Source organism: Bacillus crepusculi, assembly GCF_014764715.1.
Classification (GTDB): Bacteria; Bacillota; Bacilli; order Bacillales; family Bacillaceae; genus Bacillus.
On record NZ_JACXXE010000009.1, the window covers coordinates 1 to 57,671 of the forward strand.

Below are 57,671 nucleotides of genomic sequence, written 5' to 3' on the forward strand. Positions count from 1 at the left end.
TCATCAGGTTCTCTTTTTTTTATGGTACAAAAAAACCGCCGGCAGAAGCCGAGCGGTTTTCCTTCACTCTATAAAGTGCTAAAAGAGCAGATGCCCTTAAATTACGCTTTGTTAACGTTAGCAGCTTGTGGTCCACGGTTACCTTCAACGATTTCGAAAGAAACTGCTTGACCTTCTTCTAAAGTTTTGAAGCCTTCGCCTTGGATAGCAGAGAAGTGAACGAATACATCGTCTTGACCTTCTACTTCGATGAATCCGAAACCTTTTTCAGAGTTGAACCATTTTACTTTACCTTCTAACATGAAATTTCCTCCTAAAGCGATCTTAACGCTTAAATTCACTATTCTTGCTCTACACAAACTTCAAGGACGAAAACTCTTTCAAAACTTTCTTCTTAAAGGTGATACGAACAAAAATAATTACCTTTACTTTACCAGTGTTTGCGGTAAAAAACAACTGTTATACGAAAACTTTTTTGAAAATAATTAGTGCTAACAAATTGAGGAAAAAGCCTATGTTAAATGGTCTTTTTTTCTCTCTGAAAAGCTCACTTGATTTCGGCCTGACTGCTTCGCTTTATAGAGCTCCTGATCAGCTATAATCGGTAATTGTTTGATGTCAGCACTTGTTCTAGGGTAGTAAGCACACCCAAGTGATACCGTAATATGAATGGACGTTCCATTCTGTAGATAAATCGGCTGATCCGCTATTTTTCTCCGCAAGCGTTCTGCAATTTGCCATGTTTTTTCAACTGTACAATTTGGTAGAAGAACAGCAAATTCCTCACCGCCGATCCGGCCAATATAATCAGAGCTTCTTGTGTTTTTGATTAGCCTTGTTCCGATCTCTTTTAAAACAATATCTCCCTCATGATGCCCATATTGATCATTGATGGATTTGAAGTAATCAATGTCCAGGTAAATCAGGGACATTTGATGGATAGGCTGCTTTAATTTCATAGAAAAAGCATCACTTAATACCTCATCGAACTTACGTTTATTTAAAACCCCTGTTAAAAAGTCATAATGAGCTTGGAATTTATACAAATTTAACAGCTGATAGGCTTTTGTTTGATGCTCAATGACGTAAAAGTTAAATAATCCAGCAATGTATGAGAACATCCAATAAGTGGAATGTAGTTCAAATGATGTTTCATGTACGATGGTAATAAACAAAATGGTTGCTATCACGTTGCTGATCGTAATAGATAACAGCATCTTTAAGACATGATTGATATGACGTTCAGCAATCAAAAAAGAGGCTGTGGCGATAAACATCATGGAAAAAATATTGATGAAAGAAGCGATGTTGGCTTCGAATAATAACCGGCCAATAATGACAACACATGCCGCAATGATGGTTTGCGCGATGCCTCCATATAAGGCCGTTAAAATAAGGGGGATATGTCTTAAATCGATGATGGCTGGTCCTGCTTTGATAGAAAAGAACATTAAGAGGACACCGAGTAACCCAGAAAGCATGCCCTTACATATCTGCCTGAGTAAGGTATCTTCTTTCTTTAAAAAGTTCTCTTTAAACACAAGCATAAATAAATAATGGAAAGTGACAAGAATTGTTAAATTAATAAAGAGGTCTCTTAGCAAAATAAAATCACCTTTTTAAAATTACTAAAATTTGTTGCAAAAGAAAAGGGGAAACAAGATAATTAATAAAAATTTTACTTGTGAGAGGGGCGAAAAAGAGTGAGGAGAACACAATTTCCAGATCAAACGGATTGGCTTTCTTTTTTTGAAACTGAGCCTGATGAAAGGTTTGAACGAGGTATGCCTATTGAATATCAGGATCTGACATTTCGATTTGAGAACCAAGACGAGCGTTTCGTCGTCACGATGTACCTTGGAGGTCAAGAATTTACGTTAACGGCTGTTCGAAAAAAGGATGGATCGGTTTTAGGCATCTATGATTTTAAAACCGTGCAGCATGTAGAGATAAAAAAGGACAATCAATACGAGAAAGAGCTTTTAATCATAGTAGAAGCTTATGGTGATTTTATTACAACAGTCGAAATCACCTTTTTCCCTTTCTTCCGTGTGATGGTTAAAGAACATTTTTCAGGAGAATAAACAGGAGCCTCTATTCATGAAGGCTCCTGTTTTCTTATTTGTGCTCGATGTCATTGATCACTTGCTGGATTGATTCATCATTCATCACATTCATGACACTTTCATCAATGTGAAGAGATTGTGCATAAGACTCACTTGGCTGATGGGTTTTTGAGGATGGTTGCTGCTGATTCGTGTGATTTGGCTGGACAGCGGTAAATGCTTGCTTGATCATTTGCCCGACTTCAGCTGTCCCTTTTGATTCCTTATGCGAGTGTGATGCATGGTGAGACGGTTCATGATGCTGTTGATCATTGCCTTTCATCATTGAAGACATATTCATTTGTGTCATGCTTTTCAGCCTTCTGCGTAAAACCGGGGAAAATAATGCAATGATGGCTGTTGATGCTGCAATCATTGCGCCAGTGCTCATGCCTTTTCTTTTTTTAAACAAACGAATCCCTCCATTTGATGGTGATGATACTTCTTCATCATGTTTAGGATGACCAAACGAGGCTGAATTATGAATTCATTTTGCTGAAAAAAAGGATGTGTGCATAAAAAGTGGGCTGAATGAAAAACCTATGAGCAAAAGGAGGGAATAATTGATGAATAAGAAATGGATGCTATCTTTACTACTTGTTCCAACATTGATCACTGCTGGGTGTGGAATGAACAACCAAGGCGATGAGCGTAGAGGAACAATGAAACGACAGTATGAAAATGTCACATATAAGAATGACAACATGAGGCAGGATCAGCCAGATGTTCAAACACCTCAGAAGGTCAAAGTGGCAGAAAAGGCGTCAGAGCTTGTAGCCAACATGCCCGAGGTGAAAACAGCAAGCGTGCTTGTCACAGGCAAGAATGCATTTGTTGCTGTCGTGCTTGAAGGCAATAAAAGCGGTGATGTAACAGATGATTTGAAAAAGAAAATTTCAGACAAAGTCAAATCAACGGATCAACAAATCGACAACGTGTATGTATCTGCTAATCCAGACTTTGTCGATCGTATGACAGGGTATGGAAAACGTATTAAAAGCGGAGAGCCAATTTCAGGATTTTTCGATGAGTTTACTGAAACGGTTAGACGTGTCTTCCCTGAATCAAAATAGCTACGACAAAAGCCGTATGTCATATGCGGCTTTTTTGTTTGGAATCGCACCTTGCGCACCTGACTGCATAAAGTAAAAAATATATCACCTCTTGTTGATCTTTGTTTTTTCATAGAAAGAGAAAGAGGCTGTAGGATGAATTCAGGTGGGGAGTAAATGAAAGAAAAACCGTCATTGATTCATAAAAAGCTTGTAGGCGGAATGATTGCAGCAGGTTTGATTTTTTATGCTTTCACCGCGTACGTGATTGATGTTGCGTTTCAGCTGACAGGACAATATTTAGAGCAGCAGTCATCGCCTAAAACGGTCTTAACGGAGGGGCTCAATAAGCAAGTCTATGAACATATCAGAATTTACTATGCAGAGCAAGAGCATGCCTTTGTGGACCTGACAATAGATGCTTTGAATCAGGCGAAGAAGAGGACAGCATCAGTGTTTCAGTTTGAGCCTGACAAACCTTTAGACATTATTTATTTTGACGATAAAGAGACGATCGAACAATTTGCCGGCATCAAGCATATTACGGGGTTTTACTCCGATCATGATCAAATGATCGGGTTATACCCAGATAGACGAGAAGAATTGTTGAAGAAAGAGACACTGCCCTTATACTTTTTCAACACGTTATTGATTCATGAGTATGGTCATTTTGTTTTCTATGAAAAGGTGCATGCATACAAGGTGTCTCCGGTGATCTTTCCTCTTTGGTTCCATGAAGGAACAGCAGAATGGACGGCCTACGATGTGTTAAATGCCACGTCCGAACGGTTCGACGTCGTCCCTTTTCAATCTCTTCATTCTGATCAAGACTGGCAAGACTCCCGGATGACGTATGAGACTGATGTTTATTTACAAAGCTATTACATGATCTATGAGCTGGTGCAGCTTTACGGACGAGACATCATTCATGAGATCATGGAAGAAACGGCGAAAGCGGGCCAGTTTGATAGAGGCTTTGAACAGGCGACAGGGGAGCGGCTCACAGATTTTGAAGAACAGTTTACATTGATGTATCAAAGAAAAAATGGCTGACCAGAGAAAGGGTCAGCCATTTTTTTAATGAAGAGGCTTTTGCTGATTGGCCTTGCTTGGCGGCATTTGAACCTGCCCCTGAAGCGGTGCGAAGGCTGATGTCATGGCTGTCATATCTTGTTTAGTAAGCTGCGGGACTTGATAGTAGCCATGTTTATTTTGGTACAAGAAAATTTCATACGCCATTTCGATAAAGTTCGGAATTTGCGCAGCAAGCACACGTCTAACAACTGGATTTGTTACCTCTAATGCGGTCATTGAAAGTAACCCTGCATGTGATTTAACGAGGCCAAGCATATGCCCTGTAATCCCTGCATCTTTCACATCCTGTAATGACTGATTCGGCTTCTTCGGCTGAGAAGGTTTGATCCCGTACGTCACCTGTGTATGTTCTTGCATCATATAAGTGGCGGTTTCTTCACTAGGCTTTTGTCCAGTAGAAAAACAATCTACAGTGACATTGTACTGGGATAGAACGAATTGATATTGTCGATCTAATATGTCGGATAATACAGGATCTTGGATATATTGCCGTAAGATCATATATTGATCCAAAATATTAATCGTGCCTGCTAAAATTTCATGTAAATCAAATAACTCATGCCCTCCATGGTTGAGCTCAGGCTGAGGGGCACTCCCTTGAGGCAAAGGCTGCTGATCGTTTTGCATAGAGATTCCTCCTTCTGTTTATACATTCTGTTTTAATGTGAGCTGTTTTCCTTCTTTCATGCAAAAAACATTATTTACAATTAGAGGGTTTTCTTCCTTTTTGTCGAAAAAAAGTATCAGACGAATGAACATGGGGGTACCAAATGCAGGACAAAATCATTAATCGTTTGATAGAAGACGAGCATGTGCAGGCACCAGTGATTGGCATCGGTGTTTCGCCGTTTGAACAGCATCATCTTGAGGCTTTTTTTCAATCGTTTCCACATGAATTAAATGCCTCTTTTATTGTTGTGCAAAATCATGTGACGGGCGATTGTATAACTGATTTGGAATCACTTGTTTTACCGATCGGCTACCGGGCAAAAACGATGAAGCATGGTGAGAAAGTCATGAAAAAGATGATTTATTTTTGTCCGCAGCATGCGGTTGTCACCTTAACAGAAGACAAGCGGCTGCACCTATCAGAGCAGCGTCCAGCGAATAGGGCATGCTCTGTCGACTCGCTTTTTCACTCACTTGCGAGCGTGCAAAAGGAAGAGGCGATCGCGATCTTTTTTCAAAAAGGTCATTGTGTGGGGAATGGGCTGCTTCAATTGGTACAGCAAGGCGGTACAGCCTTATCATGCAGCGAGATAGAAAGTGGTTTTGACAGCATGTATCATCAAACATTCAAAGATCCTTCGGTTCTTGCGGCATATATCGCCAATATCATCAACATCCCGCATGTCGATGATGCTGATCCTGCTTTGCTTAGAATCATTGAACGACTTGAAATGTATAAAGGAATTGCCTTTTCAACCTATGAAAAGAAAAGAATGCTCTTAGTCATTCAAAAACGAATGCGGAGTGCAATACAACCGATTTCATTATTAGCAGAGTACGACCGTTTATTAGAAAGGGAGCCAGATGAGCTCGCTCGGTTACACGTGCAGCTTCTAAGTGGCACGACTTCTTTTTTTAGGAATATGGAGGCCTTTCGAGTATGTGAACAAAAGATCATTCCGTCGATCATTGAACATACGATGAAAAACGGGAAATCCCGGTGCCGCATTTGGATTGCGGGATGTTCTACAGGGGAAGAAGCTTATTCCTTTACGATGTTATTTTTAGAAGAAATGAAGCGAAGACAAGTGTCAATTGAACTTCAAGTATTTGCAACAGACATCAATCGGAAAGCCATTCAAATGGCTAGTAAAGGCCATTATTCAATAGAGTCTATGGCAAGAATGCCTGAAAAATGGCGGGCGCGATATTTCGAAAAAAAAGGTGACGCTTTTATTGTGAAGCAGTCGCTTAGAAAACATATTGTCTTTGCACCTCACAATTTATTGATTGATTCACCTTTTATCCACCTCGATTTTATCAGTTGCCGAAATGTTCTGATGTACTTCCAGCCAGAAGTGCAAAAACGAGTATTGTCCCGATTTCAATATGCTTTAAAAGAGCAAGGGATGTTGATATTAGGGCCGAATGAAACTGTACCCGATATCCCTCGTTTGTTTCATTTGTTTAATGAAAAGTGGAACATTTATACCCATTCAAATGACCCTAAACACAATGTACCTTGGGCACGTGATGCTCATGATGTGGAGTTGAAAAAGCGAGCTGCACAATATATGCAAGAAGTAAGCAAGGATTATGACGCATGCATGGTGGTTGACGATTGTGACAAAATCCTGGCGGTATCTCAGGGTGCCTATTCTTTCCTAGAGCATACAGAAGTGCCAGATCAATCATGTGAATATGTAACACCTGATTATATGAAAGAGATGCTAAGCCAAACCTTTCAAAAGGTATGGACAGACGAGACAGAGATTGTGTTTCAGCATGTCCTCATTTCGAAAAAAGACAGAAAGCAATATGCAGATTTCACCGTGAAAAGTTTTGATCGCCGTTTTAAGGGAGTATACGTCATTCTCATTCGGATGAATGAGAGAGGAAAAAATCAAAAGAACGGCAGGGACATAGGAATGTCAGATCAGAATTCAGTCTATCAACAGCGTATTGTCGATTTAGAAAATGAACTCAATGAAGTCAAACAAAAAGAGCAAGAGGCAAGGGATGAATTAAAAGCGAAAAACATGCAAATAGAGGCGTTTGAGAAAAAACACGAGCATTTTATTAATATCATAAACAACTTGAAGGTAACAAGAGAGGAGCTGTACCGTCCCTCTGTGAAGCCAGAGCTTGCAACGTTGTTTGTGGATCGTGACATGAATATTCGCTATTACACTCCTACAGCTGCCTCTTTATTTACTTCAGCTCAAAAAAGGCACAAGCAATCCTTTCAGTCAATGGCTAAACAGCTTACGAAGGAAACGCTATATCATGACATTCAATCCGTCATATCGGACAGGCGTGTCATCGACCGTGAAATTGAAACGAACGAAGGCGAACAATTCACCGTCCACATCACACCGCTCTTTGATCAGGATCATGAGGGAGCAGTGATGACATGGATTAAAATGACGGAAATGACGAAAATGAAACAGGCACTGCATCTTGCGGTGACAGCGCTTGATAACAGCCATATTCATATTGTTGTCGCGACAGAGGAAGGGATCATCCAATGCGTGAATCAGCGCTTTTGTCAGTTTGTACAGCAGCATGAATATGACCTGATCGGTAAAGATATTTTTGGTGTCTACCATTCGCTATGTCAATGTGATGATCTAGTGAAGCAATGGGATGTTTGTTTGAGAGATGGCAGCTGGACAGGTGAACTGTACTTTCAGGATTTATCAGGACGCGAACGATGGGAGAGAGTCTCCCTACACCGAATTGATGATCCTGACAAAATGCAGGCAACCGTGATGCGTATTTCAGAGGATATTACCAATCAAAAGCAATCAGAGAAGATGCTGATGAAGTCTGAGATGCTGTCGGCAGTTGGGCAGCTTGCAGCCGGCATTGCTCATGAGATACGTAATCCGCTTACGTCGCTTAAAGGATTTTTACAGCTGATGATTCAAAGTAAAAAGTATCAGAAGGATTATGCAGATGTGATGATGTCAGAGTTTAATCGGCTTGAGGCGATTATTAACGAATTCTTAGTGCTTTCTAGAAGTAAATCTGTGAAATTTGAGCCGGTACATGTCAATCTGCTGCTCGAAGAAGTCATTATGGTCGTTGAATCACAGGCCGTATTAAAAGGCGTGTCCATTCAAAAAAACTTTTCTCCATCACTGCCAAACATTCAAGGCATTCCGAATGAACTGAAGCAAGTCTTCCTGAACATTCTTAAAAACGGAATTGAAGCCATGGATGGTGTGACAGGTGTCATCAAGGTAACCTCATTACCGAAAAACAATCAAATGATGCTGATATTTGAAGACCAAGGAAAGGGCATACCAGAGGACGAAATGGGGAAACTGGGTGAACCTTTTTATACAACGAAAGAAAAAGGGACAGGCCTTGGATTGATGATGACCATTAAGATCATTGAAAGCCATGGCGGGACCATTCGTTTTGAAAGTAAAAGCTTTGAGGGAACAAGGGTGATTATTACGTTTCCAATGAGTTGAACAAGTTTTACATGAAAACCATTCAACATCAATATTTACTTTGTACAATGTGAGAGATGAAGCGCAAAGGGGAGAGATCTAATGAAACGTATTTTATCCATTCGAATGATCTGTTGTTTGGTTTTGGTGATTTTTAGTCTGCAATCCTTAATGCCTGGCATGATGGCAAAAGAGCAGGTCAGGGCGTCTGAGAAGAAGGAAACTGTATGGAAACAAATGAAGCCAATGAAGATCAAGAAAGCCCGTCAGCTGATAGGAGAGATGGTGACGGTGAGCGGAATTGTGACAGCAGATCAATCCGCTATAGGTAATGGAAAACTGTCCACATACATTCAAGACAAATCAGCTGGAATCAATATTTATTCAGGACAGCCCAATAACTTCGCAGAACTAAAAGCTGGTATGAAGGTGACAGTAACTGGTAAGATCACATCTTATAAAGGACTGATCGAAATTGTGCCAGATCAAGATCGTCTAAAGATAGATGCTGTGAATCAAACCTTGCCAAAGCCAAAGCAAGTCTCCATAAAACAACTAGAAACGGATCAGGCACGTAAACATGAAGGAAGACTAGTGAAGGTAAAAGGCTACGTGGAATCAAAGCCGGACCAGTCTGCTGGTGGTGGATACAATGTGGTCATCATAGATAAAAAATATCACAGTACCATCCTTAGAGTGATGGTCGATACAAATGCTATTGATCAAGTGAAGACAGGGAAATGGTATGAGTTTACAGGGGTGTTAAGCAGGTACGATACGCTCCAAGTGCTTCCAAGGCACAAGGATGATGTCAAACTGCTGAAACGACAGCCAAAGCCGCCGAAAATCAAGAAAGAATATCAAGCAACGGTTGACCGGGTAGTGGATGGAGATACGATTCATTTAAAGAAGCCTGTTCTAGGTACAACCAAAGTGCGCTTTGTCAATATGGACACGCCGGAAACGTACCATAAGCCAAAAAATGAATTAGATCAAAACCAACTGCGCTTTGGACAGCAAGCGACGGACTACTTAAAATCGCTTCTTTCAAGCGGTGATAAAGTCACATTAAAAATTGGTCCTGAAGCGAAGGATGGCTATGGACGCCTTTTAGCTCAAGTGAAAACCAAACAAGGGGTCAATACGAATTTAGAGCTTGTGAAAAAAGGATATGCCTCTACTTACTTCATCTGGCCAGTTGGAGATGAAAAAGACTATCATACATTCCAACAGGCAGTGAAAGAGGCGAAGGAAAAAGGGCTGGGCATTTGGAACGAGGCAGATCCTCTCCTGGAACAGCCGTTTGAATTTAGAGCACGTGAACAGAAAAAGGGACTCACGCGTTATGTCGGTGATTCATCTGCGAAAACGTACGTATCCCCTGAAAATTGGAAAGACATAGACGTAGAGAAACGTGTCTTTTTTGCTTCAAAAGAAGAAGCAGAGCAGGCTGGATATGCGCCGGCAGAGGACTCCAGCGAAGTCCCATTAACGATTTTAAGCATGAATGATTTACATGGTAAAATTGATCAAGAATACGAGCTGGATCTAAAAGGTGATGGCAGTAAAGGAATGTACGGAAGAATGGATTATGTGGCGGCTTATATGAAACAAAAACAAGCAGCACACAAAAATACGATCACAGTTCATGCAGGGGATATGATTGGCGGAAGCTCTCCGGTATCTTCTCTTTTGCAAGATGAACCAACCGTTGAACTCATGGAGAACATTGGCTTTGATGTTGGCACGGTCGGCAATCATGAATTTGATGAAGGGGTAGACGAGCTATTACGTATCTTAAATGGCGGAGATCATCCTAAAGGCACAAAGGGATATGACGGACAGAACTTTCCGCTCGTTTGTGCAAACTGTGAGTACAAGGATACTGGCAAACCGCTTCTGCCTGCCTATGAAATCAAAAATGTCGAAGGAATCCCTGTGGCATTTATCGGTGTTGTGACGAAGTCAGCCGCAGGAATGGTCATGCCAGAAGGGATTAAAGACATTCAGTTTACAGATGAAGTGAAAGCTGTCAATGAAGCAACGAAGGAGCTCAAGCAAAAAGGGGTCAAAGCCATTGCCGTCCTAGCTCATATGACAGCCTCTCAAAATGGCGATACCATTACTGGGGAGAGTGCGAAGCTTGCCAAAGAAGGTGATGACGAAATTGATGTCATTTTTGCAGGACATAATCACGAAGTGGTCAATGGAGAAGTCAATGGGAAACTAATCGTTCAAGCCTTTGAATATGGGAAAGCCATTGGCGAAGTGAATGTCACACTTGACCGGAAAACGAAGGACATGGTGAAAAAGAGTGCCAATATCCAGTATGTAGACCAATCTGGTATTGAAAAGGACAAGGAAGCAGCCGATATTTTAGCTCATTACGGCAAAGAGGTTGAGCCGATCATTAGTGAGGTTGTTGGAGAAGCCGGCATAAAAATGGAAGGCGGCTATTCAAATGATGGAGATACTCCGCTTGGTAACCTCATTGCTGATGGCATGAAATACTCAATGAAAAGTGACTTTGCCATGATGAATGGCGGTGGCATCAGGCAAAGCCTCGAAAAAGGACCGATTACCTGGGGTGATCTCTTTAATATTCAGCCATTTGGCAATGTACTGGTCAAACTGGAGATTAAGGGGAAGGACTTGGTTGATATCATAGAAGCACAAATTTCTCCTCAATTTGGACCAGATTATAGTATTTCGGGCTTTTCATATTCCTATGATCCGTTAACATATAAAGTAGTCGACTTGAAGCTGCCTGATGGTTCAGCCGTTGATTTCGATCACACATATACACTGACGGTGAATAACTTTATGGCAACTGCAACTGGAAGTAAATATGCACCGATAGGCAGGTTGGGGAAAAATCCTGAAACGGGTCCTGAAGATTTAGAAGCAACTGTCGCTTTTGTGAAGAGCTTTAAGGGAGCCTCCATTGTGTATCAAAAAGAGGGACGAATTCAAAAAGCAAAACAAGAAGAAAAAGCAGCAAGCTGAAGGCGTATCATCTAAGAATAAAGGAGTTTAAGCATGAAAAAGTGGCTTGCACTGACTGTGATGACAGCAGGGATTGTTCTGCTCGGCTGGGGAATTTGGCAAATCGCCTCTACTCACCTTCAAACAGCTCAATCATTAGAGGAAGCGAAGAAGGCCGTAGCGGCCGATCAAGGGAGCTCAAAAAAGCAGTTTGCTCCTGAAATGGGGAAAGCCGCTGGCATCCTGACGATTCCGAAATTAAAAGCAGACCTGCCCATTGTCGAGGGGACAGATGCGGATGATCTTGCCAAAGGAGTCGGGCATTATAAAGGCAGTTATTACCCTGATCAGAATGGACAAATCGTTCTGTCAGGCCACCGGGATACGGTGTTTCGCCGGACAGGGGAGCTAGATATTGGAGATCAGCTGAAAATCACTGTGCCATATGGTGAGTTTGTTTATGAAATCACACATACGAAAATTGTCGATCAACATGATACATCCATTATTACTTTGCAGAATGAAAAGGAAGAGCTTGTCCTAACCACATGCTATCCTTTTCATTTCGTCGGCAATGCGCCAGAGCGGTATATTATTTATGCAAAAAGAGCGTCTGAATAAAGAAAAAGAGCCTGCATTTGATCAGCAGGCTCTTTTCTTAATGGATGATTTGACTCATCAGCTGGGCCATATCAGGTGGTAGAGGTGCTTCTATGATCAGATGCTCACCTGTAAAAGGATGTTTCATATCTACTTGTTTGGCATGAAGGGCGCATCTGTTGATGTGATCACGAACACCGCCATATAATGTATCCCCAGCTAAAGGATGTCCGAGACTGCTGAGGTGGACACGAATTTGATGCGTTCTCCCAGTCTCTAACTGCAATTTAACGGCTGTCATTTGCAGGCGTTTATTCATGTCGGTGACCCGAAAATGAGTCACAGCACTTTGCCCCGTAGGAGAGATTCTCCGTCTGACTGCATGGTGCTTGTCGCGGCCGATTGCCGCATTGATGGTCCCTTTCTTTTTCTTGAACAGTCCTTCTGCGATGGCGATGTATGTTCTGGTAATTGTTTTTTTAGAAAGCATTTGATCAAGGACAGCATGAGCTAACCTGTGCTTTGCAAAAATGACGGTGCCGCTAGTGTCTTGATCAAGCCTGTGGATATGTCTTACCCGCTTTTCCTCTCCATTTGCTTGAAAATGGAAGGCAACAAGGTTGGCCAGTGTGCCCGTTTGTCCTTTTTCATTTGGATGCGTCGGCCGCCCAGCGGGCTTTTGCACAATCAATAAGTGCTCGTCCTCAAAGAGCACCTCTAATTCGCCATATTCTGGCGTCACATCACTTTCTTCTGTTTCAAATAAGTCGATGATGATCTGATCGCCTGAACTGACTTTTGCCGCGTGGTGGGCAGGCTTTTGATTTAAGCGTATTTTATGCTGCTCCATCCAATCATGGATGATCGGTTTAGAGGCAGACACTTCGGTTTTTAAAAAGTGACTCAATGAAGTGCCGTGCTGCTGCTCACCTACTTTTAGTGAGAGCGTATGTCCTTTTATGATCATGATATCCGTTCCTCTCTTTGGGTATATATAGGAAACACTTACCTTGGCGAACGCCTTTTTTTCTGTGCTATTCTGAATGAAGAAATAACGACAGAGAGGTAGATGTCACGTGAGATTAATGAAAGCTGCTACAGACCTACAGGAGCAGGCAATTGAAGAAATTTCAAAGGATGTGAAAGAACTTTTATCCCATGCTGTCAATGGAGAGCAGCAGGAAGCGCGTCAAAAACAGCGTCCGCTTACATTCATTGATGGGGTTTATAACGGGACGATGGATGATGCTTTTCGTATTTTATCGGGCCTTCAGCTATTACATACCATTATTTTAAAACCTAAACGTCATGTAACAAAACAAGATCGTGAGTTATTTGAGCGGAACCGTGAGCAGGTCAATGCGTGCGGCTTTTCTTTTCCGTTTGACTTAGACGATTTTGTGAACCGGCACCTTCAAAATGCGTAAAAGATGGTGTGAACTTCCTTGTTAACTTACAAGGTGGTCGCACATACTATTTTTAAGGGAACGGAGAAACCTTTAAGATCTGTAATACCAAACCCGCTCTTTTTCAACATTAGCCTAATTCTCCACGAATCGGAGCGCTTGGACCTCTTGCAGAATGAATCGAACACGAATGGAGCCTGACAAAACGGTGCAGGCTCCTTTTATACATAATCATTTTAGCAGACATTCATCTTTGAAAGTCAATTTTATTCACGATATGATAGCATGGAGAGTAGATGTTTAAGACTTTCGTAAAAAAAGGAGTGGCCTCGTTGGTAAAGGCAATTATATTTGATTTTGACGGATTAATTTTAGATACAGAAACGCATGAATATGAGGTTTTACAGGAAATATTTGCGGAGCATGAATCAGAGCTGCCTCTTTCAGTATGGGGCAATGTCATTGGGACGCAGGCAGGCTTTAAGCCATTTGAATATTTGGAAAAGCAGATAGGAAAGACGCTCGATCATGAGGCGCTCACAGCTGACCGGCGTTCCCGTTTTCAAAAGAGAATGAAGGATGAATCAGCAAGACCTGGTGTAGAAGCTTATTTAGAAGCAGCAAAGGAGCTCGGGATCAAGATAGGGCTTGCTTCCAGCTCAGACTATAAATGGGTGTCTGACCACCTGAAGCAGATTGGTCTTTTCGATTACTTTGAATGTATCCGCACGTCCGATGATGTCGAAGAAGTCAAACCAAATCCAGAGCTCTATTTGCAAACCGCACGCTGCTTAGGTGTAGAGCCGAAAGATTGCGTGGCATTTGAGGATTCTGTGAATGGGCTAGTTGCTGCCAAACGGGCAGGCATGAAATGCGTTATCGTCCCAAACAAAGTGACGAGCACGCTGCAATTTGAAGAATATGATGTCAGATTAGAATCCATGGCTGAAATCGAATTGCTCCAGCTATTCCATCAGCTTGAAAAAGAGGATCAGTAAGGGGGCAAAGACATCATGGCAGAAAAACTAGATTTAACGCGTTTTGAAAAAAGAATGGTGATCCGTAATATTAGGGAAGAAGATATTGATCGTATCATTGCGTTGCAAGAGGTATGCTTTCCGGGGATGGACCCTTGGAAACGAGAGCACCTTGAAAGCCATCTCGAGCATTTCCCAGAAGGACAGTTTTGTGCGGAATTTGAAGGAGAAATCATTGGCTCTTGTTCAAGTTTATTAATTAACTTTGATGAATACGATGACAGGCACACTTGGCAGGACATTACAGATGATGGCTACATTACAAACCATAACCCAGATGGTATGAATATGTATGGAATTGAAGTGATGGTAAGTCCTGAGTACCGCCGCATGAAAATAGGTCATCGTTTGTATGAAGCTAGAAAAGACCTAGCGAGAAGATTAAATTTAAAAAGCATCATCATTGGCGGACGCATCCCGAATTATCATAAATATCAAGATGAAATGACGCCACGCCAATATGTTGAGCAGGTCATGCTGCACCAAATTTATGATCCAGTTTTATCCTTTCAGCTGTTAAATGAATTTAGTCTCATGCGGATCAACCCGAATTACTTGCCGGATGATAAAGCGTCTAGCACGTATGCAACATTAATGGAATGGAACAATGTTGATTATCGCCCGCAATCGAAAAGATATTATAAATCGGCCTTCCCCGTTCGAATTTGTGTGATTCAATATGCGATGAAGCAAATTCATTCCTTTGAGGAATTTATGAATCAGGTGGAGTATTACGTTGATGTTGCATCAGATGCGTCAGCTGACTTTGCTGTTTTCCCAGAAATTTTCACGACACAGCTCATGTCTTATTTAGAAGAGCGATCGCCAAGTCTTGCAGTACAACGAATCACAGAATATACCGAGGACTACATTAATTTGTTTACAGATCTCTCTGTGAAGTACAACATTAATATTATCGGCGGGTCCCACTTTGTTGAAGAGGAAGGGAAAATCTACAATATCGCCTATTTATTTAGACGTGATGGAACGATTGAAAAACAATATAAGCTTCACATCACACCGAATGAAAGAAAATGGTGGGGAATTTCAAGCGGTGATCAAGTCCGTGTGTTTGATACAGACTGCGGCAAAATTGCGATCCAAATCTGCTACGATATTGAATTTCCTGAGCTTGCCCGGATCGCGGCTGACAAAGGAGCGAAAATTATTTTTACTCCGTTCTGTACAGAAGACCGCCAAGGCTATTTAAGAGTGCGGTACTGTGCACAGGCTAGAGCGGTTGAAAATCAGATTTATACCGTCATCTCCGGAACAGTGGGGAATCTACCGCAAACCGAAAATATGGATGTCCAATATGCACAGTCGGCTATTTTTGCCCCATCTGACTTTGAATTTGCAAGAGATGGGATTGTAGGAGAGTGTAATCCAAATATTGAAATGGTTGTCGTCGGTGATGTCGATTTAGAAATATTAAGAAGGCAGCGTCAAGATGGCACGGTACGCCAGCTAAAGGACCGAAGAAGAGACGTGTATCATATTGAATATAAGAAATAACCAAAACAAGCGCCCCGTTATGATAGGAGGCGCTTGTCTTTATGTTTACATTTTCTTTAATGCTGATGTAGCAAAGTGAGCAAAGCTTTTGGCAGCTAAAAATGGAACACCTGATTTGACGAGAGATTGATAAATCGTTTGATCTACCTGCTTCCATGTAAGAGTCGGCTCTTCTAAAAGACTTTTTAAATCAGGACCTACATGTTGATTGAAAAACTGTTCAAATTGTACACGTTTTTCTTGTCCTGCAATCAATTCTAATTTTTGTAACCATTTTTCTTGTTTTTGAAAAGATTGTTCAATGTTTTGTTTAATTGTTTCTGTGGTTGAAGGAAGCTGAAAATCACTCTCTGTTGTGACCTGTTTGGTTTGAATAGATGCAGCATCAGCTGTCTGTGTGAATGGTGAAGCGAATAAAAGGACAGTAGTGGAGAGCATCAAAGATTTTGCGATTGTTTTCAAAATGAAAACCTCCTAGTTCATTTAGTTTGGTGTTCGAGGTTTATTATACATTTTTGTTAAAATAAGGTAATGAGTCTTGACGCTTATTTTTTCATGTGACAAAGGGATGCCGTAGCAAAAGACGAATATACTGAAATGGAGATCATGGGTTCAAAAAGGAGAGGAATATGGGGCGACAATCGAAACATTTGTATATTAATTTGCCGGTAAAGCATGTGAAGGAATCAAGGGCTTTTTTTGAGCAGCTGGGCTTTGATTTCCAGCAGGAGTTGACAAATGATAGGGCCGCTTGTTTGGTCATCGACGACACGATCACCGTCATGCTGTTATCTCTTCAGCATTTTCAATCCATTTCAGAGAAGCAACTCGTGGATGCAAAAGAGGCATCTGAGGTGATTATCTCCATGCGAGTCGATTCAAGAGAAGAGGTAGATGAGCTAGTGGAGCAGGCAATAGCAGCAGGTGGTTCGCCGTTTAAGGAAAAGCAGGATCATGAGTTCATGTATGGATGGAGCTTTCAGGATCTTGATGGTCATTTGTGGGAAGTGTTCTATATGGATGAGGAGAGAAGCGGCCTTTCATAAGGGTGCTTCTTTTTTATTGTTTATCAGTGGTATGATAATGAGGAAGCGAAGGTAATTCATCTAGAGAAAAGTAGGTGCAGCATGGAGTTTTTACTTGTCTTAATGCCAGTGTTCGGCATTTTCCTCATAGGGTACATCGGGCAGAAGGCCATTGGTTTTGACATACATACGCTCTCATCCATGTCTTTATATTTAATGTCACCATTTCTTGCATTTGACACCTTTTATCAAAACAAAGTGTCAATGGACTATGTGTACCTATCCATTTTTGTCATCGGGCTTTGCCTTTCCCTTATTTTATGTGTCTTTATTTTATCTCGTATTTACGGTTATTCGAATGAAACGTATTGTGCAATGGTTCTGTCGTCAGCATTTATGAATAATGGAAATTACGGCACGCCCGTTGTCCTGCTTGTCTTTGGAGCAGCTGGTTTAGATATTGCGATTGTTTTAATGGTTCTTCAGCAGCTTGTCATGAGTACAATCGGCATGTATTACGCGGCAAAGGGCGGAGAGGATGCGGGAGATCTAAAGGTTGTATTGAAAAAAGTGCTGCGTATGCCAGTTGCATACGGGGCGCTCATCGGTCTATTATTTCAGCTCATTGACCTTTCATTACCTAAAGAGCTCATGACGGGTATTCAGCTTGTTGGGGATGCAGCGATACCGACGATTATGCTTATTTTAGGCATGCAGCTCGCAGTGATTTCTTTTAAACAAGTGGATTATCGCCATATTTCCTATGCTGTGCTGTTGAAGCTATTTATCTCACCACTGATCGCATTTGGCTTTACGCTCATTTTACCGGTAGATGATCTGGTGAAACAAATTATGATCTTAGTTGCAGCCATGCCGACTGCAGCGAATACCACGCTGATGGCTGTACAATTTCGAACGAAGCCTGAGTTTGTCTCAAGCGCAACATTTCTCAGTACAATCTTAAGTATCGTCACTTTGCCTGTTTTATTATGGATTTTATCCATGCACCCTCTGGGATAGGGGATGGCAAACAAAGGGGGACATATGAATGAATGTAGATGTTCATTTTCAAGTGTGTGATGTATTGAAAACGAAGTATTTTACGCATGCGAAAGTATTAGCTGGGGAAAAGGGACTGTTTCGGCAGGTCAAATGGGTACATGTGTTAGAAGTGCCTGCTGTAGAGGATTTATTAAATGGAGGCGAGCTCATATTAACAACAGCCGCAGGTTTCCATGATCAATTGGATGTATTTAAAGAATTTTTAAGGCAGCTGATTGACTCAGGCGCAGCCGGCTTGTGTATTGAATTTGTTCCGCTGCGCTTCGATGTGCCGGAAGAACTGGTTGCCTATGCAGAAGAACGAGATTTTCCACTCATTCTGTTTACAAAAGAAGTGAAATTCGTCAATATCACGCAGCATCTTCATACGATGATGATCGAACGACAATATCAAATGATGGCCGACCTAGAAGCACTATCATCAAAGCTTAATGAGCTTTTACTTACTCCGCATCCGCAAATGGATATTTTAGATCAAGTGCATCAGCATGTAAGAGGGATTCTTCTACTCATCCCTGTTCAAGGTGAGCCGATTATTTTATGTGATTCTTCGAAACAAACTGAAGAGCTTGTCATGAATTATTTGCAGTATGCGACATTGCCTAAAGGATACGAAGTGACTCAAAAACAAGTCCTCGCACTTAAACAAACATTTGCAGATCTTGTGCTCATTCATCAATCGAATACACTCTCAGAGTTTGAACTGCTCGTGCTGGACAAAGGAGCGAATGCCCTTGCCCAGCAAACGTTAAGAGAGCTGTATACTGAAGAGCTGAAGAAGACAAAAGAAAATGAATGGCTACAAAAATGGTTTCAAGAAGAGCATACAGAAAGAGACATTTTAGAGCACCTTGAAGAAACGGAAGGGGTGAAAAAACCAACTGGCTGTGTGGTCATGCTCTTTCAAAAGCATCATCAAATCGAAGAAATCGCAGGAAATCTTTATTTTCTCGTCTCTTGCCGCTCCATCTTTCAGCGTGCGGGTTTCCATCTGATTGCATATGAGCATCAAGGACAAACCTTGTTTATTTTATTGAACACAAGAAAGAGAGAGGACTGGAAAGAGCGAGCAGAGAAGGCTGCAAGCGAAATCAAACAATTGTATGATCGGGAGCAGCCCCGAGGAACCAAGATCAATTTTGGCATCGGTCAATATTGTGAGCAGTTTCAGCATATGAGACAAAGCTTTCAAACAGCAAAAGAAGTGCTGCATTTAAAAAAAGTGATGCCCCAGCGTGTGGAAAGCCCATTTTATCAAGATTTACATATGCTCCGCCTCCTGCCTATTATGAAGGAAAGTGGCTTACTAGAATGCATGGTAAGAGAATATTTAGAGCCAGTGATTGTCTATGATAAGCAAAATAGCGGCAGGCTCTATCAAACGCTGAACATCTTTTTACAGACAAATGGATCTAAAAAAGAAACCGCAAGCCAGCTCTATATTGTCAGACAGACGCTTTATCATAGACTGGATAAACTGTATGCCTTGCTTGGAGAGGATATGATGCAAGCACCAAAACGCCAGGCGCTTGAATTTGCGATTCTTGCTTATGAATTTCTGCAAGGGGATCGCCGTTAATAAGGTTTGGTACATTTACTCATGCATCAAGTAGAATGTCTTATGGTTCTTTTCAATCAGTTGACGAACTGTCTAATGTAATCTGCCCGGCCTCTTTTCTATAATGAAAGTAACGATTGGTTCTTTCTTACGGGCGGCCTTGTTTCAGTTTCATATGCCTCACTTTTCATCCATATAATGAATGGAGAGGCGATGTGCTGCTGAACTGATCTAAGCTTCTTTAATCATGAAAACGGATACATGGGGGCGGAAAAGATGAAAATACATGAGCAGGCTCAACATCTTCAGGCGAAAGATGATCAGCTGATCTGGCATCATATGAAAGGGACAAACAAGGAAAATGAAAGCATGGTCATTCACGAGGCAGAAGGCGCATGGGTGACAGATATTCATGGAAATCGATATTTAGACGGGATGTCAGGCCTTTGGTGTGTAAATGCCGGATATGGCCGAAAAGAGCTTGCTGAAGCGGCGTATCAGCAACTAACTACGATGCCTTATTATCCGCTGACACAAAGCCATGTACCGGCTATCAAGCTGGCTGAAAAGCTAAATGAATGGCTTGGCGGTGACTATGTCATCTTTTTTTCCAACAGCGGCTCTGAAGCCAATGAAGCCGCATTTAAGATCGCAAAGCAATATCATGCGCAAAAGGGAGAGAGCACACGAACAAAATTCATCTCCCGGTATCGATCGTATCACGGTAATACAGCAGCAGCTCTTGCCGCAACGGGCCAAGCGCAGCGTAAATACAAATATGAACCGTTAGGACAGGGCTTTATCCACGTCGCTCCGCCTGATCTGTATCGGCATCCTGAAGACCAAGAAAGCTTGGCAAGTGCTGAGGCAATTGATCAAGCAATGACATGGGAATTAAGTGAGACCATTGCTGGCGTCATCATGGAGCCGATTATTACAGGAGGCGGTATCCTAATGCCGCCAAAAGGGTATTTGAAGAAGGTAAAAGACATCTGTGAAGCACATGGAGCGCTCCTTATCGTGGATGAAGTCATCTGCGGCTTTGGCCGGACAGGAAAGCGGTTTGGCTTTATGCATGAGGAAGTGAAGCCAGATATCATCACTATGGCGAAAGGGATCACAAGCGGCTATTTACCGCTTTCTGCAACATGCGTCAAACGGGAAATCTATGAAGCCTATGCAGGAGAGGATACGTATGACCGGCTGCGTCATGTGAATACATTTGGTGGTCATCCTGCATCCTGTGCGGTTGCACTTGCCAACCTAGAGATCATGGAAAACGAGCAATTAGTGGAACGGTCTGACGCGCTTGGCAGAGAGATGCTTGAACGTTTGCAGGCGTTAAAGGAACATCCATTTGTCGGTGATGTCAGAGGAAAAGGCTTGCTGTTTGGAATTGAGCTTGTGCAAAATCAACAGTCAAAAAAGCCAGCTGATCCAAGTGTTGTCGGTCAATTGATTGCAGAATGTAAAAAACGCGGGCTGATCATTGGGAAAAATGGCGATACGGTCGCTGGCTATAATAACGTTGCCCAGCTTGCACCGCCGCTAAATATCACTGACGAAGACGCCTCATTTATCATCAATACACTAAAAGAAAACATCGCGCAGCTATAGCAGAGAATCTTCTCTGCTTTTTTCTATGGAACAAGTTGCTAGGTGAAATCGGTATTCGGCACACTAGGTGTGTTGAAAAATAGAAGATATTCTATTACTGTTAGGAGAAGGCTGAACCAATACACTTTAGAAGGAGACGGCATATGAGTTTTCATGATCAACCCATTCTACCTGCTGTTCGCAATATGAAGCAATTTGAGGAATTTTTAAAAAGTCCATTTACATATGGAGTCTTACTTGATGTTCACTTAGGCCGGCTTAAGGGCATCATGAATGAAGCGAATGCTCATCACAAAAAAATGTTTGTCCATGTCGATCTCATTCACGGAATCAAACATGATGAGTATGGAACGGAGTTTATTTGTCAGGAAATGAAGCCAGCAGGAATTATTTCTACTAGGTCTTCGGTCATAGTGAAAGCCAAGCAGAAAAAGGTATATGCCATTCAGAGAATGTTTTTACTTGATACAAGTGCGATGGAAAAAAGCATGGAGTTTGTTGGTAAACATCGTCCAGATTTTATTGAGGTATTGCCTGGTGTCGTGCCAGATTTAATTACAGAAGTGCGCGATAGAGCGGGAATACCAATATTTGCAGGAGGATTTATCCGAACAAAAAAAGATGTGGAAAGAGCGCTTGAAGCAGGAGCCACAGCTGTAACGACATCAAATACTACCCTTTGGAAAGCGTTCCAAAAGTGAAGAAGAGAAAATGTGATAATTGATTGACAACGTTTTCATCCTCTGATACTATAGCACTAAGTTAATATCATGTGATGGAGAAACGGAGATCCACAACAACGCTTTACTAGGTGACAAATGACCCTGACGTAAAGTATGTTTGTTGTGGATCTTTTTCTTTATCTTTTCTACACATTCATAGGGGATGGCAACTGAACCAGAGGAGGAATTTTTCATGACACCATTTTGGGGTGAAGTCGTAGGTACAATGCTACTCATTATTTTTGGAGGCGGTGTGTGTGCGGCAGTCAATTTAAAGAAATCACTCGCTTACCAGTCCGGCTGGATTGTAATCGCTTTCGGATGGGGATTTGCAGTAGCCATTGCAGCTTATGCAACTGGTGGAATCAGCGGGGCCCATTTAAATCCGGCGCTGACAATTGGTCTTGCTTTAGAGGGAAGTTTTCCTTGGGCTGATGTTCCAATGTATATTACCGGTCAAATGCTTGGCGCATTAATAGGAGCAATTATTGTCTTTTTACATTACTTACCGCACTGGAAAGCAACAGACGATCCAGGTGCAAAACTAGGTGTATTCTCAACTGGTCCTGCGATTCCGCATACCTTTGCAAACGTACTCAGCGAAGTGATCGGTACATTTGTATTGGTTCTAGGGATCTTAGCGATTGGTGCAAATAAATTTGCAGACGGAGTGAATCCGCTGATTGTTGGTTTCTTAATTGTTGCAATTGGTCTTTCTTTAGGGGGAACAACTGGTTATGCAATCAACCCTGCACGTGATTTAGGTCCGAGAATTGCACATGCGATTCTGCCGATTCCAGGTAAAGGTCCATCGAATTGGAAATATGCTTGGGTTCCTGTTGTTGGTCCAATTTTAGGCGGTGCATTTGGCGGTGTATTCTACAATGCAGCCTTTAAAGCGAATGTCACTCCAGCCTTTTGGATTGTAAGCGTTATTTTAGTTGTGGTATTGTTAGGACTCTATGTCTCTACGAAAAACCAAACAAATGCTGTAAATGAAAGTATGTAAGGGGAGGAAAACACCATGGCAAAAGAAAAATATATTCTCGCATTAGATCAAGGGACAACAAGCTCAAGAGCGATCTTATTTGATCAAGAAGGTAAAATTGCACATACATCACAGAAAGAATTTAATCAATATTTTCCGAACCCTGGCTGGGTAGAACATAATGCAAACGAAATTTGGAGCTCTGTACTATCTGTTATTTCAACCGCTTTAATTGAATCTGGAATTGAAGCAGATCAAATTGCAGGTATCGGAATTACGAACCAGCGTGAAACAGCTGTTGTTTGGGATAAACATACAGGCGCACCAGTTTATAATGCAATTGTTTGGCAGTCTAGACAAACATCTGGCATTTGTGAAGAGTTAAAAGCGCAAGGACACAATGAAACGTTTAGAAATAAAACAGGTCTTCTCATCGATGCTTATTTCTCAGGCACAAAAGTGAAATGGATTTTAGACAATGTAGAAGGTGCCCGTGAGAAAGCAGAAAATGGCGATTTGCTGTTTGGCACAATAGATACTTGGCTTATTTGGAAAATGACAGGCGGTCAATCACACGTCACAGATTATTCCAATGCGTCAAGAACGTTAATGTTCAATATTTACGATCTGAAATGGGACGAAGAATTGCTTGATATTCTAGACGTACCTGCTTCTATGCTTCCAGAGGTCAAACCATCTTCACACATTTATGGTGAAACGACGGACTATCACTTCTTCGGTAAAAATATCCCAATCGCAGGAGCGGCGGGAGACCAGCAGTCTGCTTTATTCGGTCAGGCGTGCTTTGAAGAAGGTATGGCGAAGAACACTTATGGTACAGGATGTTTCATGTTGATGAATACAGGGGAAAAAGCCATTAAGTCCGATCATGGTTTATTAACGACGATTGCATGGGGCATTGACGGTAAAGTTGAATATGCTTTAGAAGGAAGTATTTTCGTTGCGGGGTCAGCGATTCAGTGGCTGCGTGATGGACTTAGAATGTTTAAAGACTCAAAAGACAGCGAGGCTTATGCGAAGCGAGTCGAGTCAACAGATGGCGTATATGTCGTTCCGGCATTCGTTGGTCTAGGCACACCTTACTGGGACAGTGATGTCAGAGGTGCTGTATTTGGACTAACACGCGGTACGTCTAAAGAGCACTTTGTTCGTGCAACGTTGGAATCACTTGCTTATCAAACGAAAGATGTGTTAGATGCGATGGAAAAGGATTCAAACATCTCATTAAAAACATTACGTGTCGATGGCGGAGCAGTGAAGAATGACTTCTTAATGGGCTTCCAAAGTGATTTGCTGGATGTTCCAGTAGAACGTCCAGAAATTAATGAAACGACGGCACTCGGTGCGGCCTATCTTGCGGGAATAGCAGTTGGCTTCTGGAACGACCGTTCAGACATTGCAAAACAATGGAACCTTGACAAGCGCTTTGAACCTAAAATGGAAGAAGCCAGCCGTGACTCGTTATACAGCGGGTGGAAAAAGGCTGTAAAAGCTGCTCAAGCTTTCAAATAAACCAAAAGTATGGTATACTTCAAGTAAGTTAATAGAACGGTTGGAGAACTGGAGAGACCGCAGGCACCGAAGTGTAGAAATACGCTTTGGGTGTTTGCGGTCTCTTTTTCTTTACCGTACAACATGGGAGGAACAAGAGATGACTTTTTCTAGCTTAGAAAGAGAACAAATGCTGCAGGAAATGACAAAAAAACCATATGATGTGTTTATCATTGGTGGGGGTATTACAGGCGCCGGTACAGCACTTGATGCGGCTTCACGCGGAATGCGTGTCGGTCTTGCGGAAATGCAAGATTTCGCCGCAGGTACGTCTAGCCGCTCAACGAAACTTGTGCACGGTGGACTTCGTTATTTAAAACAATTTGAAGTGAAGATGGTCGCAGAGGTCGGTAAAGAACGTGCCATTGTATATGAAAACGGTCCGCATGTGACAACACCAGAATGGATGCTTCTGCCGATGCATAAAGGCGGGACATTCGGTAAATTTTCTACATCAATTGGACTCAGAGTGTATGACTTTTTAGCAGGAGTCAAGCATAGCGAACGCAGAAGCATGCTAAGTGCGAAAGAAACACTTGAAAAAGAACCACTTGTGAAAAAGGACGGCTTAAAAGGCGGCGGCTACTATGTTGAATACCGTACAGATGATGCACGCCTCACAATTGAAGTCATGAAAGAGGCTGTGAAATTCGGTGCAGAAGCTGTCAACTATGCGAAAGTAAAAGAATTTATTTATGATAAAGGCAAAGTGGTCGGTGTTGTCATTGAAGATGTTATGACGCAGAAAACATATGATGTGTATGCGAAGAAAATTGTCAATGCGACAGGTCCATGGGTCGATCAACTAAGAGACAAGGATCACTCAAAAGAAGGGAAGCACTTACAGCATACAAAAGGTATTCACTTAGTATTTGACCAATCAGTCTTCCCGTTAAAACAAGCGATCTACTTTGACACACCTGATAAACGGATGGTCTTTGCGATTCCAAGAGAAGGCAAAACGTACGTTGGTACAACAGATACAGTGTACAAAAAACAGCTGGAACATCCGCGTATGACAAAAGCAGATCGTGATTATGTCATCCAAGCGATTCAGTACATGTTCCCTGATCTCAACATTACAGAAAAAGATGTTGAATCCAACTGGGCCGGTCTTCGCCCGCTCATTCATGAAGAAGGAAAAGACCCTTCAGAAATTTCTCGTAAGGATGAGGTATGGACATCATCCTCAGGCTTAATCACCATTGCTGGTGGTAAATTAACAGGCTACCGTAAAATGGCTGAACACATTGTAGACCTTGTACGTGATGGATTAAAAGAAGAAACAGGCAAAGATTACGGACCATGTAAAACGAAACATATGCCGATATCAGGCGGACATGTTGGCGGTTCTAAAAATATGGCAGCCTTTGTTCAAGCGAAGACGGCAGAAGGAGCAGCCGTTGGTTTAACAGAACCGATTGCTCAAAAACTCGCCGAAAAATATGGCTCAAACGTCAGCAGTGTCTTCCAGCGTGTAGAGCAGCTTCAAGGTGAAGCAGACAAACGAAACATTCCAGCGTATGTACTGGCAGAGCTTGTCTATGCGATCGAAGAAGAACTAGCTGTCACCCCTGTCGATTTCTTCTTAAGAAGAACAGGCAGCCTATTATTTAATATCAACTGGGCAAAAAAATATGCACAGCCTGTTGTTGACTATATGGCAGACCTTTTTGGCTGGGATGAAGCGACAAAGCAAAAACATCAAACAGAATTAGACCAACTGTTCCATGAAGCAGTCGTACCGCTTGATGCTGAATAAGAAAAAAGCCGATCGTGTATCGGCTTTTTTTATTGTTTTTTTTCTATTTGTTCATCGTTTTTTCACATGTCAATGATATAACATGACATGAAGGATAATTCCATATAAAATAACAATGAATGTTATTTTATTGATGATAAGAGCTGGGAGGACGATCATGAGTTGGAATACGAATTATGAGCGATGGATCAATGAGAAGCACCTGGATACTGAACTAAGGGAATGGCTGGAGGCGCATCAGGATGATCATCAAGCGCTTGAAGACTGCTTCTACAAAAACCTTGAGTTCGGAACTGGAGGAATGCGCGGAGAGATTGGTGCAGGCACGAACCGAATGAACGTCTACACTGTTCGAAAAGCATCAGCTGGTCTTGCTGCGTATATTGCAAAACATGGAGAGGATGCAAAAAGAAGAGGCGTCGCCATTGCATATGATTCACGCCATAAATCTCCTGAATTTGCGATGGAAGCAGCCAAAACGCTTGCTTCACATGGCATTCAAACGTTCGTATTTGATGAACTGCGTCCGACACCAGAGCTCTCTTTTGCTGTTCGTGAGCTGAATGCATTTGCTGGTATCGTCGTGACAGCAAGTCATAATCCACCAGAATATAATGGCTATAAAGTATATGGAGAAGATGGCGGGCAGTTGCCGCCATTTGAAGCAGATCAAGTTATTCAAGAAGTAGATGCAATTGAAAATGAATTGGCCATTTCAGTAGAGCCAGAAGAAACATTAAAACAAAAAGGGCTCATTCACATCATTGGAGAAGAAATCGATCATGCCTATATTGAAAAATTAAAAACCATCAGTGTGCATCCTGAGCTTGCAGATGAAGTCGATGTCAAAGTGGTGTTTACTCCGCTTCATGGTACAGCCAATAAACCTGTCCGAAACGGGCTACAGGCACTTGGCTATCAGCATGTGACTGTTGTGCCTGAACAGGAAAAACCAGATCCACAATTCTCAACGGTAACATCACCAAATCCAGAGGAGCATGCAGCGTTTGAGTATGCGATCAAGCTTGGCGAAAAGCAGAATGCCGATATCCTCATTGCAACAGACCCAGATGCAGATAGGTTAGGCATTGCGGTTAGAAATCACGAGGGAGAATTTACTGTCTTAACAGGCAACCAAACAGGAGCCTTGTTGCTTCATTATTTATTGTCTGAAAAACAAAAGCTAGGCCAGCTGCCGCCTCGTCCAGTTGTGATGAAAACCATTGTCACAAGTGAGCTTGGGCGCGCTGTTGCATCAGCATTTGGTGCGGATACCATTGACACGCTTACCGGCTTTAAATTTATTGGAGAAAAAATCAAGCAATTTGAAGAAAGCGGAGAATACACGTTTCAATTTGGCTATGAAGAGAGCTATGGCTATTTGATCGGTGACTTTGCTCGAGATAAAGATGCGGTGCAAGCGGCGCTTTTAGCCGTTGAAGTCGCTGCCTTTTATAAGAAACAAGGCAAGTCATTGTACGATGCTCTTGTTGATATTTTCAAGGAGTTTGGGTTTTACCGCGAAGGGTTAAAATCATTGACCTTAAAAGGTAAAGAAGGAGCGGAGCAGATTTCAGCGATCCTTCATACTTTTAGAACAAATCCGCCAGCTGCCATTGCAGGTCAGCGCATCACTATTATCGAGGATTACCAATCAAGTCAAAGACATCTTGTAACAGAAAACAAAAAAGAAACCATTCATCTGCCGGCATCAAACGTGTTGAAATATTTCCTTGAGGATGGCTCGTGGTTTTGCTTAAGGCCTTCTGGTACCGAGCCTAAAGTGAAATTTTATATCGCGGTTAAAGGCTCATCTTTGACAGATAGCGAAGAAAAGCTGAAGCATCTATCAGATGAAGTGATGAAAGTCGTTTATGATATTGTGGAAGAAACCGCTAAATAAGAAAGGTGACAAGGCCATCGTGTGAATGCATGATGGCTTTTTTCTCAGCCAAAAGGATGAGAAGAAATCATTCTTTTGGAGAAAGAGCTAAAAGGGTGCTCATGGTATAATGAGCGTAATGATAAGAGAAGGCAGCAAATGCCGGGGGTATACAGCATGGGAGAATACCAAGAGAAGGTTAAAACATTAAAAACGCTAAAGGAAATTGCTGAAAAGCTAAATGAAGGCATGGAAATGAAAGACACGCTTCATGAAGTGCTCCAAATGCTAATGGATGTCACAGGCTTTCAGACTGCATGGATTTATTTTATAGAAGAAGACGGCTCGTATGAATTGATGGCAGAGGTTTCCTTACCTGAAGCACTCGCAAAGCATCAAAAGAAGCTCATGTGTCAAAACGATTGTTATTGCATCAACCGATACACGAAGGGCTCGCTGCAATCAGCTACCAATATTATGAACTGTAAACGGATTGAAACGGCGATTGAACAAAAGCTTGGGGATACAGAAGGAATTACGCATCATGCGACCGTTCCCCTTAAAGCATGTAAGCGTACGTTCGGATTATTAAATGTGGCGGCAAAAGGAAAAGTTACATTTACGCAAGAAGAGCTGAATTTGCTTGAAAGCATTGCGCTTCAAATTGGTACCGCCATTCAGCGGATGAAGCTTGTCCAAAACGAACAGCAGCATGCACTACTTGAAGAAAGAAACCGTCTTGCACAGGACTTACATGATTCTGTCAACCAAATGCTGTTTTCTGTTAGTCTGACTGCTAAGGCCGCACGTCAAATGACAAGCGATCAGAATTTAGGGGAAATGATCGATTTTATTCAGCATTTGTCACAAGATGCACTGATTGAAATGCGCTCGCTCATTTGGCAGCTAAGACCAAGAGGACTTGAAAAAGGATTTACGACAGCGATTGAAGAGTACGCACAAGTTTTAGGACTAAGCTGTACATTGTCTTTATCAGGCTGCATGGAGATGGATCATTCGTGTCATGAGACTTTGTTCCGTGTATGTCAAGAAGCGCTGAATAATTGTCAAAAACATGCGGGAGTAGAGGAAGTCGAGGTCAAACTCGAGCAATCGAGAGACACGTTTGAGATGACAATCATCGACCGCGGAAAAGGTTTTCAGTATGACGAGCAAATGAGCCTTCCTTCACTAGGGCTGAAAGGGATGGCTGACCGTACCCGAAAAGCAGGTGGTACATTTTGTATCGATTCTAAGCTAGGTCAAGGAACCACCATTCATGTGAAAGTGCCATTTACTCAAGAAAGGAAGGGGTCGTCATGAGAGTCGTCATTGCAGATGATCATCATATTGTGAGAAAAGGGCTCGTGTTTTTCTTGCAAACACAGCCTGATGTGGACATCGTTGGTGAGGCATCCAATGGGGAAGAGGCACTGGATGTTGTCAGACAAACGAAGCCTGACATTGTCTTAATGGACTTATCCATGCCCGTGATGAACGGTATTGAGGCCACGAAACAAATGACGCTAGAAATGCCGGAAACCCGGATTGTCATCCTGACAAGCTATGCAGATAAAGACTATGTTATTCCAGCCATTCAAGCAGGCGCGAAAGCCTATCAGCTCAAGGATGTAGCGCCAGAAAAGCTGCTCACCACAATGATTGAAGTGCAAAATGGCACCTATCAGTTAGATGGTCATATCACGAGCTTTCTTGTGAAGCATCTAACAGAGCCAAAAGAGCAGAAATGGGCACTGATGAACGAGCTGACCAATAGAGAACGAGATGTCCTATTTGAAATTGCAAAGGGCAAAAGCAACAAGGAAATCGCCTCATCGCTGTTTATTTCTGAAAAGACTGTCAAAACACACGTATCACATGTATTATCAAAATTAGAGCTAGCAGATCGAACCCAAGCGGCTCTTTATGCAGTGGATTATCAAAAAAATCAGCCGAAAGAGCTGCTATGATGGAAGGGAATTTAGTCGTTATGCTAAAATTTTTAAACGCACATTCAGTTCAATGAATTGAATAAAAAAGGAAGCATGTTCAGTCTCATTTCTAAGAATGAAACCATAAAAGACTTGATGAGTGTATGCTCATCAAGTCTTTTTTGATGTTCAAAGTGGAGACATATGAATTAGTAAGTGGTTATCGCCATGATGGCAAATTAAAAGAAAGCTTTCATGCATTAGCCATTCATACATTTGATTTGGATTTTAGTGACTGGTACAAAAGAGGGTACTGGGATGAAAAGTATATTTCTTTGTACATATCGGAAAAGTGATCTTTAACGCCTCTGTCTATCTCATGTCGGTCATTATTGATGGTCAAACGTATCGAGCGGTTCAAATCGGTACCGTTATGACAGATCAAGCTCATCGCTACAAAGGATTAGCGACAAAGTTAATACAGCATATTATGGATACGTACGAAAATGACTGTGATATGATCTTTCTTTTTGCCAATGAAACCGTGCTGGATTGAATCGTTAGAGACCATTGTTCTGATGAATGAAGAAAATGATACCATGCATGTGTTTGATATCATTTCTCTCCAAGCACCAAATGTAGAGGAAGTTGTTGCAAATATAAGTGAAGGAAACGACGGAAAAAGTGATCTTTTATTTCATACCTGATTCGTCAACTGACGGCTTGCATGCGGTCACGACACCAAATGATGAGGATGCGCTGTTTCTTTTTACAAAAAAAGATTGGGTCAAAGGCCACTTTATGCTTCCCATCACTGCGCACTGCTAAGTGTATGTAAAAAGGCTGAAACTCAGCCTTTTTCTTTATGTGTACATCGGTTGTGAATAAACTTCAGCAGCAGCAGCCTCAGAAGCGTGGTCAATGTACTGCAGGAGCCCATATAAACATTTTTCAACATCTGCATCGTTCTGGTTAAATTGATACGCATGTAAGAAATGCTCAATACGTTTTGAGAGCAAGTCATCTTGCGTACGTACCATAAGAATAAGTAAATTATCCCATTGCGAGCGATGCGTATAATAAAGTGCTTTATCATAATCCGCCACATTCATCAAACCTTCTCCTTTCCCTTGAGAAGTCCTCATTAGTTTGCTCGGATCATATCGACTTTTTCAGGGGAAAAGTTGGTGTCTGCATGAATCGGGTACCGGGAATTATAGGCTGAATAAATGCTTCATGTATGAAAAAGGATCGACCAGCAAAACCTAAACAAAATATACATGAAAGTGAGATCAATGAAATCATGCAGCCGAAATTGTGGATGCTTCTTGCAGCAGGAATGGTTTTGCTTAGCAGTCTTATGATCCATCCTCCATCAAAAGCAGCGGTGCAGCCGCTTGAAAATTGGGAAAGACTTGCTTATACAGCATTGCAAGAGGAATATGAAGGTGCCGCTTTAAACGATTATCATTACATTGGACGAACAAAAGTAAATGATGAACAGACAAAGGATGTGTTTCGTGTAACTGTGAAAGATGGTTCAGCACTTTTTGCCGCACACGCAGAAATTTATTTTCATCCGGTGACCGGGCATTTGATTAGTATTCATGTGTTTCGGTTATAAAAAAGCACTTTTTTTGTAAAAGGTGTTCAAGGTATTTCAGACAAAACCTCAATGGCTGCAGTTACTAGCATGCTCAAAAAAAGACAAAGGGCTAAAATCAAGATCATTTTAGCCCTTTGTCCAACAATTTATTTCGAGAAGCTCATTGCGAATGGATTACTTCATGCTTCCTTGAAGATAGGAGCGAATATCTACACCGAGTGAATCCGCTAAACGCTGGCCATAATCTTCATCTGCACGATAGAAATTGCAGATCGCCAGTAATTTTGTTTTTTCATTTACATCTTTTAGATCAGCTGTTAGGTTTTTAATCAATGCTTGTTTCTCTTCTTCAGAGTAGCTTCGATATTTTTCCCCAGCTTGTTTGAAATCGTTCGGTTTTTCAATTTTTTGTCTCACCATACGGTCACCGTGAAGAACTGGCTCACTTTCTTTGTAGTGAGGGTTTTCTTTTGGCTGATCATCGTAACGGTTTGGTTCATAGTTAATATGACCGCTTGGACGAGTCGTTGTCATAAAGCCATCCTGCTGGTTATTGTGCACAGGGGCATAAGGACAGTTGACCGGAATGCGCATGTAGTTTGCACCAAGACGGTGACGCTGCGTATCTGGATAAGAGAACAGACGACCTTGAAGCAGTTTATCTTCAGACGCTTCGATTCCTGGAACAAGTGCACTTGGCGTGAAAGCAGATTGTTCTGTTTCAGCAAAGAAATTTTCTGGATTACGGTTAAGTGTCATGCGACCTACCTTTTGAAGCGGATAATCTTCCTCGCTCCATGTCTTTGTTGGATCACATGGATCATAATCAAGTTCATCATAATCGCTAAGCGGCATGAGCTGAACGTATAAATCCCATGCTGGATAGTTGCCTTTTTCAATGCGGTCATATAAATCTCTTGTCGCATGCTGGAAATCGTTTGCTTGAATCTCCGCTGCTTCTTCCATTGTTAAATTGCGAATACCTTCTGAAGGTCTCCAGTGATATTTCACATATTTCGCTTCTCCATATTTGTTCACCCATCTAAATGTATGCACACCAGAACCGCGCATTTCAGCGTAGCTTGCAGGGATTCCTTCGTCAGAGAAGAGCCATGTGAGCATATGGGTGGATTCAGGTGTTAAGGTCATAAAATCCCAATAACGGTCAGGATCTTGGATATTGGTTACAGGATCTGGCTTGAGAGAGTGAACCATATCAGGGAATTTCAATGCATCACGAATAAAGAAGATCGGCAAGTTGTTTCCAACGAGATCATAGTTGCCTTCTTCTGTATAAAATTTGACAGCGAAGCCGCGCGGGTCACGTAATGTTTCAGGTGAACCTTTAGGATGAATAACCGTTGAGAAGCGAACAAAAACGTCTGTTTGTTTCCCTTCTTCACTTAAGAAGGCTGCTTTTGTATGTTTTTCCATGCTGTTTTCTACTTCAAACACACCGTAAGCGCCGGCGCCTCTAGCATGAACGACACGCTCTGGAATACGTTCACGGTCAAAGTGTGCAAGTTTTTCGATCAAATGGTAATCATCAAGAAATGAAGGCCCGCGGTGACCTGCTGTTCTTGAGTTTTGGTTATCGCCAACAGGCACGCCTTGGTTCGTTGTCAAATTTTTATGATTTGAATTTGTCATTCTTTTCTCCTCCTGTAAACAAAAAAATGGTTTCTAGCAATCTATATACCCTAATTATATTGAATCAAACATGATAGTCAATATTTATTTATAATAATTTTAAATAAATTATTATTACAAGGAGGTAAAGAAAAAGACGAAAGAATAAAATTCTTTCATCTTAAAGGAGGAGCTCTCTGAGAGCATCTTTGTTTTGTGTTAAATCTTTTAATGTGTATTGGTCAAGAACGCGTAAATAAGCAGTGAGAGCTTCATGAAGCACGTGCTTTAATGAACAAATCGGGGAAATGATACAGCTGTTTTTCTTTGGATCAAAGCATTCAACCATGACTAAATCATCCTCTGTATAACGGACAACTTCTCCAATATTAATGCTTTCTGGGCTTTTTCCAAGCCTGATTCCGCCATTTCTTCCGCGAATCGTGTCCACATACCCGCGTTTTCCAAGGTGGTAAATCACCTTCGTTAGATGATTTTTAGAAATGCCATAAATATCAGCAATTTGCTGAATGTTTGATAGTTCATTGTTGTCTCTTGACGCTAAATAAATGAGGACTCTTAATGAGAAATCTGTATAATTTGTAAGTTTCATATTGGCAACCTCTAAACCTGATAGAGTTTTGTATCATCGTAACACATTTTAGACAAAAACTGTTCGAGAAAGTGCTAAATGTGACAACATTTAAAACGTGTATTATAAATATTGCTTTTACGAGCTGTCTTCGATTACGATAAAGATATATTTGAAATACATCTTTTTTGAAAGAAGGAATGACGATGTTCTCTATAGATCAAATGAATGCCATTAAACAATCAGCCCCTCTACTAAAAGCCGAGGGAACCAAACTTGTGACTGTTTTTTATCAAAATATGATCAGACAGCACCCAGAGCTACTCAATCAGTTTAATAAAACGAACCTCATGAACGGAAGTCAGCCAGAGGCGCTTGCTGCGACACTATATCAAGCTGCATTGCACATTGATCGTTTAGAAGAATTGCTTCCGGCTGTGAAACAAATTGCTCATAAGCATGTCAGCGTCATGGTGAAAAAAGAGCAGTATCCAATCGTCGGGTATCACCTCATTGAAGCGATGAAAGAAGTATTTGGATTAACGGAGCAGGATGACACATTATTAGCGTGGAAGGCAGCATATGACATCATTGCAAATATATTTATCACGATTGAAGCAGAAATGATGGATGAAAATGTGAAGCAAAAAGGCGGATGGGCAGATGTCAAACCGTTTGTGATCAAGAAAAAGAAACAGGAATCTCCAGCGCTTATCTCGTTTTATTTAGTACCGGAAGATGGATCAGAGCTTCCAGTATATGAAGCAGGGCAATATATTACGGTTCAGGTAGATATGCCAAGCGAGGCCTATATGAGCAGCAGACAATACAGCTTATCAGATCAATTTCATCCTTCTTATTACCGCATCACAGTGAAGCGCGATGGTCATGTGTCCACATTCTTACATGACGAAATGGAAGAAGGGGACGTGCTTCAAGTGAGTATGCCGCAGGGAATGTTTTGCTTACAAGAAGACCTTAAAGAGCCCGTTTATTTCATTAGTGCCGGTTCAGGTGTCACACCAATGATCGGTTTAGTGAAAACAGCAGCTCAAAACAGCCAGCCATTTACGGTGATTCATGCAGACCGATTAGAGGATGTAACTGCTTTTGAAAATGAGTTTGAAAGCGTTCTAGCTTCAGCTTCTCATGGGCGCGTCATTCTATGTAATGAACAATTTGCACAGCCTGGTAAGGATGAGCTGGTTGAGAAGGCGGCTTCTCGTATTGACCGTCCATTCCTTCAATCAGTGATTGGAGAAGGAAAAGGCCAATTTTATCTATGCGGGTCGCCAGTATTTACTCAGGAGATGCTCCATATCTTAAAAGAGCTGGGGATTCCAGAACAGAATATACATTTTGAAGCATTCGGCGGGCAATCGACAAAAGAAATGGAAGTTGTCTAAACGAATAGCGATACATCATGTTTTTTTAGATGCGCTCATATAGTAGGGATAAATCCGATGAGGAGGGATGGTTTCCTTGAGCGTATCTGAAAAACGTCTTTTACAAAGAGCCATTGATGAAATTACAGAAATTGCAGAAGGATTTGGTCTAGATTTTTATCCGATGAGGTATGAAATCTGTCCCGCTGAAATTATTTATACGTTCGGTGCATACGGAATGCCAACACGATTTAGCCACTGGAGCTTTGGGAAGCAATTTCATAAAATGAAGCTTCATTATGATTTAGGATTAAGCAAAATTTATGAATTGGTGATCAATTCAAATCCTTGCTACGCCTTTCTTCTAGATAACAATACGCTTGTTCAAAATAAATTAATTGTGGCTCATGTACTGGCACACTGTGATTTCTTCAAAAATAATTGCCGTTTCCAAAACACAAAACGAGATATGGTCGAAAGCATGGCCGCTGCAGCAGAGCGGATCAAAGAGTATGAGCATATCCACGGAACAAAAGAAGTCGAATCCTTTTTAGATGCGGTATTGGCCCTGCAGGAGCATATTGATCCATCTCTTGTTCGTTCAAAGTTAAGCTGGAATATAGACGATGAAGCAGAATATGAAGAGGATAAGCCAACACGTCAAACACCGTATGATGATTTGTGGGGAATGGATGAACCGAAGACGCGTGAGAAAAAGAAAACCGTCAAGCAATTTCCTCCAAAGCCGGAAAAAGATATTTTACTCTTTATTGAGGCGCACTCCCGGGAGCTAGAGCCGTGGCAGCGGGATGTGCTGACCATGCTAAGAGAGGAAATGCTCTATTTTTGGCCGCAGCTTGAAACGAAAATTATGAATGAAGGCTGGGCATCGTATTGGCACCAGCGGATTATGCGTGAGCTTGATTTAGATTCAAGTGAATCAATTGAGTTTGCGAAATTAAATGCAGGTGTGGTGCAGCCATCTCAGACGGGAATCAACCCTTACTATTTAGGGCTGAAAATATTTGAAGATATTGAAGAGCGCTATGACAACCCATGCGAAGATTTAAAAAAAGCAGGTGTGACAGAAGGGTCCGGACGCAGCAAAATGTTTGAAGTGCGAGAAATTGAATCGGATATTTCCTTTATTCGAAACTACTTAACAAAAGACCTTGTGATGAGAGAAGACTTGTACTTGTTTCAAAAGCAAGGGAGAGATTATAAAGTCATTGATAAAGAATGGAAGGCTGTACGTGATCAGCTTGTGAGCATGAGGGTCAATGGCGGTTTTCCTTATTTGACTGTGAACGATGGCGACTATTTGAAAAACAATGAACTCTATATTAAGCATTGGTATGAAGGCATTGAGCTTGATTTGAAATACTTAGAAAAAGTGCTTCCATATTTGTATCAGCTGTGGGGAAGAAGTGTGCATATTGAGTCAATTCTTGAAGGTAAAGAAGTCATGTTTTCATACGATGGAAAAGGGGTTCATAGGAAATATCTATCGTAATGATCACCAGATTGTTGACAAAGGGCTAAAATGATCTTTATTTTAGCCCTTTGTCTTCTTTCATGTGACTGGGGCAGGATTAAATAGGCATAGGTCGTTATGAATACCCCAATGATCAGCCCATGTTTCTTTTCGGCCGCTGGCGACATCTAGTATATAGTGAAACATATCTGTGCCAACTTCTTCGATTGTCGCTTCTCCAGTTGCAATACGGCCTGCATCAAAATCAATCAGATCGGGCCACTGCGTCTGTAAACTGGTTCTCGTAGACACTTTTACTACTGGTGCTGCTGCTAGGCTGTATGGTGTCCCTCTGCCTGTTGTGAATATTTGTAAATTTATACCAGAGGCGAGCTGCAGTGTCCCGCAGACAAAATCGCTTGCCGGCGTAGCAGCAAATATCAATCCCTTTTCTGATGCCTTCTCACCAGGTCCAATCACACCAGAGATTGGACTTGTGCCTGATTTGACGATGGAGCCAAGTGCTTTTTCTACAACATTGGATAAACCGCCTTTTTTATTTCCAGGGGAGGGGTTTGCACTTCTATCTGCCTGTCCTCTGTTTAAATAGTCGTCGTACCATTTCATTTCCCGTATAAGCGCCTGTCTCGTTTCTTCGTTAACTGTCCGTGGTGTTAATAGATGAATGGCATCCCGCACTTCTGTCACTTCTGAAAAAAGAACGGTTGCGCCTGCTTTGACAAGGAGATCCGCTGTATATCCAACGGCAGGGTTTGCCGTTACACCTGAGAATGCATCGCTTCCTCCGCATTGTAAGCCAACCACTAAATCTGATACAGGACATGGGACACGGGTCCGTCCGTTGAGTATCATTAGTTTATGCTCTGCAGCCTTCAGAATAGAGGTAATCATCGAAGCAAAGCCTGACTCCTCCTGTAATGTTAAAATATCGTGTTGCTGATCTTCTGAGACAATGCGTGAAGGTATGAGCTTTTCGCAGCCTAATCCAATGACCAGCACCTCTCCGCCAAAGTTTGGATGTGTGGCTAGGTTTTGGATGGTTCTGATGGGAATGGCCGCTTCTGGTGCATGAATGGCCACACCGCAACCGTACTGGTGGTGAAGGGGAATAACGTCATCGACATTTGGATATTTCGGCAGCAGCTCTTCCTTGATTTTTTTGACCGCATAATCAAGAACTCCAACGACACATTGTACGCTTGTTGTAATTCCGAGAATATTTTTTGTGCCGACAGAACCATCTGAATTACGGTAGCCTTCAAATTCATAGCCCTCAAGCTTTTTAAGTGGAGATCCGCTATATATTTCGTGTGATAATTCATTTAAAGGAGGGGGTGATGGCATTTGAACAAACTGCTCTTTCACCCAACCTCCTTGTAAGATGGTTTCATTAGCGTATCCAATGATTTCACCGTATCGAATAATTGGAGCATGCTGTTCAATAGTCTTAAGTGCTACTTTATGCCCTTGAGGAATTCGTTCAGTTAACGACAATCCGCTTGGAAAGGCTGTGCCAGCTGGTAATCCGCCATCATTAACGATGATTGCTACGTTATCCTTTGGGCTTACTTGAATATAGAGGGGTGCTTCTGCTTCCTGTACCTTTTGATTCAATAAGAGATCGCTCCTTTTGAAAGCGCTATCTTTTTAGAGAAGCACAGCCGCTTCCATATCATGACGTTTGATTTAATCCTTTTAAAATTTTATCACGTACAAACTTCAAATGTTCATGCATATGAAAGTGTGCTTGATATGGATCTCTTTGTCGTAGCGCTTCATAAATTTTTCGATGATAATTAACGGTCACTTTTTTTTCTCGATAAGGAATTTGACTGTCAATCTTGGCGTGCGATACTAAAAGCGCCTGAATCATACCTTCAACAACTGGGTTGTTTGCACTTAAGGCAATGATCCGGTGGAATTCCTTATCTGCTTCACCATAGTTGTTATCTGTACTTTCCTCAATCATTTCGATGGTGTTTTCTAATTTTTTTAATTCCTCGTTACTGATTTTCTCAGCAGCAATGGTGACAAGACCTAGTTCAAGTACCATTCGAGCCTCTATAATGGCTGGTAAATTATCCTGAGCCAGTGCGAGCATAACAGAAAACGGCTGGTTGCTGATTTTATCATTAAAATATGTGCCACCTCTTGTTTTTCTTGTGATGACACCTAATGTTTCAAGAGAACTTAAAGCCTCGCGCAAAACAGGGCGGCTTACTGATAAAATATCCATTAATTCCATTTCTGTCGGCAGTTTGTCACCAGCTTTTAATTGCCCGCTAGACAATAAATGAACGATACGTTCAATGACCTGTTTTGCTAATGTTTTTCGGTTAACTGTTTCAAATTTTAGTTCATCCATGCTTTCATTCACGAGTCATACTCTCCCTTCAGTTGTTTAATTGTAAGACAAAATGAAGGGGAATACAATCATTTACAGTCAAACTACCGAATCATACACGGTTTTTTCGGATCAAATGTCCAGTCATCAATGAGATATTGCATCTGAATGGCATCATCTCTTGCACCAAGCTTCATGCGTTCATATAACCGATTGGCCTCCTCTAGCTTTTCTAAATCAATTTCAATACCGAGCCCAGGTTCTTGAGGTACTTTTATACGTCCTTCTTTAATAGAAAGCGGGCTTTTGGTTAATTGTTGTCCGTCTTGCCATATCCAGTGGGTATCAATGGCTGTGATAGACCCTGGTGCGGCAGCGGCAACGTGTGTAAACATGGCGAGGGATATATCAAAATGGTTGTTAGAGTGCGATCCCCAAGTCAAGCCGGTATCATGACACGTTTGAGCCACTCTTACAGAACCTTCCATTGTCCAAAAATGTGGGTCCGCAAGTGGAATATCAACTGCGTGTAATTGGATTGCATGTGACAATTGACGGAAATCAGTTGCGATCATATTCGTAGCCACTTGAATTCCGGTAGCGCGTTTGAATTCGGCCATAATTTCTCTAGATGAGAATCCGTCTTCTGCTCCACATGGATCTTCTGCATATGCAAGCAGATGTTGTTTTCCTTTGCAAAGCTGAATGGCCTCATCAAGAGACCACGCTCCATTAGGGTCAAGTGTGATACGCGCATTTGGAAAACGTTTTGAAAGAGATGCTACAGCTTCTATCTCATCTTCTCCAGAAAAAACGCCGCCTTTTAGCTTAAAATCCCGAAAACCATAGCGTTCATAAGCCGCTTCAGCCAAACGGACAATGTCCATCGGTGTTAATGCTTTTTGACGCCTTAACCGAAACCAGCTACAAGAGGAATCATCCTCCTTTAAATAGGGGAGAGGGGTTTTTGTCTGATCCCCTATGTAAAATAAATAGCCAAGAATGTCCACTTCTTGTCTCTGTTGGCCAGTCCCTAATAAAGAGGCAACGGGTTCTTCTAAAAATTGCCCTAATAAATCCAAGAGAGCCGCTTCTATAGCTGTAACAGCATGAATCGTTGTCCGTAAGTCAAAAGTTTGATGACCTCTCCCGCCTCTATCAAGGTCTTTAAATGTATGCTGTACCGATTGCAAGATGGCATGGTATTGCCCAATTGGTTTTTGCAGGACAAGTTCGGCTGATTGTTCAAGTGTTTGACGAATGTTTTCGCCGCCGGGAACTTCGCCGACACCTTGACGACCACTGCTGTCTGTTAGTATGACAACATTTCTTGTGAAAAAAGGTCCATGCGCCCCGCTTAAATTCAAGAGCATACTGTCATGTCCTGCAACAGGAATGACCTTCATGTCAGTAATAAAAGGGAGATTGGTTGTTCGTTCTTGTTTCACTTCTTTTATGTGTTGATTCATATACATCCTCCTATAAATAAACCGCTTTCAAATTAAGCTGGATGGAACTGGGGCCGTTGGAGTGGAAGGGGGTTCTTTTAGCTTCACACGTTTAATGGGGCCCACAAGGAATAAATAACTTAAGATCGCAATGACGGCATTACTGCCGACAAAGACGAGCGCACCACTGAAAGAGCCTGTTGCATTTACAATATATCCAATGATAATCGGTGTTGTAATGGATGCAATGTTGCCAAAGGTGTTAAATAAACCGCCGCTTAAACCGGCACATTCTTTTGGAGAGGTATCTGATACAACGGCCCAGCCAAGTGCCCCAAATCCTTTTCCAAAGAAAGCAAGCGACATAATCGCTACAACAATCCATGAAGATTCTGTATAGTTGCAGATGATCATACTGCAAGAAAGAAGCATCCCTATAATAATTGGTGTCTTTCGTGCGAAAGTAAGCGATTTCCCTCTTTTTAATAAAAAATCGGATAACAAGCCGCCAAGAATCCCGCCTAAAAAACCGCAGAGAGCTGGCAGGGAAGCAACAAAACCTGCTTCGAGAATGGACATTCCTTTTGCTTGAACAAGATACACGGGAAACCATGTTAAGAAAAAATAAGTGAGGGTGGTAATACAATATTGAGCAATATAAACGCCGATTAACATCCGATTTGAAAGTAATTGTTTCACGTATGGCCATTTGGGTTCTTTGTTTTGCTGGCTCTTTTCATCGTCCATTGAGGTCAAAGCCCCGCCTTTTGAAATGTAGTCAAGCTCTGCTTTGTTAATTTTCGGGTGCTGTTTTGGATTATAGACGGTTTTTAACCAAAGAAAAGACAGCAAGATACCGAGAATTCCCATGACAACAAAAACAGAATGCCATCCTAAAGAATGTGTAAGCCAGCCCATAATAGGGGAGAAAATGACAAGCGCAAAATACTGAGCTGAGTTAAAGAAAGCAGAAGCTGTTCCACGTTCAGAACTAGGAAACCATGCAGCTACGACACGACTATTCCCTGGAAAGGAAGGAGCTTCAGCCAGCCCTACTAAAAATCGCAGAGCAAAAAGGAGAATAATCGCAGTACCCGCTGTAAAAAAGCCTATGGCACCTTGAAGCAATGTAAACAAAGACCAAAAGAAAATACTGCAGGCAATGATAATTTTAGAGCCGAATTTATCCAATAAATAACCGCCAGGCAGTTGGCCAATGACATAAGCCCAGCCAAAAGCAGAAAAGACATAACCCATTGATATAGAGCTAAGACCAAGATCATGTTGAACAGAATCTCCAGCAATAGATAGGGTAGCACGATCTGCATAATTGACCGAAGTGACAAGAAACAGCATGAAGACGATAAACCAGCGGACAGACGTTTTTTTATCAGGCTGTGAAGCATGGAAGAGTTTATTTATCATAATTTCTTCTCCTTTTCTAAATTAGAGGATTGAGGAGGGCAGATGCCCTCTCAAATGCTTCAATTTTACGATTTAATGAAAACGGTTTGAATGGCTGTGAAGAATTCCTTTGCCGCTTCTCCCTGTTCACGAGAATGAGAGCTTGATTGTTTCATTCCGCCAAATGGAGCCTGTAATTCTACACCAGCACTTTCTGCATTAATTCTAATGAGCCCTGCTTGGATATTTCGAATAAAGGTCAGTATACGGCCGATGTTTTGTGTGAAAATAGAAGCGCTTAAGCCAAAAACCACATCATTGGCAATGTGAAATGCTTCATTGATATCTTGCACTTTGATTAAAGCAATGACAGGCCCAAATATTTCTTCTTGAGCGATGGTCATGTCTGAGGTGACATGTTCGAAAATGGCAGGCTCAATATAATAACCATTCTGATAATCACCATCTGTTAATGGTTCCCCGCCCAAGAGAAGGGTGGCTCCTTCTTTTTTTCCTGTTTCAATATAGGAAAGGCATTGATCAAGTTGCTGCTTGCTTGCGATCGGACCCATCCACACGTCTTTTTTTAAACTGTCCCCAATAGTGATTTCCTGCGTTTTTTGAAGCAGCTTTTCTTTAAAGGCATCATAGATGTCTTCTTGGACAATGACTCGGCTTGTTGCTGTACATTTTTGTCCTGTTGAACGAAAGGCTCCTGTAATGGTTGCTTCTACCGCAAGATCAAGATCCGCATCATTGGCTACGATAACGGGGTTTTTCCCGCCCATTTCAAGCTGATACTTGATGCCTCGTTCAAAGGCTTTTTGACCGATGGCTTTACCGGTTGCATTTGATCCAGTAAATGTAATTCCTTGGATATTTGGATGTTCAATCATTCCTTGACCTACAACTGCTCCCGACCCTGTTATCATATTGACTACTCCCTTTGGGAGGTGTGCATCTGCAAAGCAGGCGATGATTTTTGCGCAAGTAGTGGCTGTTTCTGATGCAGGTTTAATGACGACCGTGTTGCCATAAATGAGTGCAGGAGCCATTTTCCAAATTGGGATGGCGATAGGGAAATTCCAAGGAGAGATGACGCCGACAACACCTAATGGAACCCTTTTTGTGAACATGAGAGCCTCTCGATCAGTAGAAGGAATGACATCGCCTTCTTTGCGCATCCCTTCGCCGGCATAATAGCGGAGGATGGCCACGCCGCGTGCCGCTTCGCCTTTTGCCTCCGGAAGTGTTTTCCCCATTTCTTTTACAGCAGTGACTGCAATGTCATCGAGACGTTCCTCTAGCAAATCAGCTGCTTTATAAAGATATTGTCCTCGTTCTGCACCTGATAAATCTCGCCATGCTGTTTTTGCTTTATGAGCGGCAGTGATAGCTGCGTTCACATCTTCAAGGCTTGAGCGCTGTACATATCCAGCGGTCTCTTCTTTGTTGGCTGGGTTCTCGATCGGGATTACTTCTCCTGTCGAAGCCTTTACCCATTCACCATTGACATAATTGAAGTACGTTTTTTGATCTACTGAAATGGACATGTTTGATCTCCTTTCTTTTTTAATTTACAGTTGCTTTTTTAGGGAAGCGCTCCATTGCATGTTGCAAAATACTTTCCAGCTCTTGATAATGTTCTTTTTCTACAGGGACAACAGGGGGTCTTGTTGAATTGCGAACAGCATGCCCCATGATGTTCATGCCGGCTTTAATTAATGAGACCGCGTAGCCTTTTCGCTGCCGTCGAATCCGGTTAATCGGTAAAATAACACTTGTGTATATGTCCTTGACCATTTCTTGATCACCAGTCTTTAGTGCGTGATAAAACATTCTTGAGATGTGGGGGATATAGTTTGAAATGGCTGAGGAATAGGAATGAAAGCCAATCGGTAAGTAAGCCGGCATTGTGACCTCTGCCATAGGCAATCCGTTTAGATAGCTGAGCCGGTCGCCTATCGTATAGGAAAGGTTCACGTTTAAATCCATATCACCGACTCCATCCTTTACTCCAACAAGCTGTTCAAAAGAAGTGAGCCGTTTGATTTGCTGCACTGAGAAAATAGCATTATCTCGTTGATACAAAATGGCATTTAAGTTCGTACTTTCGATAATGGTTTTGGCGTATTCATATAACCCTTCTTGTTCTCCATGAATTAAATAGGGAGGGAGTAATAAGAAGCCATCTACTCCTTTTTCCTCGGAAATTTTCGCCCATTCCAGGGCAGTATTTAAATTTCCACCAACTCCTGAATAAACAGGGACTTTACCACCGGCAGCTGCCAGTGCCACATCAATCATTTGCTCGTATTCTTGTTGACTAATAGACTGGAATTCTCCCGACCCACAAGCAATAAAAATAGCATCAAGCCCTTCGTCTAGTAAGAATTGAATGTTTTGAAATAGTGCTTCCTCAGAGAGCTGCCCATTTGCTTGAAAAGGGGCAACAGGAAAACCTAATATGCCTTCTGGTGCTTTTCTACCTTGAATCATGGTTAAAAAACCTCCTGTGAATTGTTAAAAAGAAAGGTAAGCGCTACCAAAACTCTTTTGTTTAATTGTAAGACAAATAAACAATTTGTCAATATCTTTATTTTCAGAATTTTATCTAGTAGATTGAATAATAAAAAGAGCAGGCACTTAGTGCACCTGCTCTTACAAAGGTCTTCGTCTTATTGATTAAGTAATCTAAAAATATGCTTTGCCTGATCTGTATTTTCCATCAGACCTTTTAGTTTTTGACTTGTTGGTCCGTATGCGAAGAAGGGGACTTCATCACCGGTATGACCTGATGTGGTCCAGCCTGTGTGTGATCTTGTGTTAATCACCTCTTCAATCGCATCATCAATCTTAACAGCATCCTTTGTTTCAGCGGCTTTTTGGATAGAGGCAATTTCTTCTTTTGTGAAATCAAGATCGATATATTGTTTCAGTGCAGACTCCACAGTCATACCGCTGACGATTTTGTTTGCGATAAAATCAGGCGTCTTTTTCGCTGCTTTGACCGGTTTGTAATCCCAGCTGCCAGAGCCATCTGCCCCGAAGGAAAGTCCGCCAGTTGAATGATCAGCAGTTGTGATGACTAACGTGTTTTTATCCTTTTTCGCAAAACGAATCGCTTCTTCAAATGCTTTTTCAAAATCCTTCATTTCGCTCATCGCACTGACGATATCATGATCATGTCCCGCCCAGTCAATTTGACTGCCTTCTACCATAAGGAAAAACCCTTTTTTGTTTTTAGATAGCTGTTTAATCGCTGAGGATGTCATGTCTTGTAGAGAAGGGGTGTTTTTATCGCGATCAATGGCTTTATCGAGACCGCCATCAGCAAAAATACCTAATACTTTTTGGTTGTTGTTTTTTTGTAAGGCTGCTTTGTTTGTGACATAATCATAGCCTGCTTGTTTGAATTCCTTCGTCAGATCACGATCCTTGCGAACAAAATCGACAAGTCCTCCGCCAAGCATGACATCGACTGTATGCTGTTTGCCAATTTTTTCATCGAAGAAATCATCCGCGATGGCTGCGGTGTTTTTTCTAGACACATCGTGAGCGGCATAGGCAGCGGGTGTCGCATTTGTTAATTCAGATGTTACGACAAGACCCGTAGACTTTCCTTTGCGCTTTGCTTCTTCTAACACGGTTTTTAGTTTCTTGCCGTTTTTGTCTACGCCGATGGCATTGTTGTATGTTTTTTGACCAGTTGCCATGGCTGTGCCAGCTGCTGCTGAATCGGTGATGTTACTTTTAGAATCATCAGGATATGTTTTGTGCAGGCCAGTGAGGTAAGGGTCAAACGCTGTTTGCTTGGAAAGGTCACCATTGTGTTTAAATGAGCGGTAAGTTGAAAGATAAGGTGTTCCCATGCCATCTCCAATGAGCACGATCACATTTTGCACGTCATTTTTTGGTTTCTTTTTAGCCTCAGCTTTGTCAGCCTGTCCAAATTCAATTCCTGAAAAAATACCAATCGACAGTACAGATGCCGCCGCTACTGCAGCTATTTTCGTTTTAGAGCTTTTCAACACACTCATTCATTTTGCCTCCTCATTGTTTATGTATCGCTCTTACGTCTACAATGGTAGAGCAGAATTGTGGATTCCTTTTTACAGCACCGTAAAGTTCGCTTTAAAATTGTAAAGGTTCACTTTACATAGAATGGACCAAAAAGAGAAATGAATGTATCATTTATCCATGACAAGATGAGATTATTTTGTCATGATTGTGTAATGAAAATGAAATAAAAAGAACCCTAAAAAAAATAAATTTTGCCGAATTAAGCATAATGTCGTAGGAAGTCAAGACTATTTCTTCTGGTATTTGATCCTTATAATAGTAAGTAGATAAAAATTCGGATCATGATAGATACATACAGGAGGAACAAATGAAAAAACAATTGATCACAGCTGCAAGTGCAGTTCTACTTGGGACGACATTATTTGCCGGAGCTGCCTCAGCACAATCAGTAAAGGTTCAAAAAGGTGACTCTCTATCTGTTCTAGCGAAAAAATACAAAACCACTGTGAGTAAGATTAAATCAGACAATAAGCTGAAATCTGACATCATTTATGTTGGACAAACCTTAAAAGTAAATGGCACTTCCTCAAAAACAGCAACGAAAACATCCAAAACAACAACAAAAGTAAAAGCAGCTTCAGCGACAGCCACTCATAAAGTGGTCAAAGGTGATACATTATCTAAGATTGGCAAAAAGTATGGGATGACAGTGAAAGAGCTGAAATCGTTAAATAAACTCAAAACAGACCTCATCAAAATTGGACAAAAGCTAAAGGTGAAAAAGACGTCTAAAGTGAAGACGGCACCTGTCAAAGAAAAAACAGTCTCTACTTCTTCATTAAACACGTCTAAGCTTGTAGCAGATGCTAAAGCGCAGGACGGTACACCATATAAATGGGGTGGAACCACACCGAAGGGCTTTGATTGCAGCGGTTTTATGTGGTACATCATTAACAAACAAAAAAAGATTCCAAGACAAACAACAGAAGGTTTTTGGGGCTCGATGAAGAGCGTCTCAACACCAAAAGTTGGAGACTTTGTGTTCTTTACAACCTATAAATCTGGTCCATCTCACATGGGTGTCTACATTGGAAACAACAAGTTTATTCATGCTGCTTCTGACGGTGTGACGATCAGTGATATGAATTCAAGCTATTGGAAGCCGATTTACCTTGGCGCGAAAACATTTGTTAACTAATTTATTCAGAGAGACTGCTCATGGAGCAGTCTCAGCGTGTAGACAAACCCTCGCATTCGGTGTCAGTTCTGCGTGCCGGTGCTCACGAATATCGAATTCGCTCCGCTCCAGTACTCGTCCTTCCTAGACTGCAAAGGTTTTCTATCACGCTGAAAAGAAGACAAAGGACTAAAATAAACAACATTTTAGCCCTTTGTCAACAATCTGAGACTGCTCATGGAGCAGTCTTTTTTTCATATATCATTCGCATCTTATAAATAGACCTTTACCATCGTTCACTACCAGTCTAAAGACTTTTAAATAACACGAATTCGGACTCGCTAAGAAAAAGGGAGTCTTATTTTTATTCAATCATTATTATATGAAAAAAGCATAATTTTGGTTTTTGAATAATAAATGAAGAGGGACAGGCTGAGTATTGAATAAAGTATGTAGAAAATATAACGTACACATTGACAAATATTTTGTTGATATAGATGAATTTCTGCACTTTTTTAAAAAAAGTGTTTTCATTTTTTAATTTTCATATATAATAATTTTACGCCACCAACTTATTGTACTAAATGTATTCTAAATATTCAGAAAATATCGCGAATGATAAAGGGTGGCGTCTTTAGACTGATACTAAGTTTAGGGAGTGATGGTATGAGCAATTCGTTGTTTAGAAAAAAGAGCATTTCAGATCTTATTTCGGCAACACAAGGGGAAAAAGCGTTAAAAAAGGAATTAGGATCATTTGACTTAACGATGCTTGGTATTGGGGCTATTATCGGGACAGGGATATTTGTTCTGACAGGTACAGGAGCCGTTACAGCGGGGCCAGGACTCGTTCTATCATTTGTGATCGCAGGTATTGCCTGTTTGTTTGCAGCACTGTCTTATGCGGAATTCGCTTCCACTGTGCCTGTGTCAGGATCTGTTTATACATTCACGTACGCATCAATGGGAGAATTTTTGGCGTTTATCATTGGTTGGGATTTGATTTTAGAATATATGCTGGCCGCTAGTGCCGTTTCAGCAGGCTGGTCGGGCTATTTTGTGTCATTTTTAAATGGGATAGGCATTCATATACCGGTAGAGTTAACAGCAGCACCAGGTGGTCTAAAGGGTCAAGTGACCTATTTTAATCTTCCTGCATTTATTATTTTAATGATTATCACCTTCTTGCTGTACTTCGGTATTAAAGAATCAAAACGAGTCAACAACATCATGGTTTTGATGAAAATTGCTGTGATCCTGCTCTTTATTTTAGTCGCTGTGAAATATGTAAAACCAGAAAACTGGACACCATTCGTTCCCTTTGGAACATCAGGCGTCTTAAGTGCAGCAGCCCTTGTCTTCTTTGCATTTATCGGGTTTGATGCAGTCGCTTCTGCGGCAGAGGAAACAAAGAATCCATCACGCAACTTGCCAAGAGGGATCATTACTTCCTTGTTGATTTGTACCTTGCTGTATGTCGTTGTCAGTGCAATCATGACGGGCATCGTTCCATTCATGAACTTTGAGGGAGTATCCCATCCTGTGTCTCTTGTTTTACAAGTAGCGGGTCAAAACTGGGTGGCTGGTATTGTGGATGTCGGGGCGATTCTAGGGATGACTACAGTCATGCTTGTCATGCTGTACGGCCAGACACGTGTCATGTTTGCGATGTCTCGTGATGGCTTGGTGCCAAAGGTTCTTTCAAAGGTTCATCCAAAATATAAAACACCATATATCAATACACTTTTCTTCGGTACATTATCAGCATTAATGGGTGGGTTTATTCCACTTGATGAGCTGGCAAGTCTAGTGAACATCGGGACACTTTCCGCATTCATTTTGATTTCAGTGGCGGTCATTGTCATGAGAAAAACGCAGCCTGATTTACCGAGAGCATTCAAATGCCCAGCAGTTCCACTTATTCCAATCTTAGCTATTCTCTCTTGCGGGTTGCTCATTTATAAACTCGGCACCATCACATTTGTTCGATTCTTCATCTGGCTTGTCATTGGACTAGCTGTGTATTTCTTATATTCAAGAAAGCACTCAGAATTAAACAAAAAATAAAAGAATAGATAGAAAAAAGCCCGTGCTACTTGGTGCAGTCAAGTAACATGGGCTTTTCACTTTGAAGAACGGCTTTAATTAAAAGCCTAATTGAAGATCGACATCGATGGATACGATCGCATAGACACAAACAATCACAAAGATATTCAATACGACACCGAGGAAGCCTGGTCCCGTACGGCCTTTTTTAATGAACAGTTCAATAATGCCAAATGGAACTGCGGCCATTGCAAAAGGAAGCATTTGAAAAGAATAAAATGTCACGTTGCTGATAATGGCGAGGTTCAGCATGAGTAGGGATAATATCGCTGTACCGACAGAAATCCAGCCAAATACATTATGCTCTTTAAAAATTCTTACCAATTCCATAATTCCACCTCGCTCACTTTTGCCGTTTTAATCCGTTTTGTCTTCACAAATTTCTCAATTTCTTTAGAAGGACCTGTGACAACTGAGCCATAAATCGTGACGCCATTTTGATTGATATAGCGTATTCGATTAGACAGATCAAGTTCAGGTCTGCCGGAGATCGTTTTTGCCCAGGTTGGATGCTGATTGACATACGCAAGGGCATCTTTGAATTGATCTACCTCTGTTTTTGATGTGTGCTGAAGCTCTTTTAAAAATTCGGAGTCTTTTCCAGGGAAACCGATCGGCCGCTGATTTCCACTTAATGAATCCTCAGTTTTAATCGCATTCCAAAGCACTTTCATATCGTATTTTTTAGCAAAGGAATAAACGTCCTTTGGTGTGTAAGCTTTGTCATAGGATACATACACTTCACTTACTGTTCCTTCAGGAAGCTTGTCTAAAGTGGTGAGTGTTTGTTTTTTTGATGCATCTGCCTGCGTAGAAGGGTGGGTAAAGAAATCCTCCGTATTGCGTGCACTGTCACCATAATAAGAAATGGTAGGCTGCTTTAATTTATCGAAAAACATTTCAATTTGTTCACTGCCAATGGCTTCTGTTTTATTGCCTATTTGTTTTTGCAGCTTAAGCTCTGTGTTCATACCAAACAGCTTGACCTGCCCTTTTAAATCCTTCATATCAATGGCCACATTTGGTTTAGTCAGAGCGACTGTCACAGCAGCTGTTTCCATAAAATGATTGCCTTTGCTCTCTGCTCCGCCAACTCCGTAGTATAGATAACTTCCTAATGTACAAAGCGGTAAAATAATGAGTGTAGATATGACAGCAAGTACGGAAATCCGTAAGTATGATTTTCTTTTTCCGTATTGTAAAATGGCTTTTTGCTTTTCAGGACTGATGGAAAAGTCTGTCCAATCCGAGTCGTTCAGCTCCTGACTTAAGCGCTTTTCATTTTCTTCGAGCTCTTCTTCAAACGCTATCATTTCTTCCTCATTCATCTCGCCATTATTATATTGTTCCCATCGCTTGTTAAATTCTTCATTCATCATTAACACCTCTGTTGTAAAGTGCTTTTAGGCGCTGCCTTGCACGAAATAAAACACTTTTGAAATTTGCTTCAGTAATATTCATGACCTTGGATGCTTCCTTGTAATTCAGTTCTTTTAAATAATACAATGTCAACGCTTCCTTGTAGTTATCTGGAAGCTGCTCCAAATACATAGTGAGAACTTCTTTTATTTCAACCTGTTCAGCAGGGCTTTGTACAGACGTTTGTAAAAGGCCGCCAATTAGGTCATCCGATATGGTCACTTCTTTTTTATGTTTCCTGACATAATCAATAAAAGCATTTCGTGCCACCTGAAATAACCAAGGTTTCACTTTGCTATGGTCGTAGGAATGAATATGTATATAAGCTCGCATAAAGGTTTCCTGCAATAAGTCTTCCGCCAAATGTTTGTCCTTTGTCATGGAGAGCAGAAACCTGTAAACATCGTTCATATACATTTGATAAATTTCATCGATCGTCACTGATTTTTCTCCCCTCTATGTTATACACGCATAAGAAAGGCATAAAGTTGCACGAAACTTCTCATAGGCCGTACATTACTCATCTCTTTCGCCGAATCAAAATCATTTCTCCTTATCATAGCGAAATTTGCTTCATTTATAAAGTATTTTCAATAGACCAAATCGAGAAAATAACTTGAAAAACGACAAAATTGGACACAATTCCTATTCTATTCTCTCCTAAAACCTCAAGGCTGAATACAGAAAAGACAATCATTTCAAACGAAAAACTGATTTGAGTGAACAGCATTTATTTTAGCTGCATCACGAAATTTTTAGTACCAGGTAATAAAAAATTTGTTATAATGGAAACGAATCCTTCATTCTTCAAACAAAGGAAGTGCACTATGTATAAATTTTCAGGCTATACCATCAAAGTATTATTTACTCTCCGAGGCGGAATCAAAGTTTATCAAAAAGAGAATCTGCCAACAGATCGGGGGTTTGTCATTGCTTGTACGCATGAGGGTTTTGTGGATGTTCTTGCCTTAGGCGCAGGAATTCTTCCGTTTGAGATCCACTACATGGCGAAAAAAGAATTGTTTGCAAATAAATGGATCGGTGGATTTTTAAAGAGAATTCATGCCTTTCCAGTTGATCGAGAGAATCCTGGGCCAAGCAGTATTAAAACGCCCATTAAATTATTAAAAGAGGGAAAGATCGTTGGGATTTTCCCGAGTGGAACACGTACAACAGAAGATGTTCCTTTAAAAAGAGGGGCGGTCACCATTGCGCAGCTTGGCAAAGCGCCAATTGTTCCAGCGGCATACAAAGGACCATCAAATGCGAAAAGCCTCTTCAAAAAGGGGAAAATGCGCTTAATCATTGGTGAACCGATTGAACTGTCAGAATTTGACCATCTGCCGCCAAAAGAACGGTTAGGTGCCATGACCGAAGTATTAAACACAAGAATCAAAGAACTTGAAGCTCAATTAATAGAAAAGGCATAAGAAAACGACCACTTGCTTAGGCAAGGGTCGTTTTTTTCTTACGAAGCGCCTTCTTCGGCTGCTTCTAATAGCTGTTCATTTAACTTTTTGACTTCGATGTATACCACATGGTGTCCATCGACCTCATTAATAATAAATTCATAGCCTTGTTCACGAATGGAGTCATTTTTCTCTACTTCATATTTCTGCGTAAGGAACCAGCCACCGATCGTGTCGACCTCTTCGTTATCAAGCTGTATACCTAGTAGCAGGTTGACTTGATCGACAAGGACCTTACCATCAAAGATGTAATGGTCTTCTCCTAGCTTACGTACTTCATTGATTTCATCAATATCGAATTCATCACGAATTTCACCGACGATTTCTTCAAGGATGTCTTCAACAGTCACAAGACCTGCTGTACCGCCATATTCATCTGATAAGATCGCCATGTGAACACGTTCACGCTGCATTTTAAGCAGTAAATCATGAACAGGAACCGTTTCAATCACATGAATAATCGGATTCACAAATTTTTCGATCGTATCACTTGTAGAACATTCACCGCTAATGCAGGCAGTGAGCACTTCTTTAATATTTACAACACCGATCATGTTGTCTTTATCGCCATCTTCAATTGGATAACGTGTATATTTCTCTACCTTGGTTACCTTCAGCATTTCCTCAATGGTAATATCATGAGGGAAGCTAACAACTTCGGTACGAGGAATCATAATTTCTTTCGCCAGACGATCATCAAATTCAAAAATCTTGTTTACATATTTGAATTCAGACTGGTTAATCTCGCCGCTCTTATAGCTTTCTGATAAAATAATCCGCAATTCTTCTTCTGAGTGCGCCATGTCATGCTCAGATACTTGCTGTAGACCAAACGCTTTCGTTAATACACGAGCAGATCCATTTAATACCCAAATGAACGGGAACATCACCTTGTAAAAGATCATCAGTGGTCTAGCAAAAAGAAGGGATACTTGCTCAGCCTTTTGAATGGCGAGTGTTTTCGGTGCAAGCTCTCCAACCACAACGTGTAAAAACGTCATAATACTAAACGCAATAATAAAAGTAACAATGTGACTAGCTGATTGAGGAATGGACAGCTCTACAAATAGTGGAGCAAGCATATGCGCAATCGTTTCTTCCCCTAACCAACCTATTCCAAGGGCGGTAATGGTAATACCAAGCTGACAGGCAGATAAGTACTCATCAAGGTGAGTCGTCACATGCTTGACAGCAACTGCTGTTTTATTACCTTCTGCGATTAATTGATCAATTCTTGAGCTTCTTAAGCGAATGATCGCAAACTCTGATGCAACGAAAAATGCGGTTAAAGCTATAAGTAAAGCAACTATGAGTAAATTAACTATGTCCAATTAAGGCCTTCGTTCTGACTTTGAGAACGAAGGTAACACCTCCTGTTTAGTAAAAATTTTAACTTAACAGCAGTAAAAATGATTGGACAGCGGTCATTTTTTCAGGTGTAAGCTGCTCTTTTAGTTTTTCACGTTGTTCTGGTTGAAGCTGCTTACAACGTGCCAAAATGCGGTCCATATGCTCATTCATCCGATCGATATCAGAGGTTAAATGGACAAGTTCATCTTGATTCTCTTTTTGAGAAGGGAATTGTTCATCTAATCTGGATTTGATGTCAGAAAGAGCCAATCTCTGCTGTTTGCAAAGAACGATTAATTGTAATCGTTTTAAAGCATGTTCATCGTAATAACGATAATTTGAGCAAGATCTAACAGGCGCAAGCAATCCTAGATTTGTATAATAATCTACAGTTCGTTTCGTCACCTGTGCAATCTGTGCTAGTTCACCAATACGATACTTTTTCTCAGCCCCATCTGAACATCTCCTCCTAACCGTCACGTTATAGTTTATGAAAATAGTTTAATATAATTCTAGCCTGAAATACAAGTTAATTGTTTATATTTCCTGCCAATATGAAGAAACAGAGGGGGATTTCCCTCGGTCTAGGTTGTCCTGTCAAAAATAACATGGTGATACAGGAATTTTCAGATTATTTATGGTAAGATAAATTGAATACCGTTTCATATATATGTAGAGAGGCGGATTTTACGTGAACCGGAGGTGGTTAAGTGGGGCCCTCAAAGTAGTCTTATTTAATCAGTTAACCGTTTTGCAAAAGACAACATCATCAATCAGGAGGTGACTCCTTGTTCTTCTAAGAAAGAGCAGGGTTAAATGGACGATATTGTTAATCTGAGTATAGTCGGTGTTTTGATTGCTTTAACAGCTTTTTTTGTTGCATCTGAGTTTGCCATTGTGAAGGTGAGAAGTTCCAGAATTAATCAGCTTGTTGCCGAAGGGTCCAAAAAGGCCATCATGGCGAAAAAGGTAACATCAAGGCTAGATGAGTATTTGTCAGCCTGTCAGCTCGGGATTACAGTGACATCACTCGGTTTAGGGTGGATCGGTAAGCCGGCAGTGAAAGAACTATTGGTTCGAGGTTTCGGTTTGACAAACATTCCTGATTCAGCAATCAGCCTGATCTCAGCAACACTTGCGTTCTCTATTATTACTTTTTTGCATGTAGTTGTAGGTGAGCTTGCGCCAAAAACACTTGCCATTCAAAAGGCAGAAAAAATGACGCTTTGGCTTTCTGGCCCGCTGCATGCATTTTATATCCTCATGTACCCTTTCATTTATGTGTTAAACGGGTCAGCCCGTGTGTTAACCAAAATGATGGGCATCGATATGGGCTCTGAAAAGGAACATTCCCATTCTGAAGAGGAATTGAAAATTTTATTATCTGAGAGCTTAAAAAATGGGGAAATCAACCCATCAGAATATAATTATATGAACAAAATTTTTGATTTCGATAATCGAATTGCCAGAGAGATCATGGTACCGCGGAGAGAAATTTGTGCTATTCCAGAAGATATGCCATTAGACGATATACTGACCATCATGACAAAGGAAAAGTATACGCGTTTTCCAGTGTTTTCAGGGGATAAAGACCATGTCATTGGCATGTTGAACAAAAAGCAGCTCTTTGCAGATATTGTGTATCAGAAAGAAAAAGATCAACTGAAGATTCAAGATTATATTTATCCCGTAATCGAAGTGATTGACACGATTCCTATTCAGGAGCTTCTTGTCAAGATGCAGCGTGATAGAATGCATATGGCGATTTTAACCGATGAATATGGCGGGACGTCTGGACTTGTGACAACGGAAGATATTTTAGAAGAGATTGTCGGAGACATTCGAGATGAATTCGATGAGGATGAACAGCCGGTCATTCAAAAAAGAGCCGATCATCATTATATATTAGATGGCAAAGTGAGATTAGATGAAGTTCAAGAATTGATCGAGCTTTCCTATCATGATGAAGAAATTGATACAATCGGCGGATTAATCTTAAAAGAAAATATTGATATCCGAGAAGGCCAATCTATTTATCTTGATGATATTCGGATGAAAGTGCTGGAAATGGATGGACGTTATATTAAAAAGATCGACCTGAAAAAAGGTGTCACATCATCAGAAAAAGGAAACGCACGCACTGGGCTTGATATAAAGGAGCCGCTGTTAGTAAACGAAATGACCTTGAGCGAAAAATAAGCTCAAGGTTTTTTTAGGTATTTAGTCTCTTTTTGACAAATGTATGTTCGTATATAATGAGAACAAACGTTCGTTAAGGGGGATGGACATGCTTTGGTATGAAACAGCAAGTATGACGGAGAAAAAAGCTTCAATGAAAAGAATAGAGTTTCATTTAAAGAATTTCAAAAATTATCAGGCAGCCATTTTAAATATTGAGAGGCAGCTTGAAAAAAGAAATCCGCATCATCAAGATCACATGACACGGAAAAAGTTAGAGGAGCAGAAAAATCAGTATGAACTCATCGTTGCTTGTATTGAAACAGCCCTAAAAGAATTGGATGAAATAGAGCAGCAGCTCATCGATTATAAATATTTTCGAGATTGGCGGATGGCAAAATGTGCAATGGAAATCGGCTATAGTGAAAAAACACTCTTTTTAATGAAGCGTCAGCTAATGGATCAATTGCTCATCAGCTTAGCAGCCATTACGAATATTTAAAAAAAGGTGTTGCCCTATTTGATAAAAAGCAGCAAAGAGACATAAAGACCCAATGATCGTCACCAATAAATAAATAGCAAGTTGTCCGATTTGCCGCTGATTCAGCATGCTTGCAGACTCTACACTAAATGTAGAGAATGTTGTAAAGCCACCGAAAAACCCGGTTCCAATGATCACAAGCAGCGGATGATTAGCACTTGTTGTACCTGTCAGTAAACCTAAACCGGCTGCGCCTAATAAGTTGATGAGAATAATACTGTACGGGAAATGCGCATGGAACTTCGTTTTCTGAATCAATTGGCTGATGAAAAAACGAAGGGCGCTGCCCATACCGCCAGCAACAGCTGTATATAAAACGATCATTTATCTGCTTCCTTTCTGCTGCTTATTTTGATGAAAAAACCGCTGAGCGATGATCAGTCCACATAGGGCAGCTGCCACTCCGGCAATCACTGAAAGCAAAATGTACAACATACTTGAGGTGAACTGTCCAGCCTGTAATAAGAGAACCGTTTCTTTAGAAAAAGTGGACATTGTCGTAAAACCACCGCAAAACCCTGTTCCGATCAAAGCGGGAAGATATTTTTTTTCCTTTCGGAACATAAAATATCCTGTGGCAAACCCAAGAAGCAGACTGCCTGTAACGTTTTCAATTAGCGTTGCATAGGGGAATGATTGGCTGCTAACAGATTGGCTTAGCTCATATCTGCAAAGTGTACCAATTAGTCCACCGATAAAAACGGCGAGATACGCTTTCATTTCATCATTTCTCCTTTTGAAAAAATGGCGGGTGATCCGTCACCACTCCATCAATGGGGTATTTTTTGATCCGATTGGCTGTTTTTTGGTCTTTCACTGTCCATATAAAGACATCCATCCCGAATGAGTGGATGCAGTCTATCCACCACCTGTTGATCATCGTTTTTTTCATATTAAGACAATCCGCAAAGGAGCTGTACACCGCTAACTTTCTTTTCGCCAATTTTAATATGGAAGGTTTTATGATAAATGCTGTTTTAAGAGAAGGGGCGAAGGCTTTGACTCTTTGAAGTGCTTGAGCATCAAAAGATTGAATCATGATGTGACGAGAATAGGCAAACCGGTTGATGATGTCGACAACTTCCTTTTCAATCCCAATCTGATGTTTTGGATGCTTGATCTCAATTAGTATCCCGATGCGCTGGCTGTATCTTTCAAGAATTTCTTGTAATGTGGGGATTCGTTCGTTGGCGAACCGTTCACCAAACCAGCTTCCTGCATCCAGCTTCTTCAGCTGATCAAGTGTATAGCTTTTCACTAAGCCGCTTCCGTCTGTTGTTCGATCAACGGTATCATCATGGATCACAGCTACGTGCTGATCCAATGTTAGCTGAACGTCCAACTCAATATAATCTGCCCCCTGCTGAACAGCTAAATCAAACGCAGCAATTGTATTTTCTGGGGCAGCGCTTGATGACCCTCTATGCGCGATAATATACACATGTTCCAGCTCCCTGACAT

53 protein-coding genes are annotated in these 57,671 nt (G+C 41.3%); 29 read left to right on the forward strand and 24 right to left on the reverse strand.

The features are described 5' to 3' along the window. Window positions 1–101 precede the first annotated feature (101 nt). A complete protein-coding gene (cspB, locus tag IEE86_RS14815; protein ID WP_003212277.1) occupies window positions 102–302 on the reverse strand; it encodes a cold shock-like protein CspB in 201 nt (66 codons plus the stop codon). A 210-nt stretch (window positions 303–512) separates the two neighbouring features. Next, on the reverse strand, window positions 513–1,604 hold the full coding sequence (locus IEE86_RS14820) for a GGDEF domain-containing protein (RefSeq protein WP_191097903.1): 1,092 nt from the start codon (window positions 1,602–1,604) through the stop codon (window positions 513–515). Window positions 1,605–1,703: 99 nt separating this feature from the next. Here IEE86_RS14820 and IEE86_RS14825 point away from each other — a divergent pair, with 99 nt between their 5' ends. Next, window positions 1,704–2,084 carry a hypothetical protein gene (locus IEE86_RS14825; protein WP_191097904.1) on the forward strand — a complete coding sequence of 127 codons (381 nt, stop codon included), beginning with the start codon at window positions 1,704–1,706 and terminating at the stop codon, window positions 2,082–2,084. 34 nt (window positions 2,085–2,118) lie between these two features. Here IEE86_RS14825 and IEE86_RS14830 read toward each other — a convergent pair whose 3' ends face one another. After that, window positions 2,119–2,517 carry a spore coat protein gene (locus IEE86_RS14830; RefSeq protein ID WP_191097905.1) on the reverse strand — a complete coding sequence of 133 codons (399 nt, stop codon included), beginning with the start codon at window positions 2,515–2,517 and terminating at the stop codon, window positions 2,119–2,121. A 154-nt stretch (window positions 2,518–2,671) separates the two neighbouring features. On the opposite strand from IEE86_RS14830, the gene IEE86_RS14835 reads away from it, so the two are divergent. Together IEE86_RS14835 and IEE86_RS14840 are read left to right on the forward strand one after the other, a co-directional pair. Continuing rightward, entirely contained in the window at window positions 2,672–3,178 is a 507-nt protein-coding gene (locus tag IEE86_RS14835) for a YhcN/YlaJ family sporulation lipoprotein (RefSeq protein ID WP_191097906.1), read from the forward strand. Window positions 3,179–3,334: 156 nt separating this feature from the next. Continuing rightward, window positions 3,335–4,210 (forward strand): hypothetical protein, encoded by an 876-nt coding sequence (locus IEE86_RS14840; RefSeq protein ID WP_191097907.1) that lies wholly within the window; start codon window positions 3,335–3,337, stop codon window positions 4,208–4,210. A 24-nt stretch (window positions 4,211–4,234) separates the two neighbouring features. Here the strand turns inward: IEE86_RS14840 and IEE86_RS14845 are convergent, their stop codons facing one another. Next, a complete protein-coding gene (locus IEE86_RS14845; protein WP_191097908.1) occupies window positions 4,235–4,879 on the reverse strand; it encodes a spore coat protein in 645 nt (214 codons plus the stop codon). 143 nt (window positions 4,880–5,022) lie between these two features. On the opposite strand from IEE86_RS14845, the gene IEE86_RS14850 reads away from it, so the two are divergent. From IEE86_RS14850 to IEE86_RS14860, 3 genes are all read left to right on the forward strand, one after another. After that, window positions 5,023–8,403: a CheR family methyltransferase gene (locus IEE86_RS14850; RefSeq protein WP_191097909.1), complete on the forward strand. Its 3,381-nt coding sequence runs from the start codon at window positions 5,023–5,025 to the stop codon at window positions 8,401–8,403. A gap of 81 nt (window positions 8,404–8,484) precedes the next feature. Beyond that, window positions 8,485–11,388, forward strand: coding sequence for a 5'-nucleotidase C-terminal domain-containing protein (locus IEE86_RS14855; RefSeq protein ID WP_191097910.1), 2,904 nt, complete (start codon window positions 8,485–8,487; stop codon window positions 11,386–11,388). A 33-nt stretch (window positions 11,389–11,421) separates the two neighbouring features. Then, window positions 11,422–11,988: a class D sortase gene (locus IEE86_RS14860; protein ID WP_191097911.1), complete on the forward strand. Its 567-nt coding sequence runs from the start codon at window positions 11,422–11,424 to the stop codon at window positions 11,986–11,988. A gap of 37 nt (window positions 11,989–12,025) precedes the next feature. Here IEE86_RS14860 and IEE86_RS14865 read toward each other — a convergent pair whose 3' ends face one another. Continuing rightward, window positions 12,026–12,934 carry an RluA family pseudouridine synthase gene (locus IEE86_RS14865; RefSeq protein ID WP_191097912.1) on the reverse strand — a complete coding sequence of 303 codons (909 nt, stop codon included), beginning with the start codon at window positions 12,932–12,934 and terminating at the stop codon, window positions 12,026–12,028. A gap of 109 nt (window positions 12,935–13,043) precedes the next feature. Between IEE86_RS14865 and IEE86_RS14870 the strand changes: the two genes are divergently transcribed. From IEE86_RS14870 to IEE86_RS14880, 3 genes are all read left to right on the forward strand, one after another. Further along, window positions 13,044–13,394, forward strand: coding sequence for a DUF5365 family protein (locus tag IEE86_RS14870; RefSeq protein ID WP_191097913.1), 351 nt, complete (start codon window positions 13,044–13,046; stop codon window positions 13,392–13,394). A 311-nt stretch (window positions 13,395–13,705) separates the two neighbouring features. Further along, window positions 13,706–14,371 carry an HAD family hydrolase gene (locus tag IEE86_RS14875; protein ID WP_191097914.1) on the forward strand — a complete coding sequence of 222 codons (666 nt, stop codon included), beginning with the start codon at window positions 13,706–13,708 and terminating at the stop codon, window positions 14,369–14,371. Window positions 14,372–14,386: 15 nt separating this feature from the next. Then, window positions 14,387–15,925, forward strand: coding sequence for a bifunctional GNAT family N-acetyltransferase/carbon-nitrogen hydrolase family protein (locus IEE86_RS14880; RefSeq protein ID WP_191097915.1), 1,539 nt, complete (start codon window positions 14,387–14,389; stop codon window positions 15,923–15,925). 45 nt (window positions 15,926–15,970) lie between these two features. Here IEE86_RS14880 and IEE86_RS14885 read toward each other — a convergent pair whose 3' ends face one another. Then, window positions 15,971–16,387, reverse strand: a complete 417-nt coding sequence (locus tag IEE86_RS14885; RefSeq protein WP_191097916.1) for a hypothetical protein — start codon at window positions 16,385–16,387, stop codon at window positions 15,971–15,973. 167 nt (window positions 16,388–16,554) lie between these two features. Here IEE86_RS14885 and IEE86_RS14890 point away from each other — a divergent pair, with 167 nt between their 5' ends. From IEE86_RS14890 to IEE86_RS19400, 12 genes are all read left to right on the forward strand, one after another. Beyond that, a complete protein-coding gene (locus IEE86_RS14890) occupies window positions 16,555–16,971 on the forward strand; it encodes a VOC family protein (RefSeq protein ID WP_191097917.1) in 417 nt (138 codons plus the stop codon). Window positions 16,972–17,052: 81 nt separating this feature from the next. Continuing rightward, window positions 17,053–17,970 (forward strand): AEC family transporter, encoded by a 918-nt coding sequence (locus IEE86_RS14895; protein ID WP_191097918.1) that lies wholly within the window; start codon window positions 17,053–17,055, stop codon window positions 17,968–17,970. Window positions 17,971–17,998: 28 nt separating this feature from the next. Further along, on the forward strand, window positions 17,999–19,591 hold the full coding sequence (locus tag IEE86_RS14900) for a PucR family transcriptional regulator (protein WP_191097919.1): 1,593 nt from the start codon (window positions 17,999–18,001) through the stop codon (window positions 19,589–19,591). Between the two features lie 255 nt (window positions 19,592–19,846). Next, window positions 19,847–21,187, forward strand: a complete 1,341-nt coding sequence (locus tag IEE86_RS14905) for an aspartate aminotransferase family protein (protein WP_191097920.1) — start codon at window positions 19,847–19,849, stop codon at window positions 21,185–21,187. A gap of 143 nt (window positions 21,188–21,330) precedes the next feature. Further along, on the forward strand, window positions 21,331–21,888 hold the full coding sequence (locus IEE86_RS14910) for a glycerol-3-phosphate responsive antiterminator (protein ID WP_191097921.1): 558 nt from the start codon (window positions 21,331–21,333) through the stop codon (window positions 21,886–21,888). 214 nt (window positions 21,889–22,102) lie between these two features. Further along, window positions 22,103–22,918, forward strand: a complete 816-nt coding sequence (locus tag IEE86_RS14915) for an MIP/aquaporin family protein (RefSeq protein WP_191097922.1) — start codon at window positions 22,103–22,105, stop codon at window positions 22,916–22,918. A gap of 15 nt (window positions 22,919–22,933) precedes the next feature. Further along, on the forward strand, window positions 22,934–24,430 hold the full coding sequence (glpK, locus tag IEE86_RS14920) for a glycerol kinase GlpK (protein ID WP_191097923.1): 1,497 nt from the start codon (window positions 22,934–22,936) through the stop codon (window positions 24,428–24,430). 139 nt (window positions 24,431–24,569) lie between these two features. Continuing rightward, entirely contained in the window at window positions 24,570–26,231 is a 1,662-nt protein-coding gene (gene glpD / locus IEE86_RS14925; RefSeq protein ID WP_191097924.1) for a glycerol-3-phosphate dehydrogenase, read from the forward strand. A gap of 157 nt (window positions 26,232–26,388) precedes the next feature. Further along, the gene (locus IEE86_RS14930) at window positions 26,389–28,134 is read left to right on the forward strand and encodes a phospho-sugar mutase (RefSeq protein WP_191097925.1); all 1,746 of its coding nucleotides are present in this window, start codon (window positions 26,389–26,391) and stop codon (window positions 28,132–28,134) included. A 156-nt stretch (window positions 28,135–28,290) separates the two neighbouring features. After that, a complete protein-coding gene (locus IEE86_RS14935; RefSeq protein WP_191097926.1) occupies window positions 28,291–29,436 on the forward strand; it encodes a GAF domain-containing sensor histidine kinase in 1,146 nt (381 codons plus the stop codon). Further along, window positions 29,433–30,083 carry a response regulator gene (locus IEE86_RS14940; RefSeq protein ID WP_191097927.1) on the forward strand — a complete coding sequence of 217 codons (651 nt, stop codon included), beginning with the start codon at window positions 29,433–29,435 and terminating at the stop codon, window positions 30,081–30,083. Before IEE86_RS14935 ends, IEE86_RS14940 begins: the two co-directional genes overlap by 4 nt. 313 nt (window positions 30,084–30,396) lie before the next feature. Further along, window positions 30,397–30,600, forward strand: a complete 204-nt coding sequence (locus IEE86_RS19400) for a GNAT family N-acetyltransferase (RefSeq protein ID WP_318010300.1) — start codon at window positions 30,397–30,399, stop codon at window positions 30,598–30,600. 307 nt (window positions 30,601–30,907) lie between these two features. Here the strand turns inward: IEE86_RS19400 and IEE86_RS14950 are convergent, their stop codons facing one another. Then, window positions 30,908–31,156 (reverse strand): YhdB family protein, encoded by a 249-nt coding sequence (locus IEE86_RS14950; RefSeq protein WP_191097928.1) that lies wholly within the window; start codon window positions 31,154–31,156, stop codon window positions 30,908–30,910. A 191-nt stretch (window positions 31,157–31,347) separates the two neighbouring features. On the opposite strand from IEE86_RS14950, the gene IEE86_RS14955 reads away from it, so the two are divergent. Then, on the forward strand, window positions 31,348–31,668 hold the full coding sequence (locus IEE86_RS14955) for a YqzG/YhdC family protein (RefSeq protein ID WP_411955704.1): 321 nt from the start codon (window positions 31,348–31,350) through the stop codon (window positions 31,666–31,668). 156 nt (window positions 31,669–31,824) lie between these two features. Here IEE86_RS14955 and IEE86_RS14960 read toward each other — a convergent pair whose 3' ends face one another. Together IEE86_RS14960 and IEE86_RS14965 are read right to left on the reverse strand one after the other, a co-directional pair. Then, window positions 31,825–33,300 carry a catalase gene (locus IEE86_RS14960; protein ID WP_191097930.1) on the reverse strand — a complete coding sequence of 492 codons (1,476 nt, stop codon included), beginning with the start codon at window positions 33,298–33,300 and terminating at the stop codon, window positions 31,825–31,827. Window positions 33,301–33,460: 160 nt separating this feature from the next. Further along, the gene (locus tag IEE86_RS14965; protein WP_191097931.1) at window positions 33,461–33,892 is read right to left on the reverse strand and encodes an Rrf2 family transcriptional regulator; all 432 of its coding nucleotides are present in this window, start codon (window positions 33,890–33,892) and stop codon (window positions 33,461–33,463) included. A gap of 185 nt (window positions 33,893–34,077) precedes the next feature. Here IEE86_RS14965 and IEE86_RS14970 point away from each other — a divergent pair, with 185 nt between their 5' ends. Further along, window positions 34,078–35,277, forward strand: a complete 1,200-nt coding sequence (locus tag IEE86_RS14970) for a globin domain-containing protein (RefSeq protein ID WP_191097932.1) — start codon at window positions 34,078–34,080, stop codon at window positions 35,275–35,277. A 67-nt stretch (window positions 35,278–35,344) separates the two neighbouring features. Next, the gene (locus tag IEE86_RS14975) at window positions 35,345–36,769 is read left to right on the forward strand and encodes a SpoVR family protein (RefSeq protein WP_411955703.1); all 1,425 of its coding nucleotides are present in this window, start codon (window positions 35,345–35,347) and stop codon (window positions 36,767–36,769) included. A gap of 60 nt (window positions 36,770–36,829) precedes the next feature. Here the strand turns inward: IEE86_RS14975 and garD are convergent, their stop codons facing one another. The 7 genes from garD to IEE86_RS15010 all read right to left on the reverse strand — a co-directional run bounded on the left by garD (window position 36,830) and on the right by IEE86_RS15010 (window position 45,987). Then, window positions 36,830–38,365: a galactarate dehydratase gene (gene garD / locus IEE86_RS14980; protein WP_191097934.1), complete on the reverse strand. Its 1,536-nt coding sequence runs from the start codon at window positions 38,363–38,365 to the stop codon at window positions 36,830–36,832. Window positions 38,366–38,423: 58 nt separating this feature from the next. Further along, entirely contained in the window at window positions 38,424–39,116 is a 693-nt protein-coding gene (locus IEE86_RS14985) for a FadR/GntR family transcriptional regulator (RefSeq protein ID WP_224741030.1), read from the reverse strand. Window positions 39,117–39,199: 83 nt separating this feature from the next. Beyond that, entirely contained in the window at window positions 39,200–40,564 is a 1,365-nt protein-coding gene (locus IEE86_RS14990) for an enolase C-terminal domain-like protein (RefSeq protein WP_191097936.1), read from the reverse strand. Window positions 40,565–40,591: 27 nt separating this feature from the next. Continuing rightward, window positions 40,592–41,968, reverse strand: coding sequence for an MFS transporter (locus tag IEE86_RS14995; RefSeq protein WP_191097937.1), 1,377 nt, complete (start codon window positions 41,966–41,968; stop codon window positions 40,592–40,594). A 65-nt stretch (window positions 41,969–42,033) separates the two neighbouring features. After that, window positions 42,034–43,500, reverse strand: coding sequence for an alpha-ketoglutaric semialdehyde dehydrogenase GucD (gene gucD, locus IEE86_RS15000; RefSeq protein WP_191097938.1), 1,467 nt, complete (start codon window positions 43,498–43,500; stop codon window positions 42,034–42,036). Between the two features lie 19 nt (window positions 43,501–43,519). Further along, window positions 43,520–44,446, reverse strand: coding sequence for a 5-dehydro-4-deoxyglucarate dehydratase (gene kdgD / locus IEE86_RS15005; RefSeq protein WP_191097939.1), 927 nt, complete (start codon window positions 44,444–44,446; stop codon window positions 43,520–43,522). Window positions 44,447–44,625: 179 nt separating this feature from the next. Next, window positions 44,626–45,987 (reverse strand): alkaline phosphatase, encoded by a 1,362-nt coding sequence (locus IEE86_RS15010; protein ID WP_191097940.1) that lies wholly within the window; start codon window positions 45,985–45,987, stop codon window positions 44,626–44,628. Between the two features lie 350 nt (window positions 45,988–46,337). Here IEE86_RS15010 and IEE86_RS15015 point away from each other — a divergent pair, with 350 nt between their 5' ends. Both IEE86_RS15015 and IEE86_RS15020 read left to right on the forward strand, forming a co-directional pair. Continuing rightward, complete coding sequence (locus IEE86_RS15015) at window positions 46,338–47,168, forward strand: C40 family peptidase (protein WP_191097941.1); 831 nt, start codon at window positions 46,338–46,340, stop codon at window positions 47,166–47,168. 645 nt (window positions 47,169–47,813) lie between these two features. Further along, entirely contained in the window at window positions 47,814–49,214 is a 1,401-nt protein-coding gene (locus tag IEE86_RS15020; RefSeq protein ID WP_191097942.1) for a branched-chain amino acid transporter BcaP, read from the forward strand. 78 nt (window positions 49,215–49,292) lie between these two features. Here IEE86_RS15020 and IEE86_RS15025 read toward each other — a convergent pair whose 3' ends face one another. Genes IEE86_RS15025 through IEE86_RS15035 form a run of 3 tightly spaced genes read right to left on the reverse strand, consistent with a single transcriptional unit; the run spans window position 49,293 to window position 51,113 of the window. Then, complete coding sequence (locus tag IEE86_RS15025; RefSeq protein ID WP_024425288.1) at window positions 49,293–49,583, reverse strand: hypothetical protein; 291 nt, start codon at window positions 49,581–49,583, stop codon at window positions 49,293–49,295. Continuing rightward, complete coding sequence (locus IEE86_RS15030; RefSeq protein ID WP_191097943.1) at window positions 49,571–50,629, reverse strand: anti-sigma factor; 1,059 nt, start codon at window positions 50,627–50,629, stop codon at window positions 49,571–49,573. Before IEE86_RS15030 ends, IEE86_RS15025 begins: the two co-directional genes overlap by 13 nt. Continuing rightward, on the reverse strand, window positions 50,622–51,113 hold the full coding sequence (locus tag IEE86_RS15035; protein ID WP_024425287.1) for a sigma-70 family RNA polymerase sigma factor: 492 nt from the start codon (window positions 51,111–51,113) through the stop codon (window positions 50,622–50,624). Before IEE86_RS15035 ends, IEE86_RS15030 begins: the two co-directional genes overlap by 8 nt. A gap of 386 nt (window positions 51,114–51,499) precedes the next feature. On the opposite strand from IEE86_RS15035, the gene IEE86_RS15040 reads away from it, so the two are divergent. Next, window positions 51,500–52,102, forward strand: coding sequence for a lysophospholipid acyltransferase family protein (locus tag IEE86_RS15040; RefSeq protein WP_191097944.1), 603 nt, complete (start codon window positions 51,500–51,502; stop codon window positions 52,100–52,102). Between the two features lie 38 nt (window positions 52,103–52,140). Here IEE86_RS15040 and IEE86_RS15045 read toward each other — a convergent pair whose 3' ends face one another. After that, complete coding sequence (locus tag IEE86_RS15045) at window positions 52,141–53,472, reverse strand: hemolysin family protein (RefSeq protein WP_191097945.1); 1,332 nt, start codon at window positions 53,470–53,472, stop codon at window positions 52,141–52,143. A 58-nt stretch (window positions 53,473–53,530) separates the two neighbouring features. Continuing rightward, the gene (locus IEE86_RS15050; RefSeq protein WP_191097946.1) at window positions 53,531–53,971 is read right to left on the reverse strand and encodes a MerR family transcriptional regulator; all 441 of its coding nucleotides are present in this window, start codon (window positions 53,969–53,971) and stop codon (window positions 53,531–53,533) included. 336 nt (window positions 53,972–54,307) lie between these two features. Here IEE86_RS15050 and IEE86_RS15055 point away from each other — a divergent pair, with 336 nt between their 5' ends. Next, a complete protein-coding gene (locus IEE86_RS15055) occupies window positions 54,308–55,690 on the forward strand; it encodes a hemolysin family protein (RefSeq protein ID WP_191097947.1) in 1,383 nt (460 codons plus the stop codon). A gap of 88 nt (window positions 55,691–55,778) precedes the next feature. Next, complete coding sequence (locus IEE86_RS15060) at window positions 55,779–56,171, forward strand: transcriptional regulator (RefSeq protein ID WP_191097948.1); 393 nt, start codon at window positions 55,779–55,781, stop codon at window positions 56,169–56,171. Here the strand turns inward: IEE86_RS15060 and crcB (IEE86_RS15065) are convergent. Genes crcB (IEE86_RS15065) through IEE86_RS15075 form a run of 3 tightly spaced genes read right to left on the reverse strand, consistent with a single transcriptional unit; the run spans window position 56,148 to window position 57,651 of the window. Beyond that, window positions 56,148–56,534, reverse strand: coding sequence for a fluoride efflux transporter CrcB (crcB, locus tag IEE86_RS15065; protein WP_191097949.1), 387 nt, complete (start codon window positions 56,532–56,534; stop codon window positions 56,148–56,150). The genes IEE86_RS15060 and crcB (IEE86_RS15065) overlap by 24 nt on opposite strands. Then, window positions 56,535–56,930 carry a fluoride efflux transporter CrcB gene (gene crcB, locus IEE86_RS15070; protein WP_191097950.1) on the reverse strand — a complete coding sequence of 132 codons (396 nt, stop codon included), beginning with the start codon at window positions 56,928–56,930 and terminating at the stop codon, window positions 56,535–56,537. Between the two features lie 4 nt (window positions 56,931–56,934). After that, entirely contained in the window at window positions 56,935–57,651 is a 717-nt protein-coding gene (locus IEE86_RS15075) for a glycerophosphodiester phosphodiesterase (protein ID WP_191097951.1), read from the reverse strand. Between the last annotated feature and the right edge of the window lie 20 nt (window positions 57,652–57,671).

What these genes read in the sequence shown, in the direction of transcription:
- cspB (WP_003212277.1), bottom strand. Translation starts at nt 302, where the DNA reads ATGTTAGAAGGTAAAGTAAAATGGTTCAACTCTGAAAAAGGTTTCGGA.
- IEE86_RS14835 (WP_191097906.1), top strand. Translation starts at nt 2,672, where the DNA reads ATGAATAAGAAATGGATGCTATCTTTACTACTTGTTCCAACATTGATC.
- IEE86_RS14840 (WP_191097907.1), top strand. Translation starts at nt 3,335, where the DNA reads ATGAAAGAAAAACCGTCATTGATTCATAAAAAGCTTGTAGGCGGAATG.
- IEE86_RS14845 (WP_191097908.1), bottom strand. Translation starts at nt 4,879, where the DNA reads ATGCAAAACGATCAGCAGCCTTTGCCTCAAGGGAGTGCCCCTCAGCCT.
- IEE86_RS14850 (WP_191097909.1), top strand. Translation starts at nt 5,023, where the DNA reads ATGCAGGACAAAATCATTAATCGTTTGATAGAAGACGAGCATGTGCAG.
- IEE86_RS14855 (WP_191097910.1), top strand. Translation starts at nt 8,485, where the DNA reads ATGAAACGTATTTTATCCATTCGAATGATCTGTTGTTTGGTTTTGGTG.
- IEE86_RS14860 (WP_191097911.1), top strand. Translation starts at nt 11,422, where the DNA reads ATGAAAAAGTGGCTTGCACTGACTGTGATGACAGCAGGGATTGTTCTG.
- IEE86_RS14865 (WP_191097912.1), bottom strand. Translation starts at nt 12,934, where the DNA reads ATGATCATAAAAGGACATACGCTCTCACTAAAAGTAGGTGAGCAGCAG.
- IEE86_RS14880 (WP_191097915.1), top strand. Translation starts at nt 14,387, where the DNA reads ATGGCAGAAAAACTAGATTTAACGCGTTTTGAAAAAAGAATGGTGATC.
- IEE86_RS14890 (WP_191097917.1), top strand. Translation starts at nt 16,555, where the DNA reads ATGGGGCGACAATCGAAACATTTGTATATTAATTTGCCGGTAAAGCAT.
- IEE86_RS14895 (WP_191097918.1), top strand. Translation starts at nt 17,053, where the DNA reads ATGGAGTTTTTACTTGTCTTAATGCCAGTGTTCGGCATTTTCCTCATA.
- IEE86_RS14900 (WP_191097919.1), top strand. Translation starts at nt 17,999, where the DNA reads ATGAATGTAGATGTTCATTTTCAAGTGTGTGATGTATTGAAAACGAAG.
- IEE86_RS14905 (WP_191097920.1), top strand. Translation starts at nt 19,847, where the DNA reads ATGAAAATACATGAGCAGGCTCAACATCTTCAGGCGAAAGATGATCAG.
- IEE86_RS14910 (WP_191097921.1), top strand. Translation starts at nt 21,331, where the DNA reads ATGAGTTTTCATGATCAACCCATTCTACCTGCTGTTCGCAATATGAAG.
- IEE86_RS14915 (WP_191097922.1), top strand. Translation starts at nt 22,103, where the DNA reads ATGACACCATTTTGGGGTGAAGTCGTAGGTACAATGCTACTCATTATT.
- glpK (WP_191097923.1), top strand. Translation starts at nt 22,934, where the DNA reads ATGGCAAAAGAAAAATATATTCTCGCATTAGATCAAGGGACAACAAGC.
- glpD (WP_191097924.1), top strand. Translation starts at nt 24,570, where the DNA reads ATGACTTTTTCTAGCTTAGAAAGAGAACAAATGCTGCAGGAAATGACA.
- IEE86_RS14930 (WP_191097925.1), top strand. Translation starts at nt 26,389, where the DNA reads ATGAGTTGGAATACGAATTATGAGCGATGGATCAATGAGAAGCACCTG.
- IEE86_RS14935 (WP_191097926.1), top strand. Translation starts at nt 28,291, where the DNA reads ATGGGAGAATACCAAGAGAAGGTTAAAACATTAAAAACGCTAAAGGAA.
- IEE86_RS14940 (WP_191097927.1), top strand. Translation starts at nt 29,433, where the DNA reads ATGAGAGTCGTCATTGCAGATGATCATCATATTGTGAGAAAAGGGCTC.
- IEE86_RS14950 (WP_191097928.1), bottom strand. Translation starts at nt 31,156, where the DNA reads ATGAATGTGGCGGATTATGATAAAGCACTTTATTATACGCATCGCTCG.
- IEE86_RS14955 (WP_411955704.1), top strand. Translation starts at nt 31,348, where the DNA reads ATGCAGCCGAAATTGTGGATGCTTCTTGCAGCAGGAATGGTTTTGCTT.
- IEE86_RS14960 (WP_191097930.1), bottom strand. Translation starts at nt 33,300, where the DNA reads ATGACAAATTCAAATCATAAAAATTTGACAACGAACCAAGGCGTGCCT.
- IEE86_RS14965 (WP_191097931.1), bottom strand. Translation starts at nt 33,892, where the DNA reads ATGAAACTTACAAATTATACAGATTTCTCATTAAGAGTCCTCATTTAT.
- IEE86_RS14970 (WP_191097932.1), top strand. Translation starts at nt 34,078, where the DNA reads ATGTTCTCTATAGATCAAATGAATGCCATTAAACAATCAGCCCCTCTA.
- IEE86_RS14975 (WP_411955703.1), top strand. Translation starts at nt 35,345, where the DNA reads ATGGTTTCCTTGAGCGTATCTGAAAAACGTCTTTTACAAAGAGCCATT.
- IEE86_RS14985 (WP_224741030.1), bottom strand. Translation starts at nt 39,116, where the DNA reads ATGGATGAACTAAAATTTGAAACAGTTAACCGAAAAACATTAGCAAAA.
- IEE86_RS14990 (WP_191097936.1), bottom strand. Translation starts at nt 40,564, where the DNA reads ATGAATCAACACATAAAAGAAGTGAAACAAGAACGAACAACCAATCTC.
- IEE86_RS14995 (WP_191097937.1), bottom strand. Translation starts at nt 41,968, where the DNA reads ATGATAAATAAACTCTTCCATGCTTCACAGCCTGATAAAAAAACGTCT.
- gucD (WP_191097938.1), bottom strand. Translation starts at nt 43,500, where the DNA reads ATGTCCATTTCAGTAGATCAAAAAACGTACTTCAATTATGTCAATGGT.
- kdgD (WP_191097939.1), bottom strand. Translation starts at nt 44,446, where the DNA reads ATGATTCAAGGTAGAAAAGCACCAGAAGGCATATTAGGTTTTCCTGTT.
- IEE86_RS15010 (WP_191097940.1), bottom strand. Translation starts at nt 45,987, where the DNA reads ATGAGTGTGTTGAAAAGCTCTAAAACGAAAATAGCTGCAGTAGCGGCG.
- IEE86_RS15015 (WP_191097941.1), top strand. Translation starts at nt 46,338, where the DNA reads ATGAAAAAACAATTGATCACAGCTGCAAGTGCAGTTCTACTTGGGACG.
- IEE86_RS15020 (WP_191097942.1), top strand. Translation starts at nt 47,814, where the DNA reads ATGAGCAATTCGTTGTTTAGAAAAAAGAGCATTTCAGATCTTATTTCG.
- IEE86_RS15025 (WP_024425288.1), bottom strand. Translation starts at nt 49,583, where the DNA reads ATGGAATTGGTAAGAATTTTTAAAGAGCATAATGTATTTGGCTGGATT.
- IEE86_RS15030 (WP_191097943.1), bottom strand. Translation starts at nt 50,629, where the DNA reads ATGAATGAAGAATTTAACAAGCGATGGGAACAATATAATAATGGCGAG.
- IEE86_RS15040 (WP_191097944.1), top strand. Translation starts at nt 51,500, where the DNA reads ATGTATAAATTTTCAGGCTATACCATCAAAGTATTATTTACTCTCCGA.
- IEE86_RS15055 (WP_191097947.1), top strand. Translation starts at nt 54,308, where the DNA reads ATGGACGATATTGTTAATCTGAGTATAGTCGGTGTTTTGATTGCTTTA.
- IEE86_RS15060 (WP_191097948.1), top strand. Translation starts at nt 55,779, where the DNA reads ATGCTTTGGTATGAAACAGCAAGTATGACGGAGAAAAAAGCTTCAATG.
- crcB (WP_191097949.1), bottom strand. Translation starts at nt 56,534, where the DNA reads ATGATCGTTTTATATACAGCTGTTGCTGGCGGTATGGGCAGCGCCCTT.
- crcB (WP_191097950.1), bottom strand. Translation starts at nt 56,930, where the DNA reads ATGAAAGCGTATCTCGCCGTTTTTATCGGTGGACTAATTGGTACACTT.